This is a genomic window from Bacillus sp. EB106-08-02-XG196 (genome assembly GCF_013396335.1).
In the GTDB taxonomy this organism is placed as follows: Bacteria; Bacillota; Bacilli; order Bacillales; family Cytobacillaceae; genus Neobacillus.
Window position 1 is genome coordinate 82,342 of record NZ_JABWSY010000013.1, and the last position, 57,671, is coordinate 140,012.

Consider the following 57,671-nt stretch of genomic DNA (forward strand, 5'->3'; position numbering starts at 1 on the left):
ACATCCAATGCAAGCTGCGCACGTTCATTTCCATTACGTGCTTCAATTTCGATGTCTCTTAAATCACTTGAGAAACCAGAAACCCCTAACATTCCGCTCTCTTTATTTAAAACATCAAGTACTTCTTCTGCTGTTTTATTTGTTTTTTCCATAATGAATGGAATTAACGCTGGGTCGATATTACCTGAACGAGTTCCCATTGTAACCCCAGCTAGAGGTGTAAAGCCCATTGATGTATCAATTGATTTTCCACCTTCAATGGCAGCGATACTTGCTCCATTCCCTAAGTGGCAGGAAAGAAGGCGAAGCTGTTCAACCGGACGCCCCAAAAGTTCAGCCGCACGCTGTGAAACATATTTATGACTCGTACCATGGAATCCATATTTACGAATACCATATTTTTCATAATATTCATATGGAAGACTATAGAGATATGAACTTTCTGGCATTGTTTGGTGAAAGGCTGTATCAAATACAGCAACAGCAGGAACATTTGGAAGAACACCTCTAAAAGCCTTAATTCCCGTAACGTTCGCAGGATTATGCAGAGGTGCTAATTCTGATAGTTCGTCAATTTTATTTAATACTTCATCAGTAATTAGAACGGAGTCATTAAATGCCTCCCCACCATGAACCACACGGTGTCCAATCCCTTCAATCTCACTTAGTGATTGAATAATACCTAAAGTAGTAAGCTTATCAAGCAGCATTTTTACAGCTACTTCATGGTCAGGAATATCCGTTGTTTCTGTAACTTTTTCACCATTAACCGAAATGGTAAATATTGAATCGTTTATGCCAATTCTTTCAATTAGTCCTTTTGTTATAACTTCTTCAGTGGGCATTTCAAATAGTTGAAACTTCAAAGAAGAACTGCCTGCATTAATTGCAATTATTTTAGACATTTCGTTTACCGCTCCTTTTTAAAACAACATCGGTTCAAGAAGTTCCTTTTTTCGTACAAGGTTATTTTGCTCAAACGGACACCGTTTATTGCTTTCATCACCTCATTTAATCACTGTATAAATTACATTTCAAGGAGGAAATTGGATGGAAACGGTTACCTCTAAAATGAAAATATATTCACATAATTCTAATTGTTCTCACCATTAAAAAAGCGATAAAACCGCTGCGAAACCCGGTTTTACCGCTTATTATCTTGAAACCATTTATCGATTTTTTTTAAGATATTGTCCATCTCAACTGCACTAGATAAGCTTGGAAGATTGGCAAGTAAGGCTTGTTTAGGCGCCGCTATCCCTTCACCCTTCTTTTGCAGGATTAATATACTTTTTGCTGCATTTTTATTCTTAAAAATACTTATAGGAAGTTGTAATACCCCTTGAACGATGATTTCTTCCTTAAAGTATTCACGAAGCTGTTGTGCCTGATCACTTTCAAAAAGACCATTTGGAATGATAAAAAATAAATATCCTCCCTCCTTTGTGTGGTTGACACTTTGTTCAATAAATAAATGATGCGCATAGGAGTGTCCCTCTGGCGCTTTTAGCTGATAATCTGACGCCCGGACATCATTGGGGTAGTATCCTACAGGCAAATCGGCGATTACTGCATCGACAGGGTCAATAAATAAAGGTTCAAGACTATCTTGATTAAAAAGTTCAATTGGGTGCTCCTGTAAATTTGCATTCACATAAGCAAGTTTAAGTAACAGGTCATCTATTTCAATTCCAATACTTTGGACATTTTTTTGCAGTTGATTCAATACAGTAGTTACTAAATTTCCTGTTCCAATCGCAGGGTCTAACAAACGGAGTGCTGGCTGCTCAATAAATTTATCCACTAGGTAGCTCATTAACATCCCCACACTATCAGGCGTCATTTGATGGTTAGGCTGAACATTTTCTTTCATTCCTTTTAAAATGACAAGCTGATAGGCTTTACGAATTTCTTCCTTTGTAAAACTGCTTAAATGTATTTCTTGGTATTGTTTTTGAAGTCTTTTTTCAGTTATTTCACTTACTTCATCCTGAAGAACAGATCCGTGAAATAAATTCTCACCAGTTTCCGCTAATGCTTCTAAATATGTACAAGCTAGTTCTTCCTGTAAAACAAGAGCAGTTTCATTGAATAACGTGAAAAGCTGCTCGACTGGAGCCATTTTCATACCCTGCACCTCCTAAAATAAAGAAAAAGGCCTCATCCATTGACGAGGCCTTCTATCGTCATCTAAATTACTTTGCATTCCTAGCAGCTTCAAGTGCCGCCTCATAGTTCGGATGATTTGTTGCCTCACTTACATATTCCACATAAGTAACAGTATCATTAGAATCTACAACAAATACAGCACGAGTCAATAAACGCAGTTCCTGAATTGCCACACCAAATGCTTCTCCAAAAGAAAGGTCACGATGGTCTGATAGAGTTTGGACATTTTCAATGCCGTTTGCTCCGCACCAGCGTTTTTGTGCAAATGGTAGGTCTACGCTGACAGTTAGGATTTTAACATCTCCTAAGCTATTTGCTTCTTCATTAAAACGACGTGTTTCTGCATCACACACGCCAGTATCTAAAGAAGGAACGGCACTGATTAAACGAACCTGTCCTTTTGTATTCTCTAGCGTTACAGGTGATAAATCATTCGCCAAGACGCTGAAATTAGGAGCTTTGTCGCCCACCTTTACTTCGTTGCCTAGCAATGTTACTGGGTTCCCCTTGAAAGTTACGTTTGCCATTTAAACATCCTCCTTTTTCCGTACAAAAGCGAAATAAATTACGCCTTCAACATAATTATGTACAGTGTAAATATATCTTTTCAGAATTTTTTTTGCAATGATTTAGGCTTTCACTTTCATGAAAAAAGTTAACCTCCCTCTTTATATGTGGAAGTTAACTTTTACACCTATATATCAAATTCTTGCTTTTGTGGTTGGTTCTGTGTGGAATGCTGCGAACCTTGCCCTGAGCTCTGCTGCTCATTTTTCTTTGAGAACATTTGCTGAATCTTATCCACAGCTTGTGGAGCCATTTCTAAAATTTTTTCATAAAGATGAGTACTTTCGTCAAGATGAAGCATTTTTACTCCTTGAGAATTCACAATTAAAAAGGCAATTGGAGTAATGGAGACTCCTCCACCGCTACCGCCTCCGAAAGGAAGCTTTGATTGACCTTGACTTTGACCTTGTTCCTGGCCTTTTGATTGCTGCTGAGAACCACTATCTAGTTTAAATTCACTACCACCTGCAGCAAATCCAAAACCAACCTTTGAAACGGTAAGAATAACACTTCCGTCAGGAGTTTCAACAGGATCACCAATAATCGTATTTACGTCAATCATTTCTTTTAAGCTTTCCATTGCAGTCGTCATTAAACCTTGAATTGGATGTTCAGACATGGCTGTTTCCTCCTCTTTTACACGGTTTTAGTTTTTTCCTTCGAATAAGCTGTGTTCATTTTGAGATTTGGGCGTCCGCCCTTCCAGAATTTTATTAGATTTAATCCTGCTAAAATAGCATACCCGATACGAAACTGAATAATACATGTAATCCGGGTTTGGATAATAGCCATTTGAAAATGGGGCGTAACGGATAAAACAGGCATTTCCTTTAGTCTCAAAAAGTTACTGAGCATGCCAATAACACTTCCTTTGAGAGTCCAAAGTGCACCCGTAATAATGCCAGTATGTGCCGCATCACCTACGCCAACTAATGAATGCCATTCAAAATACTTAATGACTATTCTCTTCATAAATTTACTTACGATCACATGCATGTTAACAACATGCTGTATGATTTCTTTGGTATCTGACAATTTAGTCACAATGTCATCCTTGTCAACTTGTTGGACCTTGCTCGAAGATTCACCCTCACCTGAATCTCCCATACTTGTATTACCCTTCAGGACAATACTCGGAGAGTTATCATCAATTTTTATGAGAGGGACATTTAGTGTGTATTTAATTAATCCAAACCAGAGTTTAAACACTACAATTAATTCATCATTATCATTATGATGAAAAAAATTAAGATGGATTGTCAGCTTCGAAAAAATAATTAGTAGAAATAATAAAATTATAGCGATGAGAGCTATATACAGCCAAACCAAATTTTTCACTCCTTTCAGCCTATTAGTATCACCTGAAGAAGGAAAAATAAACCCGCTAACGAATTGTTAGCGGGCCAGAATTATCGTTCTACATGAATAACCGAGGTGTCTGTAAAGAGGTCGTGAAGTCCTTGTTTTTTTGGTAAAAAGGCGACAATGATATATCCAATAACCACTGTTGCAGAGATAAATCGGCCAATCCATTCTCGAAAAAGAATGGTTCCCCATGATAATTTGTCATTCTTCAAATCAATTACTTTTATACCAAATACCATTTTTCCAAGCGTTTGATTAAAATATTTTGTCATTAACACGAAATATAAATAAAATAAGATTGCGGAAGCAATGGAAATAGGGGCAAACATATTAAATTCCATTATTGGAATGTCAATTGCCCGAAATAGAGGATTAATAATTAATCGCTCTAAACTCCCTACAACAATCAAATCCAGCAGGTAAGCCCAGAACCGCATCCAAAAACCTGCATAACGAATGGAGGTTGTATCAGGTTCATGAGAGGTTACTTGTTCATCGACTTTTACTATTTCATTTGAATTTATTTGATTTTCATTTTCCATCTACAGTTCCCCCCTACTCAGCATACAAATACATTAGACGTGGAGAATTGGGTCTTGATAAAATATCCATAAGTCCAGCCATCTCACTATCAGCACCAATAAATTTTTGAACCTTTAAATTCAATAACGAACCAAACCCTATTTGCTCGGTATAGCGGACAACCTTTGCATCCTTTAGCTTCTCCTGCTCCATCATCTGATCGATTACATCTTCTAAGTATCCAAAGCCGTCAATTAAGTTCAGCTCCTTCGCCTGTCTTCCATCATAGATTCTTCCATCCGCAATCTTTTTAACCTGCTCAGTTGTCATCTTTCTGCCTTCAGAAATAACCTTAACAAACCCCTCATAGGAATTGTCGATCATTTTTTGGAGGATTTGCCGCTCTTCCTCAGTCATTTGTCGAGTCGGGCTCATAATATCCTTAAATTGACCACTTTTAATGGTGACAAAATCCACTCCATACTTTTCGGCTAATCCTTCATAATTGATTCCCTGCATAATTACCCCTAGAGAACCAGTCATTGTTTCCTCACTGGCAAAGATTTTTTTTGCACCCGCGGAAATATAATAACCGCCGGAAGCAGCCATAGAACCCATTGAGACATATACAGGCTTCTTTGTTTCCTTTTGGATTTCTAGCAGTTTATCATGGATTTCAGCGCTTTCAACAACTCCGCCACCCGGTGAGTTAACCTTAAGAATAATCCCTTTTACGCTATCATCCTCTTTAATGAATTCTAACCTTTTCATAAATCCTTGATGATTATATCCTGCTGCTTGAAATAATGATTCTGCGTCATTTGTATCCTGAATAACACCATTGACGTCCAGTACAGCAATCTTTTTCATTTCATTCCCTTCCTGAATAACTTCTTCTGTAAAAGGAAGCTCTGATGCCGCAAAAAGCTCACTAATATCTGTTTCAACACCTTTAAAAGCAAATGCAGATAAAAAATTAATCATAACGGATACAAAAAATAATGCCGCAGCAATTCCAAGAGCAGCCCATCGTTTCCCATTCATGTTAAGAATCCTCCTCGTATATTCATTAAAATTTTTCTTACATAAATTAATATTGTTTCAAGATAATGCTAAAATTAATGCAGGACTACCTTAGTTTATCAAAAATGAAAAGTTTATTGGGCTATTTTTACAAATTAATAACCAAAATCTGGAGGGTACCATGGGACATAGACGCAATATCTTTTTTTATCACCACTTAGATAAAGAAATGTTGGAAAAGGTTGGAGACTTACAAGGAATGGCAGAGCAGTACGGTCTAACAATTGTAAAGGACCACCGTCAAGCCAATATCATTGCTAGCATTGGTGATGATGGAACATTCCTGCAAGCTGTCAGGAAAACTGGGTTTAGGGATGATGTTCTTTACGGTGGAATCACAATCAAGGATAGTTTAAGTATGTATTGTGACTTCAAAATCAATGAATCCTCTAAGATGATAGAGGCAGTTTCAAATGAACAGTTAAAAGTTCGCCGCTATCCATTTATAGAGGTAATGGTTGACGGGCAAGGAACTTTTCCCTGTCTTAATGAGTTTAGTATTCGCTCCTCCATCATAAAAACACTTGAATTTGATGTATTTATTAATGACCTCCATTTTGAAACCTTTCGTGGAGATGGCTTAATCGTTGCTACTCCAACTGGAAGTACAGCTTATAATAAATCTGTTAATGGCGCTGTTGTTGACCCCTTAATTCCGTGTATGCAAATAAGTGAAGTGGCATCCATTAATAATAACAAGTACCGCACCTTAGGTTCTCCCTTTGTTATTGGAGGCGAACGCACACTTACGCTTAAAATTATTTCTGCTGAGGGCAATGAGCATCCTACTATGGGATTAGACAACGAGGCTTTAAGTATCCAGCATGTTGATAAAGTCCAAATTAAACTCAGTGATAAAAAGATTAAAACCCTGAAGTTAAAAGATAACTCCTTCTGGGAAAAAGTAAAAAGAACCTTTCTTTAATAGCAAAAAGGCTGTCTGGGGAACGACAGCCTTTTTTCATTATTATTGTTTTACGGATTGTAACTCCTGCTGGCGAAGTTCGATTCGGCGGATTTTTCCTGATGTTGTTTTTGGAAGTTCTGACAAATATTCAATTTTCCTTGGATATTTGTATGGTGCTGTAAGTGTCTTAACATGCTCCTGAAGATTTTTGGTTAATTCAGAGTTATTTGCATCGACATCCTCTTTTAACACGACAAACGCTTTTACAATAAAGCCGCGAATTTCATCTGGGCTGGCCACTACTGCACATTCTTTAACAAATGGATGTTTTACAAGTGCATCCTCAACTTCAAAAGGTCCAATTGTGTAGCCTGAACTGATAATAATATCGTCTCCACGCCCTTCAAACCAAAAGTAACCATCCTCATCCTTCTTTGCTTTATCACCTGTAATATAGTATTCACCACGGAATTGCATCGCCGTTCTTTCTGGATCCTTATAATAGTTCTTAAATAAGGCAGGAGTTTCTATGTGCACGGCGATATCCCCAACTTCTCCAATTGAACAAATTTCGCCTTCTTCATTTATGATTTCTACCCTGTTACCCGGAGTTGGTTTGCCCATAGAACCTGATTTAAGCTCCATTCCTTTTGTTATTCCAACCAACAAAGTATTTTCGGTCTGACCATAGCCGTCACGGACATCCACATTAAAATGTCTTTTAAACGTATCAATTACCTCACGATTAAGCGGTTCCCCAGCAGAAACAGCACTATGCAGGCTAGGTAATTTGTAATCTCCTAGATTCTCTACCTTTGCCATTATCCGATATTCAGTTGGTGTACAGCAAAGGACATTAACGGAATATTTCTCTAGAAGGCTTAAATACTTTTGGGGATCAAACTTGCCGTTATACACTAGCCCAGTTCCACCTGACCCAAGAACGGATAAAAATGGACTCCAAATCCACTTTTGCCAGCCTGGTGCTGCGGTTGCCCAAACGGTATCACCATCTTCAATACAAAGCCATTTTGGAGCAGCCGTTTTTAAATGTGCAAATGCCCATCCATGTGTATGTACAACCCCTTTTGGATTACCGGTTGTTCCAGATGTATACGATAAAAATGCCATGTCATCACGAAGTGTGTCAGCAAACTCAAACTCTTGTGATGCCGCTTTCATTTCTTCCTCCAAATAGATCCAGCCATCTTGCTTTTCTCCAACTGATACCTTCACAAAGGGTTCTTCACTGGAAATATTCTCAAATTGATCAACATACGGGTAATAACTAATGACCGCTTTTACATCCCCATGGGTAATGCGATATTGAAGGTCCTTTTCACGGAGCATTTCTGAGCTTGGAATGACAACTAGTCCAGCTTTTAACGCCGCTAAGTAAACAACATAAGCCTCAATTAGTCTTGGAATGATGACTAGGACAACATCGCCTTTTTTTAGACCATTTTGCGTGAAAACATTTCCCGCTTGATTCACTTTTTTCAATAACTCTTCATATGTAACCTGATTCGTTTCCCCTAATTCATTTTCCCATTTTATTGCTAATCTTTCTGGATCCTTTGCAAAACGTTCTACTTCCGATACAAGGTTATACTTTTCTGGTGCAATTAATTCTTCGCGGTTCATGTTTCTCCCCCTCACTCAAAATAAAAAACATTATCACAAATCTTATTATACAAAATTATTCAAAAATTTAAAATTGTTATTCTAAAAATAGTTTTTTTGTACACATAGAAAGAGAGTGGGAAAAATCCCACTCTCTGTAGCCATCTTATTTATTTGTTATCGTGAAAATCCGCCGCCTAATTGAGACTCAGCCATTGCGACTAAACGCTTAGTGATTTCACCACCAACAGAACCGTTAGCGCGTGAAGTAGTATCCCCACCAAGTTGTACACCAAATTCAGAAGCAATTTCGAATTTCATTTGAGAAAGAGCTTGTTCTACACCAGGTACAAGTAATTGATTTGAGTTGTTGTTATTAGCCATGTGATATCACCTCCTTGTGAGTATAGAATGTGTAGAATCACATGGCAGTATTCTTTTTTATAATTGGTAATTGTTCACAAATATTTCACATTTTTCATAATTACTGTCCCTGTTCATATTGAATGTTGATTGGACCTCCAGGCACTTCGCTTTCCGCAGGCATTGCGGTGAGCCTCCTGCAGGAGTCTCGTGCCTTCCGTTCCAATCAAGGAGGCAATAATTAATTAAACGAATCACAATAAGTTAAAATAAATCATCAAATTCTGGTGTCTGTTTGCTGTCTGGTTTGATTGTTAGTGTTTCTGTATTTTGGACTGCTTCTTCTATTAAGGAGTCAAAGTCATGGAAGCTTTCGTAGTGTTGGACTTTTTCTCTTTTTGGTTTTGTTTTTGGTGAGGATGGGACAAAGATTGTACAGCAATCCTCGAAGGGTCTGATTGAGATATCATAGGTATCAATGTCTTTGGCGATTTTAATAATATCATTTTTGTCCATTGTCAGCAGCGGCCTTAGGATTGGGGTATTCGTTACCTCATTAATGGCATACATGCTTTCCAATGTTTGACTAGCGACCTGCCCAAGGTTATCCCCGGTAATGATCGCTAGAGCTTCTTGTTTTTTTCTAATTTCATCTGTGATACGAAGCATAAACCTTCTTGTTGTGGTCATCGAATAATTTTCAGGAATTTGTTCCTTTATGGTTTGCTGTATTGTCGTAAAAGGGACAATATGAAGCTTCATTGAACCAAAAATTCCAGAAAGCTTTTTGGCTAAATCAATTACTTTCTCTTTAGATCTTTCACTTGTATACGGGGGACTGAAAAAATGTACAGCCTCAATTTCCACCCCTCGTTTCATGGTCAAATAGCCTGCAACTGGACTATCAATTCCTCCTGACAGCATCAACATTGCTTTACCGCTAGAGCCAACTGGCAGTCCGCCAGCTCCTAAGATATTCTCACATGACATGTAGATGGCCTCAGCTAGAACCTCCATTTTCAAGTTAATATCAGGATTTTTCACGTCAACCTTTATGCCTGGTATATTTTCGAGAATATGCCCGCCAAATGTATGATTGATACCAGCTGTATCCAACTCAAAAGATTTATCAGAACGTTTAGGAGAAATTTTAAAGGTTTGCCCCTCTTTGTACAGACTTTTAACTAAGGAAAGGGCAGCCTCTTTCATTTGTTCAAGGTCTCGTTCAACTCTTATTGCAGGACTAAGGGACTGAATACCAAAAATATTTTTCAACGACTTGATGATCTCTTGAACGTTTTCGCCATTTACAAGAACGTACATCCTGTCACGCTCAGCCCGTATCTTTATCTTTGGAAAAGGAGCCAATGCGATTCGAACGCTCTTTCTTAACTTGTCTACAAATTTCTTCCGATTTCTGCCTTTGGTAGAGATTTCACCATAGCGAATCAGGATACGATCATATATCATATTAATTCATAACCTTTCTTAGTTGTTTGGCACCTTCTTCAATCGCCATAATTACCTTTTGTGCCTCATCCTCCGTATTATCGTAGGATAAACTTATTCTAAACGCACTGTCAGCCAAATCGTCTGGAACCCCCATCGCTAAGAGTGTTTGACTAGGTAATTGTTTCTTAGAAGAACAGGCACTTGTTGTCGATAAATAGATTTCTTTTTGCTCTAGAGTATGGATTAAAACTTCTGCTTTAACACCTCTGATTGAAAAGTTTAGAATATGCGGTGCAGAGTTTTCAAGCGGTGTATTAATTGTAACGCCATCAATCCTGCTTAGCCCTTTTCTCAGAAGTGATTTCACCACTTTCATTCTTTCTAATCCCGATTCACTGTTCCCTATCGTCATCCTTAAAGCCTTAGCCATTGCGACAGCACCTGCTACATTCTCCGTGCCGCTTCTTACTTTCCATTCTTGGTTGCCGCCCGAAAGCAGAGGGTCCAATCTAACACCTTCTCTAACAAAGAGTGCACCAGTGCCCTTTAATCCATGAAACTTATGTGCTGAAAATGAACATAAATCCACACTATTTTCCATTAGGTTTAATGGAACTTTACCGACAGCTTGTACAGCGTCTACGTGAAAGAGAATGTTTGGGTATTGGTTCAAGAGTTCACCAATCTCAGTAATCGGCTGTATGGTTCCAACCTCATTATTTACCTGCATAACAGATACAAGTATTGTATTCTTTTGAATAGAAGCTTTTACATCCTCTACCTTCACTCTTCCATTATGGTCAGCTGGCAAATAGGTAATTTCAAATCCTAATTTCTCCAGCTGTTCCATTGCTCCACGGACTGAAGGGTGCTCGATACTAGATAAAATCAAGTGTTTCCCTTTACTTTTATGTAAAATAGCACTCCCTTTAATAGCCAGGTTATTACTTTCTGTACCACCGGAGGTAAAGTGAATTTCTGTTGGTTTTACAGCTAGAAGGTTTGCCACTTGGGTCCGCGCCTGAGTAAGAAGTTTCTCAGCTTGAACCCCTAAACCATGGAGAGAAGATGGATTGCCAAAAAATTCACTTGAAACCTTCACAAAAGAGTCTACTGCCTCTTTATATGGCTTTGTGGTTGCACTATTATCAAAATAAATCATATCTTTACACCTCACCTTTGCAGGACTAAATCTTACCACAAACTTAATCAATTGAAAAAGGTTTGTGTTTAGATAAAAAAACCGATTCACCATTATTGGCTGAATCGGTTTTTAGGGTTCGTTCTATTATTTGCCTACTGTGGCTTTTATTTTCTTTAAGGCTCCCGGATCGATGGATTCAAGGGAGGCTGCTGCCTGTTCCAATGCTTCCTGGTACTCAAAATGTCTAAATGCTGTTTCTGCATCATTTAGTCCTTTGGCAACCGTTGGATATTGACTTCGATACCTGTTTCCATATTGAATTGCTTTTTCAGCAAGCAATACACTCTCAATCAATTCGACTGTCGTATTAGACAATTTATCAACCGTTAAAACTGCAATTTCTAAGTATTGATTTAGTGCAGAAACATTAAGCGGCTTTTCTTGAAGCTGCAGCCTTACATTTTGAAGACTCTCATTGGTATCCTCATATAAGTACTGATAATCTTCTGGTAATCCAGGAATATTACTTTTAGAAACCAAACGAATCGTTTCTCCCACTTTTTTTGTTAGGTCCTTAAGTGTTTCTCGAGCTTCGAACTCATCCTTCCTTAGCGCTTGAAGCTTGAGTCCGAAATTTTCCTGCTCTTCCTGAATCATTTCAATATGAGTTTTTATTTCCTTCAATTCTTCACAGAGTACCGTTATTGCTGTTTCATTCATATTCATTTTTTCCATTAAGATCTCATAATGTTTTGTAACAGAGGAAAGTTGTTTTTCCAAGTGTCTTTGTATTTCAAAATCACTGTCAGTTAAATGATAGCTTTCTTGAACATGCTTTACCTCATTTGAAAGATGATCATGTTCTTCTAGTACAGAACTTAAGAGTCCACTCATACCTTTTTCGTTTTGGAGGATAAAATGTTTGGCATTCACTTCTTTTTCCAATAAGTCAAAAAGTATGTCAATCCGTTCTTTAACCTCACCAATTCCTTCTAGTGCATTTTCAATTTTCGTCTCTTCAATAAAAGCTAAATACTCAACCAATTTTTCTTTTAAACTATCGATTTCAGTTTCTAACTGAATATGGCTTAAGTAATAACCTTTTTCAGTCATCTCTCTATGTCCTTCAAGAATATCAGTTAATTGGGCTGGTATAAGTGAATGACACTCGATTAAAAGTTGAGGAATTAATTCCATACTTTTTTTAACATTTGCTAACTGATCATGAATTGACAGTACGAGTTCACGGGCCTCGAGATAGTTGCCATTCACAGTCTTCTCATCAAATTCATGAAACTTTTTCGTTACGTCATCTAATTGAGTTTCTAAATGTTTTTCGGATTTGCCAAAACTATGACGATGAGCAAGCAGCGTTTTTTTTGTTTCCCGATACATCTCCTTTAACTGCTCAATTTCCGTTCTGTTTTTTTCTTCGCTCCCAACAAGCTCATGTAGTTCCTCAACAATTTTATTAATTTCATTTTCTGTTGCTTGCAACTTATTATTGATTTCCTGTTGAATACCTTTCGCCTTATTAAAGCGATAACGGTCTATATATTCTTCGGCGTCAAATAACATCTCTTCCAAATCAGGTAATTTAACGGTTACGATATCATCCCATTGGTTACGCCAGCCCTCGAATAACTCTTCGGTTTGTCCGGTCATATTCAATTGTTTTACCTTTGACATTTCATCCATTATTGGTCGATTAAACAAATCAATTTTCCAGGCTTCTAACCTATCCATCTCTTTAAAATACTTTTTCTTTATAAAATACCCCAATACAAATAAGGCTAGTAGCAGGATGATAAATCCAATAAAATACTTCACGTTCAAGCCCCCTGTTTCAAACACTTCATTTAAATCCTCAAAGCATTAGATACTAATCTATAAATAAATTATAATTGTTGGTAAGTTCAATGCCTCTATGATACCATGTTAACGACATTTTTTGACTATTATTTTCATTTTTTTTGTAAAAGAAATTTTAATTTACTAATTTATGACAAATCCCCACCTAAAAACACATATTCCCACAAATATCCAAATTAAAAAGCACTTGCTTGAAGGAAATTTGATTTCCCAGCTAGTGCTTAGCATATAAGAATCCGTTTATTTGTTTCAATTTATAAAATAGCCTCTTTCTTTTCTATAAATTTTGTTCCTAAGGTATTGTCAATCCAATTGTTGATTTCCTTTAAATACTTTTGTTCAAAGAACCTCTCGTTTGGAAAAATATAAAGTACTTCTCGTAAATAATGAGCATTAATAAACGGCATCATAAGTAAACCCTTGTATTGGATAATTAGATAAGCGATAGAGTGTGGACGGAATTCTTTCCTTTCAAACCCTTTTTCAAATATCTTTTGAAAGTAATACTTTTCCTTTACTGCATAGGTGGACATAATTTCTCTGACCATCTGAGAATCCATTGACATTTCTCGATACACGAAGCTTGTAAGTTCAATATTTTCACATTGATAGTGGAGCAAATCAGCAGTAATTCGTTTTAAACAATCCTTTACACCTGTATCCATTGAAGTAAACTTTTCTTCAATAATGCTAAGATATTGCTCAAAAAAGTAAGTAAAGCAATATTCTAATAATCCAAGCTTATTTTCAAAATGGTAGGCGATGGTTGCAGAGTTCACTCTGGCTACGGTTGCAATATCACGTATTGACGTTCCACTATATCCATTTGAATTAAAAAGCGATATCGCTGCCTTTACTATTTCTTCCTTAGAATCCTTTTTCATCCTACACCTCCTGTATCTATTACTTTTATCCTTACTATAACAATTCTTGTTATGAGGGTTGATTCCTTTATTAATTTATCGACAAAGTATGCTCTTTTTCTTGTCATTTTGATAAAATAAATAAGAATACAATAAAAAGATGGGAGAATAACCATGTTTAATGTCGAAATGTATAAAGGGAGCCGCCAGGAAAATTACGATTTAGTAAAAAAACAATTCCAGGCCCTTCTCCATGGCGAGAAAAATCAGATCGCTAATCTTAGCAATGCTTCAGCATTATTAAACCAGTTTCTTGATCGCATAAACTGGGTAGGTTTTTATTTAATGGATGAAAACAATGAGCTAGTACTGGGTCCCTTTCAAGGTCTCCCAGCATGCGTTCGCATTCCACTTGGCAAAGGTGTATGCGGTACATCTGCCAAAACTAGAGAAACACTCCGGGTAGAAGACGTTCATCAATTTCCTGGACACATTGCCTGTGATGCTGCCTCCAATTCTGAAATCGTCATTCCCCTAATAAAAGACGGAAAATTACTGGGTGTCTTGGATATTGACTCGCCAGAGAAAAATCGTTTTGACGAATTGGACCAAGAGCAATTAGAAGAACTTACCGCCATTCTTATTGAACATTTGTAAGTTTAAAAAACTCGCCGCAGCGAGTTTTTTAAATTTTCTCAAGCGCTTGCTCGATATCTTCCATTATATCTTCCCATGCTTCAAGACCCACAGAAAGCCGGAGCAATGTATCTTCTATACCCATTTTTCTTCGTTCTAGTTCTGGTATGACAGCATGCGTCATCGTAGCGGGGTGCTGTATTAACGTTTCTGCATCTCCTAGACTTACCGCAATTTTTATTAATTGTAACTGATTCATAAATAATTGAGCTGTCTGTTTTGTTCCTTTGATTGCAAATGAAATTAATCCGCCTGGTTTTTTCATTTGCTTATGCATGATTGAATGATCTTCTTCATAGTCACTATTACCAGGAAAGTAGATGGTTTCAACCTTTTGATGACTTCGTAAAAAATCAACGAGCATGCTTGCATTCTCACAGTGACGATCCATCCTAACTGGCAATGTTTTTAATCCCCGCAGTAAAAGCCAAGCATCGAATGGAGAAATAATACCGCCCATATCTTTTTGTGTGGTTCTTGATACTGTTTGGATAAACTCACTTTTACCAATTACAATCCCTGCAATGACATCACCATGACCACAAATATATTTGGTCGCACTATGAAGAACAACATCGCAGCCATGGCTGATAGGCGTCTGTAAATACGGAGAGCAAAATGTATTATCCACCACAACGGGAATACCACGTTGTTTTGCGACACTTGCAACTAATTCTAAATCAATAAGTTTCATGGTGGGATTGATCGGGGTTTCAATATAGATACAGGCTGTATTAGGTTTGAGGTCTTTTTCCAGCATTTTTATAGTAGACATTGCTGAAAAATCATGGCTAATGTTATATTTCCCTTTTAATACTTGCAGCAAACCGAACGTACAGCCATATACACCTTGCGAACACAAGATATGGTCACCTGTTTTAGTTAAAGCCGTTAACACAGCAGATACTGCTGCCATCCCTGAGGAAAAGGCTAAGGCTGCTTCCCCTTGTTCAAGCTTTGCCATTCTATCTTCAAGGATTTTTACTGTTGGGTTTCCTAGACGGGAATAAACAAATCCTTCTTCTTGCCCGGCAAATCTCCTTTCTCCTTGCTCCGCACTATCAAAGGTAAACGAGGAAGTTTGATACAAGGGAGGAACTAAGCTTCCTTGGTGTTCTTCTGAACTGTACCCAGCATGAATTGTTTCCGTTTCAAACCGTAAATTTTTATTTTCCACTCTGACTCCTCCTATTTGAAAACGCTTACTTTTTTATTTGTTTCTATATACTATTCATTTATGGATAGGATTTTCCTGAAATTAACTTGACACATTGTTGAATAAAATTATATAATATCATTTGTGTAAAATAACTGCAGCCTATGTGAACACTTGAATGGATTCATTTTGTTCCTCAAGAGTCAACGAACTCTTCTGATGGTGTATCTTGTAACCCTCTGCTGCTAGGGCGAAGGTGCATGAAAACAAAATGGCTATCATTGATGTTTCATAACGGTTTTTATTTTACCAAAATAAAAACACTAAGGAGGAGTCATTCATGGCTCGTTATACTGGCTCAAGCTGGAAAATCTCTCGTCGTCTTGGAATCTCTCTAAGCGGCACAGGTAAAGAATTAGAAAAGCGTCCTTACGCTCCTGGACAACATGGTCCAAACCAACGTAAGAAGCTTTCTGAATACGGATTGCAATTACAAGAAAAGCAAAAACTTCGTCATATGTATGGAGTAACTGAGCGTCAATTCCGTAACCTTTTTGACAAAGCTGGCAAAATGGGTGGGGTTCACGGTGAAAACTTCATGATCCTACTTGAATCACGTCTTGACAACGTAGTTTACCGTTTAGGTTTAGCTCGTACTCGTCGTGCAGCTCGTCAATTAGTAAACCATGGTCACATTATGGTTGATGGATCTCGCGTAGATATCCCTTCATACCGTTTAGCTGCTGGTCAAACTATCACTCTTCGTGAAAAATCACGTAATCTTACTGCTGTTAAAGAAGCTATCGAAGTAAACAACTTCGTTCCTGACTTCTTAACTTTTGATGCAGACAAGCTTGAAGGTACATTCACTCGTTCACCTGAGCGTTCTGAATTACCTGCTGAAATTAACGAAACTCTTATCGTCGAGTTCTACTCACGTTAATTGATTTGCTTATTAAACAGCAATCATAAAAACCCTAGAAGCGTTGATATAACGCAGTTTCTAGGGTTTTTTTTCTTACTATTAGATAAAAATAACTTGCATGGATATGCATTTCATAAACATTCTTGAACGATTGGACGAGCATAACGATATCTCTATTTAGATGACATCTCTTCAAAAGTACATTCTTTTAGTGGAACGACCTTCGTTTTATGAACAAGTTTATACCCGAGCCATAATACCAAAAAGATCGGTAAACCAATATAGGACACAGCTACTCCATACCAATCAATTTCACTAGTTAAAAAAGCTTGATAATTTTGGCCGAGAATGACAATAACACACATCGCAAAAGCGAGAATCGGACCGAGAGGGAACCATTTCGCTTTATATTTCAAATCATTTATGTCCCTCCCCTGGGCCATATATGCTTTTCTAAAACGGTAGTGGCTGACTGCAATTCCTAGCCATGCAATAAATCCAGTTAAGCCTGACGCATTTAATAACCATGTATACACTTGATCTCCAAAAATGGACGTTAAAAAGGCCATACCTCCGATAATTGTCGTTGCGACAAGGGCATTCATCGGAATCCCGCGTTTATTTACATTTTGTAAAAATTTAGGTGCCTGTCCATCCCTTGCCATGGACCAAAGCATACGTGTCGATGCATATAAACCTGACGTTCCCGCTGATAAGACCGATGTTAAAATGACTGCATTCATCACAGATGCCGCAAACGCAATACCCACTTTCTCAAATACAAGGGTGAAAGGGCTGACAGCAATGTTGTCGACATCCACGCCTAACAGATCAGGGCTGGTATAAGGTATAATAAGGCCAATGACAGCAATGGCAGCGATATAAAATAGAAGAATACGCCAAAATACTTGTCGAATCGCCTTTGGCACGTTTTTCTCAGGCTCTTCACTTTCTCCTGCAGCAATCCCCACGAGTTCCGTTCCTTGAAAAGAAAAACCTGCGATGAAAAAAATACTAAAGATGGACAAAATGCCGCCACTAATCGGGGCATCTCCTATAGTAAAGTTCTTAAACCCGATAAACTGTCCGCCCAGAATACCGAAAATGGTGAGCAAACCTACTCCAATGAAAACGATGATTGTCACTACTTTTATTAAGGCAAACCAATACTCCGACTCACCGTAACTTTTAACCGACAATGCATTCAATAAGAAGATTAGTCCTAAAAACAGTGCGCTCCATAAGATACTCGGTACATCCGGAAACCAGAACTTCATAATAATAGCTGATGCAACGATTTCAACGGCCAATGTAACAGCCCAGTTAAACCAATAATTCCACCCAAGCGCAAAACCAAATGCCGGATCGACAAAACGGTTGGCATAGGTTGAAAACGATCCTGAAACCGGCATTAAGGTAGCCATTTCCCCGAGACTTGTCATCAAAAAGTAGACCATGATGCCGATAGCTCCATAAGCTATTAGCGCCCCACCGGGTCCAGCTGTTTGAATGGACGCCCCTGTCGCTAAAAACAATCCTGTCCCAATTGATCCGCCAATAGCAATCATCGTCAAGTGACGTGCTTTTAGATTGCGTTTAATTTGCTCTTTACTCCTGTTGTCATTCTGATTATTCTGATTTTTTTCGTTGTTAGTATAGCTTTTGATTGCTTCCATGCATTGTCTCCCTTCAATTTTGAACTATAAGTATCTATCTAACTATAAGGAATTTATCATTGTAGATTGTTTAGGACAATTTATCCCTTTTTGAAGTGATAGGGATAAATTGTCCATAGGAATAGAAGTTCATTGCAGGTAATTATCGAAAAATGGGAGACGGCTCGCTATTTATTTCGAAAAATCAAAGTAGTTTCGCTTCAATAAGCGCGGAGCAGCCATTAGGGTGTCGTAGTTCATACTTTTTCCGAGCTTTGAGCAATCAATTAAAAATAGATGATCCTCAATTTCTTTCACCGTATTATCTGTTTGATAGGTCATTCCGCATTCCAAGCAATGAACGGAGGGTGTGTCCCGAATTTCAATCGCTTGTGTACCATCTGGAAGTTCCCAATATACCGTGTTGCTTGTTTCACGCGCTGTGTCAGATTCGCACCATTGACAAATCATAACTACTCCTCCCTCGCTCCAACTGTCTCAAACTTACTTAGTTGTGATTGGAATTTCTTCTCCTTTAACTCATCACGTTTGTCACGTTTATCCTTTAAAGAGCTATGCTCAGGATTTTCCTTATATGTTTTGCGACGATCTAAACGGTTCAAGCCTTCTGGTGTAAGGTTAAATTTCGTGTCATCAATAATGGATAGAACTCCATTACTTTCAAACTTTTCAAACACCTCAGGATATACTTTTTTGTAGTAATTCTCTGCACTGCCTGACTGATAATTTTCTGGCTCCGGATAAGATGTAATGACACCTTCAAAATTACGTAATACTACTTTATTAGAACTTTGAGAAATGATATAGTTCGGCTGCAATGGAATTTTACCCCCTCCACCCGGGGCATCAACAATAAATGTAGGAACGGCGTAACCCGATGTATGGCCGCGGAGTCCTTCCATAATTTCCAATCCTTTGCTAATTGGTGCACGGAAATGTCCAATCCCTTCTGATAAATCGCATTGGTAAATGTAATATGGACGAACGCGAATTTTAACAAGGTCATGCATTAGTTGTTTCATAATCGGCACACTATCGTTAATGCCTGCTAAAATAACCGATTGGTTACCAAGCGGTACCCCAACATTTGCAAGCATTTCACATGCACGCTTCGATTCTTCCGTAATTTCAATAGATGTATTGAAATGTGTATTCAACCACACTGGATGATACTTTTTCAAGATATTACAAAGATTTTCTGTAATTCGCTGCGGGAACACAACAGGTGCCCTTGTACCGATACGGATTATTTCTACATGCGGAATCTCACGTAAATTCTTTAAAATATATTCTAAAATATTGTCATTAATAAGGAGCCCGTCTCCTCCAGAAATTAACACATCTCGAATTTGTGGGTTAGATGCGATATAATTAATCGCTGTGTCTAACTGTTTCTTTGGTACGCCCATTCCGATTTGTCCGGAGAAGCGTCTTCTCGTGCAGTAACGGCAGTACATGGAGCATTGGTTTGTTACTAGGAACAACACGCGATCGGGATAACGATGCGTTAACCCAGGTACCGGCGAATCTTCATCTTCATGCAGGGGATCCTCTAAATCATATCTTGTTTTATGCAATTCCTGGCCAATTGGAACTGACTGCATACGAACCGGACATCTTGGATCATCTTGATCCATAAGCGATGCATAATAAGGGGTGATGTTTAATGGGATTGTTTTTGTTGCAATTTTAACACCTTCTTCTTCATCAGGTGTTAAGTTAACAACTTTCTTTAAGTCCTCTAAACTTTTGATTGTATTCGTCAGCTGCCAAACCCAATCATTCCATTGCTCCTCCGTTACATCCTTCCATAGCTCGATTTCTTTCCAATGCCTTTTTGGTTTGAATAAATTGTTTTTCATCATAAACTCCTCCTAAAACTATCCTATTTTTCAAATCATTTTTGAATAAATTCTCCTCTATCATTACTGTATTAAGAAATGAGGCATTCCATATAATAGCGATTTTCCCCTTCTCCAAATTCATCGAATCTCGTCTCTTTAATGGTAAATCCCAATTTTTCATATAACTTAACTGCTGCCTTATTTTCAACGCTGACGGTTAAGCAAACCTTATGAAATCCATCTTGTTTTAAAATCGGATAAATTTCCTCAAAGAATAATTTTCCTATTCCTTTCCCTTGCTGGTCGGAGCGGACATAAAACCCAAAAATGTAGGCTTTATGAATATCATTGTAAGCTCTCATCAATTCGCAAATCGCAATCGGCCTTGGATCATTTTGCTGCCGGTATTGAATAAGTTTCCCGTAGCGTGTGAGCGGGACAAGGGCTTGTTCATCTACTGCTCCTAATCCTGGAAATGCATCTTGCTCAAGCTCCATCATCATTTTCAGTTGTTCTGGATTCAATGAAGCTGGTACTTCGACATAATAGGTTTTGTTCAATGTTTCCATTTTTCCGTCCCCCCCTGTTCTACTTCATATTGGATATCATCCAGCGGCCAAATTGGCTTAGGAATGTATCGATACGTAAAAGTTGTTAAACGGTTGGAGGCAACACCAGGTGCATCCACATAAATGATACGGCCAACAATCGGCTCAAACGCAGCCCGAAAATGATTTTTAGCCTTTAACCCAAGAATTCTCTTTGCCTGCGGCTCAAGGCCAATATGACGAAACATTTCCGGATCATTCGCTGACATCGGCCTTCCAATGAGGAGTATATCCATCTTGCCAACACAAATGTGTGCCGCTCCTTTTAAATCGACTCTTAAATGCTGATTGAACGGCCCAGAATTGTGAAATACACCGTCTGATAAGGCCACGACCGTTGCTTCGACCTGAACGGGCTCCCCAAATTCAGGCGATACTTTCCCTCCTAGGGACAACAATACCTTATTTCCGACCCCTTTTTTGCGGCAAGCCTCGAGGGATTCTGGATCGTAGAGTCCTCCAAACAGTGTGTCAGAAATGTTCATCTTCACCATCTCCCGAAGCAGCTCTGTTGTATCCCCGCTCCCGCAGCTTAAGGGATTATCCGAGATGTCAGCCAGCACGACCGGTTTGTCATCTTCAATCAACACCGCCAAATCGAGCCCTTCTTTTACACTTGGCAATTCCGTGATAAATTCTTCTCTGACACTCCAGAACAAGGATGCCATCTTTTGGGCAGTCTCTTTTCCTTTTTGTGGATCGAGTGAAACCACAAGTACACTGGCACCGACCATGGGAATATCCGAGTACGGAAAGCCGCCAAAAACGGAAACATTATAAATTCCTTCTTCCTCTTCGGCCTGTTTCGCCCACTCTATCATTTTGTGCATCGGCCCTTCTGCCGTTCTCATATTGATAGAGGGAGGCATCATCGGTAATTTTTCAAAAGAAGCATAATAATGTACATCTTCCTTTAATTGCTTCAATAAAGCCATTGCCGCATGGACTCCTTGTTCATACATATCAACATGTGGATAGGTTTTAAATCCAAAATGAAGTGGTGTGTAATGAACCATTTTTTCACTTACATTGGCATGCATATCCAGTGTTGTCGCAATCGGGACATTCGGTCCGATCAGCTCACGAATTTTCCCGAGTAAATGCTCTTCCGGGTCAAAGAGGTCCTCCACAACCATTGCCCCATGCAGTGCCAGCAATAATCCGTCGAGCCTTCCCGCCTGCTGGATGGACTCCAGCATTTTTTTTTCGATGATGGAGTACGCCTCTGTTGATACCACTCCCGAGGGAATCGCAGCCGCACAAAGCAGCGGTACGATTACTACATCCCTTTCTTGTTTCAATACATCCAAAAACCCGCCCACTTCCGTTTTTGTACCATTATAGGTATCATAAATTTCATCGCCGATAAAGTAACCTTCATTTCGAAACTGCTGGATTTCAGTTTTCATCGGGCTGAAACTGTGGGATTCATGGTAAAAGAATGCAATACCGATACGATTTTTTCTCATGTTCTCCCACCTAATAATAGATATTGTCCGTCAATTAATAGTTCGTATAAATTGACTTCCACTCGGTCATGACATCAAATACATGATGGGAAACTTCACGGTGACCGTTTCCGGACATTTTCATCCCCCCAAACGCCACTCCCATCTCGGCATTGGATGTTCCGTTATTAATATAGACAAGTCCGCTTACCGCTTCGTTTGCAGCACGGTTTGCATAGTGAAGGCTCTCAGTATAAATGGAAGTCGATAACCCATAAATCGTCCCGTTATTTACCTCCATGGCTTCCTCATATGAATCTACTTCAATGATGGCAAGAACAGGACCAAAGATTTCTTCCTGTGCAATAGTATCATTCGGTTTCACATTCTCAATAATTGTCGGCTCATAGTAATAACCTCCTAATTCTTTGACACGCTGCCCGCCTGACACAATTTTCCCGCCTTCTTCAATCGCTGTTTTTACATATTTTTCGACTGTATAAAGCTGTTCTTCATTTACGAGAGGGCCCACTTGTTTCCCTTCTTCAAGTCCATTTCCTATTTTCATAGACTTAGTTATTTCAACTACTTTTTGTACGAGCAGTTCCTTTATTGGACGTTCAACGATTACTCGACTTGCTGCTGTACAGCGCTGACCAGTTGTCGTAAACGCTGATTTTACAATTCCGTCTGCCGCCTTGTCCAAGTCCGCGTCCTTTAAGACGATCACTGCATTTTTCCCACCCAATTCCAATGAAATACGTTTTAACGTTTTACTGCTCATTTCAGCCAGCTTTTGTCCGACTTCTGTTGAGCCTGTAAACGAAATGATTTTAACATCTGAATGCTCTGCGAGTGTTTGACCAACTGTTCTTCCTGAACCGGTAATTAAGTTCACAACCCCTGCTGGCAATCCGGCTTCATCTAACACTTCCACAAATATCTTTGCCGAAAGTGCAACCTCTGAAGCAGGCTTCCATACGACGGTATTACCAGAAATCAGGGCTGAAAAAATTTTGTAGGAAGCTAGCGCAACTGGGAAGTTCCAGGGTGTAATGCACGCCGCAACTCCAAGAGGTTCACGAACCATTCTTACGTTCCGGTCTGGGAAGCCGGTCGGGACCGTTTCTCCAAACAGGCGTCGTCCCTCACCTGACATATATTGAGCAGTCGCGATGACCACTCCAACTTCGCCTAAAGATTCTGGCAGTACTTTTCCCATCTCCATTGTCATGACACTAGCAAGTTCCTCTTTTCGCATTTCAAACAATTGGGCTGCTTTCGTTAAATAAGCCGCCCGTTCTGGAATGGGGGTGATCTTCCATTGTGAATACGCTTCATTCGCTTTTGTGACAGCCTCATCCACTTGCTCTGTTGTGGCAGCCGCACATATGCCGACAAGTTCCCCCGTTGCCGGATTTAAGCTTTCAAAGTAGGACTGATCGGGGACACTTACCCATTTTCTATTTATATAAAGATCTCCCTGAAGAATATCTGTTTTGATTCGGCTAGACATAAACTTGACCTCCTTTTTCGTTCTATACTGAGAAATCAAAATTAGTTTTCGGATATAGTTTCTGTTATCACATCTTCTAAAATCGTTAATCCTATATCTAGCACATCTTCTTGAATATTAAGAGGCAGCATTAATCGGATCGTTTGACCACTTACACCACAGTTCATAATGAGCAAGCCATTTTCCAGTGCTTTCGATTTAATTTTCGGCACAAAGAAAGCAGCAGATTCCGAATCGAATTCGATACCAATCATCATGCCGATTCCTCGAACTTCAACAATGCCTGGTAAATGTCCTACAGAGTTATGAAGTCGGCCGACAATCTCGGCACCAAGTTTAGCACTGCGTTCTACTAACTTCTCTTCCTCAATGACCTCTATATTTGCCAATGCCGCAGCACAAGAAATTGGATTTCCTCCAAATGTCGAACCATGACCAGCAGTCGGCCATTTTTCATGAAGCTCACGACTTGCTACAATAGCACCAAGAGGCATGCCGCCGGAGAGAGCTTTTGCCAATACTAAAATATCAGGAGTCACATTCGCATGCTCTGCCGCAAACATTTTGCCTGTACGGCCAAATCCTGTTTGTACTTCGTCAAAAATCAGCAGAATGCCGTGTTCCTCTGTAATCTTTCTTAACTCCTGCAAAAAGCTTGGCGGTGCCGGATAATAGCCGCCTTCACCCATTACAGGTTCAATGATGATGGCCGCTACACGTGAAGGGTCCACACGTAAATCGAACAATTTTTGAAGCTGATTCAAGCAATACTCTTCAGCTTCTTCTTCTCTAATGTTTTTCAGCTGGCTCGGATACGGATATGGGACGTGATACACCTCACCTAAAATCGGTTCATAATAACGACGGTATTTAGAGCTTGATGCCGTAATCGCTGTTGCTCCTAATGTGCGCCCGTGAAACGATCCTTCAAAAGCAATGATCGCAGGTCTTCCTGTAGACGCCTTCGCTAGTTTGAGTGCACCATCAATAGCTTCCGCTCCCGAATTGGAGAAAAAGACAGTGTCTAGATTTCCTGGTGTAATATGAGCAAGCTTTTCCGCCAAATTCGCTGCTGTTTCGTAATAACCATAGTTCAATCCAAGATGAATCAAGGCTTCAGCTTGCTTTTTAATGGCTTCCACCATTTTCCCGTTCGTATGCCCGACAGCGTTGACAGCCACTCCAGAAACGAAATCGATATACTCCTTTCCGTCTGTCGTCCAAAATTTGGCTCCATGCGCTTTTTCAATGACAAGCTCTGTTACCCTTGTCATAACCGGTGATAAATGTTTTTGTGCTTTTTCTTTAATCTCATCTGTTTTATTTTGTAATTTCATAAATCTCATCCTTTCTTAATTGACCTTTGAATATTGCGAATGAATCATCTAAAATTCTTACAATCTCATCAATTTCTGTTCTCGTAACATTTAAAGGAGGGCTGATAATGAGGTGCTCCCCCTTTGTGCCGTCAATTGAACCAGAACCAGGATAAAAAACTGCACCAAGGTCCATCGCAATTCCATTCAATCTTTCTGCAGCTTTTTCGGATGGATCGAACAACAGGTCCTGTCCATAATCTTTCACAAGCTCTATACCTATTAAAAGCCCTCTGCCACGAACATCAGATATATAAGAATGTTTTTGCTTTAGCTCCATTAGACGTTTGACAAGGTAGGTACCTTGTTTTTTGACGTTTTCCAGCACCATATCTCGCTCATAAACTTCCAATGCTGCAATACCGGCTGCAACAGCAACAGGATGCCCACTATATGTGTAACCGTGAATGAATTTCCCGTCACTGTTTTGAATGAGTCCGTCGATTAACCGATCATGAACGATCATTCCGGCGAGGGGGGCATATCCCGCTGATACCCCTTTTCCGAATGTGATAATATCAGGCTTGATTCCAATTTGTTCTGTCGCAAAATTAGTACCAGTACGGCCAAAGCCAGTCATCACTTCATCGATAATTAAGACGATTTCGTAACGATCACACAGCTCTCGAACTTTCTCAAAATACCCCGGTGGCGGTGGAATAGCCCCTTGCTGGCTTCCAACAATCGGTTCAGCAATAAATGCCGACACATTCTCAGGACCTAGCTCAAAAATGGTTCTTTCAATATCCTTTACACAAGTCCAGTTTTGTTTAGAGAGACAATCATCTTTTTGACGATCGTATGGACATCTATGGCAGTATGGAGAATAGACATGGGCATAGTTTAAAAGATTAGGAGTGTATGCATGCCTTCTTTTAACGTCTCCCCCTGCGGATAAAGAACCTATGGTATTTCCGTGATACGATTGCCATCGCCCGATCACAATGTGTTTTTGGGTTCTGCCGGCGTCCCGATGATATTGCCTCGCCAGCTTCAAAGCGCTTTCATTTGCTTCGGAGCCTCCGGTTGTAAAATACACTTTATTTAAATGGTCTGGAGCCATTTTTCCAATTGTTTCAGCCAGCTTATGTAACGCTTTCGTCTCGAAACGCATGGTATGGACGAAAGCTGCTTTTTTTGCTTGTTCTGCCATGGCCTCTCCTATAGAAGTAATCCCATGTCCCAAGTTAGCTGCAACCGCTCCCGAGCAAGCATCCAGATATTTTTTCCCGTTCTCATCTATAAGATAGACCCCTGCACCGTGGGTAATAATCGGATACACCTTTTTTAAATCACGATGAAACACGTAGTCCTTTTTTATTCCGTCCATCTTTCCACCACCATTGCCATTCCTAATCCACCCGCCACACAAATCGTCGCAAGGCCATATTGCCGTTTTTGTTTTTCAAGCTCATGACATAATGTAGTGACGATCCTTGCACCGGAGCATCCAAGTGGATGACCTAAGGCAATCGCCCCACCGTTAACATTCACGTTGTCTCCATTTATGTCCCATTCTCTTAAACAAGCAAGGCTTTGAGCGGCGAATGCTTCATTTAATTCAATCAAATCGATATCTTCCAAACGAAGACCCGCTTTTTTCAACGCAATCTGGGATGCAGGAACCGGACCGATACCCATTTCTTTTGGTGATACACCCGCTGCAGCAAAGGAACGAATCCTTGCAATCGGGACCACTCCAAGCTGTAACGCTTTTTCTTCCGACATCAACAGCAGCATCGAAGCTCCATCATTTCTTCCGGATGAGTTTCCAGCTGTTACCGTACCATCCTTTTGAAACACAGAACTTAGTGTTCCTAACTTTTCAATGTCCGTCAATCTTGGGTATTCATCTATCGCAAAGTGTCTAATCCCCTTTTTTCCTTCCTTTACCGGTACAGGTATGATCTCTTCTTCAAAATGGCCCCTTTCAATTGCACGTTTCGTTTTCTGCTGACTCCTGAAAGCAAATTCATCTTGTTCGCGGCGGCTTATGTTATATTTTTCAGCCAGCCACTCAGCTGTATTGCCCATCGTGAAACGACCGTATATCTCCTCTGGCTGTGATTTTGGCTGACTCTCCGTATTTGAATCATACAGCGTCATATCACCCATCTTGTTCCCAAATCGAGTCCCAACCGTATAATGAGGTGCTTGTGACATGTGTTCGACGCCTCCTGCTAAAACGACGTCAGCCTGACCAGTCAAAATGGACATCGCTCCGTTAATGACAGCCTGCATGCCTGAACCGCACTGGCGATGAACAGTATAAGCAGGAATCGTTTCGGGAAAATGTGCCTGTAATGCCGCGACTCTTGCAATATTCGGAGCATGCGCACTTTGCTTTGTTTGTCCAACGATGACTTCATCGATAATATTGGCACCGTAACCCGAAGCAGAAAGATTATTTTTCATGATGAGGGAAACAAGCACTTCGGGGGGAGTATCCGCCAGTGATCCACCGAAGCTTCCAATAGCCGTCCGAAATGCATTTACAATTACAACCACTATACGGTCACCTCTTTGCCTATATTGAAAGATTCAGCAATTTGGAAGGGTGCGTCCGTTTTCTGTTGAATTTCCTCAAGGGAAACTCCAGGGGACAGCTCAATAAGATGAAGTCCATCTTCCTTTACAGCGAACACCGCCAAATCGGTAATAATTAAATCCACTTTTCGTTCCGATGTGACCGGATAAGTTAATTCCTTGACTATTTTTGAATCTCCTTGGTTAGATGTATGCATTGTTGTTACGATGACCTTTTTGGAGCCTTCCAATAAATCCATCGCCCCACCTACACCTAGAACACTTTTTCCTGGGACGGCCCAGTTGGCAATCCGCCCAACTTGATCAATTTGCAACATGCCAAGGATTGAAACGCTTACATGCCCTCCGCGAATCATCGCAAAAGAGGAAGCGCTATCAAAAAAGGCTGCTCCTTCCAAAACTGTGACAGGCAGTTTCCCCGCATTGACAAGATTTTGGTCAATATGCTCTTGATCTGGCGTAGGACCTACACCAAGAATGCCGTTTTCTGAGTGTAAAAAAACGTTAACATCTGATGGAATATGATCAGCCACTAGTGTTGGAATCCCTATCCCCAAATTGACGATATCGCCATCCTTCAATTCCTTTGCTGCTCTTTGTGCAATGTATTGTTTCATATTTAAACTAGTCCCCCCCCTTCACAACAAGATAATCAACGTATAAATGAGGAGTCACAATTTCCTCAGGAGAAATTTGGCCTACCTCAACAATCTCGTCCACCTCTGCAATAACCACATCCGCAGCTGTTGCCATCATCGGATTAAAGTTTCTTGCCGATTTGTTGTATATGAGATTTCCTAATTTATCTGCCTTTTTCGCTTTAATTAGTGAAAAATTGGCTCTAAGAGGCTCTTGGAATACATACTTTTTACCATTAAGGGTACGCTCTTCTTTGTTTTCAGCGATTTTCGTTCCTACGCTGACTGGTGTATAAAACCCTCCTAATCCCGCGCCGCCCGCTCGAATGGCTTCAGACATCGTTCCTTGTGGAAGAAGCTCCACTTCTATTTCTTTATCCTGATGAGCTTTAACCACTTCTGGATTTGATGTAAAATACGAACCTATTGCTTTTTTTACTTGCTTTTGCCGTACTAAAACTCCAAGACCTCTGCCCGGTTCACCTAGGTTATTACTAATAATCTCTAAGTCCATCACTTCCGATAGAGCCAAAGCGGCAATTAAACTAAGTGGACTTCCTATAAGACCAAATCCACCTACCATTATTCGAGATCCGCTTTTAACCTTTTTTACGGCTTCTGCGCATGTAATTAGCTTGCTCATGTTTTTTTATCCCTGCCTCTCCATCGACTTTTGTGGGTGTTAACCGTTTGGTAAAATAAAAAACCGAGCAAAACATAAATCTCTATAAAAAATGTCGTTTCAACGAACATTCCTTACACAGAGTTCATGTTTGCCCGGTTTTAATAAGACCATGGGAAGAGGTCATCTTCCCACTTTATTATAACCAAACGTTATGTATTCATTTGCTTCACATTATCCCAGTAACGTTGAACTGCAGCTTGAAGAGCCACAATGATTGCTTGCTGGGATGGAGCAAAATAAAAACTTTGAATTCGTTTAATCAGCTGCTCAACACCGTCTTCAAGACAGTAGCCTATCAGCAGTTTTTGAAAATAATTTTTTGTTAGTTCAGTTACGAATGTGAATTCAGCGCCGATAATCTTATGATCCTTTAGATTCACTTCGAGGACAATTCCAGCATGCTTATACATTTCATACATGGAAGTCCCCTGTGGAGCTTTTGCATATCCTGTAACAATCACCGTTTCCAGTGTTTGCATGCCCTAATCCACCCTTCAAAAACCCACTGAACACCTTTCTAACACGAGTATACGGGTTAGAATAAACAATGTCAATGCGAATATTTTAAATTTTTAAAAAAGTTAAAGCGCTTTCATTATCGATGAAGATCTTACAACTAATTATTTGAAATTCTTACCAACCACGTTCCTGCATACGCGCTTCAGGAGACAGAGTTGAAATCTCAATACCTTTCATTGCAACTCCAAGATTTTTTGAAATCTCTGCAATTAGTTGATAGTCCTGGTAGTGGGTTGTTGCTTCCACGATAGCTCTAGCGAATTTTGCTGGGTTATCAGATTTGAAGATTCCGGAACCAACAAATACTCCATCAGCACCTAACTGCATCATAAGTGCAGCATCAGCAGGTGTTGCTACTCCACCAGCTGCAAAGTTTACAACAGGCAGGCGTCCAAGACGCTTAATCTCAAGTAGAAGTTCATACGGAGCTCCTAGTAGCTTAGCCTCTGTCATCAATTCATCTTCACTCATTGAAACGACTTTACTTACCTGTGCATTTACCTTACGGATATGACGAACTGCTTCTACGATATTACCAGTTCCCGGCTCTCCTTTTGTACGAAGCATGGATGCACCTTCACCAATACGGCGACCTGCTTCGCCAAGATCACGGCAACCACAAACAAATGGAACAGTGTAAACTTTTTTATTTAGATGGTACTCTTCATCAGCCGGTGTTAAAACTTCGCTCTCATCAATATAATCAACGCCCATTGCTTCAAGAACCCGGGCCTCAACGATGTGTCCGATTCGTGCTTTTGCCATAACCGGAATGGAAACAGCCTTCATAACTTCTTCTGTAATTCGTGGATCTGCCATTCTTGCCACCCCGCCAGCTGCACGGATATCAGAAGGCACGCGCTCCAATGCCATTACAGCTACTGCTCCTGCTTCCTCTGCTATTTTTGCTTGCTCAGCATTAACAACATCCATTATGACGCCGCCCTTTTGCATTTCAGCCATGCCTCTTTTTACACGATCCGTACCTGTTTTCATTGTTAATCCCCCTTTGATGATTGTGAACGTATTAATTTTTTTAAAAGGAAAACTCATATAATTCAATAGGAATTATCATTAACCAAAAGGCTTGGCTTCTAAGTAAAAAATGTATAATATTACATATTTCTCCAAATCCTTTTTTCACTTAATACAATGCAATTACTGTGCCAATATTAAAAACGCCTATTTGCTAACTATTTGTGAAGTCAATATGCAAAATTTCTTGGCACTAACATTGTATTTTTTGCACCTAAACTGCAAAAAAAAACCTCTTTAGGATAAAAGAAAACCAGCCTCATTATATCTATGAGACCGGTTTTGCTATTGATTAATATTTAATTAGTGAGTATTTCTTCTTCCCTCTTCTAATTATCGTAAACTGACCTTCGATTCGATCAGTGTTCTGCAATACATAGGAAGTATCTGTAATGCGTTCCCCGTTCACTGTCACCGCACCATTTGTGATGTCTTCTCGTGCTTGGCGCTTGGATGGAGAAATTTTCGCTGCCACTAATAAGTCCACCAAGTTAGCATCTGCTTCAGTTGCATTAAAGGATGGAACGTCTTTGAAACCCTGCTCGATTTCTGATGCAGACAGGCTGCGAACATCGCCGCTGAATAATGCTTGCGTAATTTTAATCGCCTGCTGTAAGGAGTCTTCACCATGAATCAGACGGGTCATTTCCTCCGCCAAGGCCTTTTGTGCTTTGCGTAAATGTGGTTCTTCCTCTACAGACCTTTCTAACGCTTCAATTTCTTCGTGGGACAAGAAAGTAAAGTACTTCAAGTATTTCACTACATCTGCATCTGCTGTGTTAATCCAGAATTGGTAGAACTCATAAGGGGTCGTTTTCTTAGCGTCAAGCCAAACGGCACCACCTTCTGTTTTCCCAAATTTTGTACCGTCCGCTTTTGTAACAAGAGGAATCGTTACTCCATATGCCTTCGAACCTTCTGGCTGCATTTTACGAATTAGTTCAAGTCCGGAAGTAATATTGCCCCATTGGTCACTCCCCCCCACTTGTAATTTACAATTGAAATTCTCGTAAAGGTGATTAAAGTCCATAGCCTGAAGGATCGTATACGTGAATTCGGTAAACGAGATCCCGGAATCAAGTCGTGAAGCAATTGTATCCTTTGCCAGCATGTAATTGACGCCAATGTGCTTACCAATATCACGTAAGAACGTAACAATATCCATCGACCCAGCCCAATCATAGTTATTCACCATGACAGCACCATTTTCACCATCAAAGTTAAAAATAGCCGCTAGCTGCTTTTGAATCCCTTCAACATTTTTCTGTACAGCTTCCAAGGTTTGCAGATTACGTTCTTCACTTTTGCCACTTGGATCTCCGATAAGCCCTGTTGCACCGCCAACTAGAACAACAGGACGGTGTCCATGCTGCTGAAATCTTCTAAGTGTTAAAAACGGCACCATATGTCCGATATGCATGCTGTCTGCTGTTGGGTCTACTCCACAATATAGAGAGATTTTCTCCTTACTAATTAAATCCTTAAGGCTCTCTTCATCTGTCTGCTGGTAGATGAGGCCGCGCCATTTTAAGTCTTGTAATAAATCCATTTGCATATTCCCTCCAAATTCTCTAATAAATAGGCTGTGTTAAACTAGGCTGTTGATTTGCGAACTTTTTATCACAGCACATCAAAAAAATAAAACAAAAAGCGCCCCTGCAAAAAATGCAGGGACGCATATACGCGCGGTACCACCCGGCTTGAGGAATGAATCCTCCAACTCGTAAAAATTAACGGTTTAGACCGTTCCCCGCTACTTCTTTTTCACGGAGAAAGCTCTGGGACGTAATTCACTCTTCTATTTGTGTCAGCTTTCACCAGCCGCTGACTCTCTTAAAACAGGGATAGAAGACCTACAGTAGATTCCCTTCATAGCTTGATTATGAAATTTTATAACTTATAGAATTTTTACCATATTTTATACCTGCTGTCAAACAAGAACTGGTAATATCAGAAAAATGTAGAAGTTTGTCATTTTTGCAATCGTCATTATGCTATAATATATGTGATTTTAAAAGAGGTGATTCTATGAATGATAAATTTCAAGCGTGGATAGAGAAATTAAAGTCCATAACCAACTTGTTTACCCATAAAAAAACAGTAAAAAGTGCACGTATAACGTACCAGGTCTTTTGGAACCTTTTACTACTGCTAATGACAGTCGTTATCCTTGGGGGAGCATTTGCAGGTGGTGTGGGCGCAGGATATTTTGCCTCGCTTGTAAAAGACGAACCTGTTCGATCTTATGACAGTATGAAGAAAGACATTTATAATTATACGGAAACATCGGACTTATATTTTTCTGAAAATGTCTATCTTGGAAAACTGCGTACAGATCTTGAACGGGAAGAAGTGAAAATAGACCAAGTATCAGATTATCTGGTAAAAGCAGTAATTGCAACAGAAGATGAGTATTTTTATAAACACAAAGGAGTTGTGCCAAAAGCAGTATTTCGTGCACTATTCCAAGAAGTAACCAACTCTGCTAATCAAACCGGCGGTAGTACATTAACACAGCAATTAATTAAAAACCAAATCTTAACAAACGAAGTCTCATTCGCAAGAAAAGCAAATGAAATTTTGCTCGCCCTTCGATTAGAGAAATTTTTTAGCAAAAAAGAAATACTAGAAGCTTACTTAAACGTTTCAACTTTTGGCAGAAACTCATCCGGTAAGAATATCGGCGGTGTTCAAGCAGCGGCAAAAGGAATCTTCGGAAAGAATGCCAGCGAATTGACCCTTCCACAAGCAGCCTTTATTGCAGGTTTACCACAAAGCCCCTTTGGGTATACCCCTTTTACAAGAGAGGGTACTGTGAAAAATAATTTAGAACCTGGGCTTTCCCGAATGAAAACGGTACTAAAAAGAATGTATGATGGCGGCCATATTGATGAAAAACAATATGCGGAATCCTCATCCTACGATATCACAAAGGATTTTATTCCTGCAGGGGTCAACCCGCTTGAAAAATATCCATACTTATCATTTGAAATTGAAAAGCGTGCGGTTGACGTACTGACGAATGTATTGGCGAAAAACGAAGGTTATGAAGAAAAAGATTTAAAGGAAGATGAAAATCTTTATTATAAATACCAAACATTAGCCAAGCAAAACTTAAGACAAAATGGATACGAAATTCACACAACCATTAACAAAGATATCTATGATGTCTTTCAAGTTGTAAAGAATAACTACTCTAACTACGGACCTGATAAACCTGAAGAGAAGCAGGATCCAGAAACTGGGGAAACCATTACTGTCATGGAGCCGGTTGAAGTCGGTGCTATGCTAATCGAGAATAAAACAGGGAAAATCATCAGTTTTGTAGGTGGAAGAGACCATAATAAACAGGAGCTTAATCATGCGACTAGCGCTGTCCGCCAAAACGGTTCGACGATGAAGCCCTTACTAGTTTATGCACCGGCCATTGAATTGGGGAAAGCATCACCAGGTACGCCTTTACCGGATGTAGCTTTAAGGCTCGAGCCTTCCATTTCAAGACCTTGGCCTCTCAACTATGATAAAAGATACAGTGGTATCACCTCAGCAAGACATGCACTAAAAAAATCTTATAATGTTCCTGCAGTTAAACTTTACAAAGATATCATTGACCAGCAGCCTGCAAAATATCTTGAAAAAATGGGTTTTACATCTCTAAGAAGTGAGGATTATACCAATCTCTCCACCTCTATTGGGTCATTGAAAAATGGTGTAACCGTTGAAGAAAATACCAATGCGTTTGCTACTTTTGCAAATGAAGGTAAATTTGTTGATGCTTACATGATTGAAAAAATCGTCGATAAAAACGGTAAAACCATCTATCAACATGAAGTGAAGCCTGTCGATGTATTTAAACCACAAACGGCATTTTTAACGCTTGATATGATGCGGGATGTAATCGGACCTGGCGGTACCGCAGCTGCTATAAATAGTAAATTGAAGTTTAGAGCAGATTGGGCAGGTAAAACAGGAACAGGAAACGAATTCATTGACTCTTGGTTTGTTGCTACCAATCCAAGCGTATCATTTGGGATTTGGACAGGCTATGACACGCCAAAATCATTAAATAAGTCTTACTCATCAAGAACGAACAACCTATGGGCTGAATTAATAAATGCAGCTTATGATATTAAACCAGAGTTAATAAACCCAAATGTACAATTTCCTGTACCAGCTGGAATTGTAAAACGCTCGTTTTGCGCCGTTTCAGGTTTATTACCTTCGGATGCCTGCTCAAAGGCAGGTTTAGTTGTAAGTGATTACTTTAATGCAGAGAATGTACCGACAAAGCGAGATGATAGCTTAATTGCAGGAAATTATGTGCAAATTGGTGATAAAAAGTATCTTGCATTAGATTCAACACCAGCGGAATTTTCAGAGCAAGGGGTTATCCTAAATCCTGACTTTATTTCACAAATGGTTGGAAAGAATTTCAACAATCCAAGCCAGCTAATTCCTAAGATGGAGCGTTGGGGTAAGATTCTTGTTCCTAATGATAAAATTGTAGATAATGGAAAAGCGCCAGACGGCGTGACCCTATCACTTTCCGGTAACAATTTAATTTGGAGCGCACCAGGTGATAATGATATTGTTGGATATCGAGTATATCAAAATGGAAAAAAGGTCGCGAGCATCAAAAATGGTTCCAGTCTTTCCTTTACAGCTTCTAACGGTTCATACCATGTAACAGCTGTAGATATCGCAGGGAAGGAATCCGCGCCATCGAATCAAGTAGATGCTGGTGTTATTAGTACACCTACACCTACACCTGCACCTGCACCTGCACCTGCACCTGCACCTGTACCTGTACCTGTACCTGTACCTGCACCTCAATAAAGCAAAATAAAGGAGCTTGGATATGAATCCAAGCCCTTTATTTTTTTGATTCGCTTTTTTTATTACTTCTAATAGGATATAGTGCTTTTTCAAGAGTAAGTAAATTCTTTTCTGTTATTTCTGCTTTTCTAGGGATTGGTTTATACATACCCTCTGGGTCATCCCAGGTAATAGGAAGATTTACTGGTGCTTTTTCTTGCCAATAATCCAGCCAGTCCTGTGGTAAACTTCCATAACAGTTTGAGTTTTCAGTCATTTCCATCCATACAAGTGCCCAAGCCCTTGGAACGACCCTCCAAATATCATAGCCCCCGCCGCCGACTGCAATCCATTTACCACCGCAATATTGATGGGCAATTTCATGGGCAAGCTTAGGAATTTCACGATAGATTTTCATCGTCGCTGATAAATGGGTTAAAGGGTCATAATAATGGGAGTCAGCCCCATTTTGAGTTAGGATGACATCTGGTTTAAAAAACTCAGCTACTTCCTTGAGCGATTGAGTATAAGCATGAAGCCAGGATTCATCCTCTGTAAATGCATCTAAAGGAATATTGAAGGAATAACCGTATCCCTTTCCTTGGCCTCTCTCGTTAACATTACCGGTACCAGGGAACAAGTATCTTCCCGTTTCGTGTATGGATAAAGTACAGACATCGGGATCGTCGTAAAAGGACCATTGTACACCGTCTCCATGATGGGCATCGGTATCAACATAAAGAACTCTTGCATTATATTTATTTTGTAGATATTTAATGGCTACTGAACTATCATTATAAATACAAAATCCAGAAGCTTTTCCGCGAAATCCATGATGCAATCCCCCTCCCAGGTTAAGGGCATGAACTGCCTGTCCTGTCATAACTTGATCGACAGCCGTAAGTGTGCCTCCCACTAAAAAAGCGCTAGCTTCATGCATATTAGGAAATATCGGAGTATCCTCCGTACCTATCCCATAGTTCTCAGCCACATGCTGTGAAAGTTGTCCATCCCCTGCCATCTTTACAGCATCAATGTAACTAGGGTCATGAACAAGGGCAAGTTCCTCCTCTGTTGCCATTCTCGGAGGAACTACCTGATGATTATCCAGGACATTTAATCTATGTAATAAATCTACAGTAAGTTTAAGCCGAAACTGATTAAATGGATGATTACTGTTGAATTTATATTTTAACTGTTCTTCTGAAAATACAAATGAACATCGATCGGTCATAGGGAAACACCTGGCAGATTTGGCCACAGTACGTCATAGCCAGATTGTTTTAAATCCTGGATAAGCAAAGTAGGATTCATCGTTTGCAATCTGATGACAAGTATTTTGTATTGGTCATTCTTTTTATCAGGATAAACGAGTACACTTAAAATATTTGCTTTCCGATTCTTTATTAAACTAGTAATATCACTAAGCTTTCCTGCAAGATTAGGAACCCTAATTTCAATTTGAGAACCTGGTTGATGGGCACCTGTCAACTCAACTAACGTTCGGAGTAAATCAGTTTCTGTCACAATTCCAACTAGTTTTCTACCGTTTGTAATCGGCAGGCAGCCAATTTTATGCTCATAAAAGAGTGCTGCAATTTCCTCTACAAAATCAAGCGGATGACCTGTGATGACGTCCTTTTTCATTATGGTGTCTACAGGGTTTTGCATGTCCTCTACATGTTCGTTAGCACGGAATATAGATGGAGCAGCATCGCGAATATCAGATAAAGTTACAATACCAACAAGTTGTTGTTCTCCATCAATAACAGGAATATGGCGAATTTTTTTCGTTTCCATTAATCTCATTGTCTCAGCAATTGAAACTGTTGGTGTAACCGTAACAATCTCCGTTTTCATTATTTCCTCTACTATCATCCAAAAGCCCCCCTCAACCTAAATTTCGTATCAATACATAAATCGATTCATAAAACGAAGCCGGTCAAACCGTTGAATTGTCTCTACATCGACCCTATTGCCAATTCTTGCCATAAGGCAATTTGCCGGGTGTGAACATATCTCAGGGTCATCCGTTGCATACCATTGGAGGCCGCCCGCATTCATCATTTTCTCCATGATTTTCCGATACTCCCAAACATTTAAACCTGTTCCTTTTAAATCCCAATGCCAATAATATTCCGTCGTAATAATTAAGTAATCCTCCATGGCATCATCCATCATAGAAACAATGAGGAGATTTTTCCCTACCGCACATCCTCTAAATTGAGGAATTACCTCAATAGCACCTAATTCAATTAAATTATCCATTTTGTCTTCCGACCATCTTTCAAGAGGATCTGGAAAAAGGTAGGTCACATAACCAACAATGGTATGGTGATGCCTAGCGATAATAATTCTTCCCTCCTCAAGCTGCGCGATCCCAACTAGCGCATTATGCTGCTGCTCTGGGGGACGAAAAGCAGTAAGATGTTCATGAAACTCATAGCCAGCAAGTTTATCTGAGGAAATAGGACCTTCGATAATTAAGTTTCCATGGGGAGTTTTTAATTCTTTAGCATTGTACGTTTTTCTGTGTTCCATCCCTACACCACCTGAAAAATCATTCGCATATCTAATTCTATTATACATAATTTCTATCACTTTTTAGCCTCTTCCCACAATTTTCTGTTTAATTAGAAAACGATGTGACAATTTACCGAAATTGATAAAACTTTTTTTAAAATTGAGAATAATTACTTTTTGTACTATAATTATCTCATACTAGCATAAGGGGGAAATGGAATGAAAGTGGAAAAGCTGCCAGTAATGCAAGGAGAGCATAATTTAGCAAATTATGATGAGAAGTATAAGAATTTTAGTTGGGAGGAGACAGAAAAGGAATTCTCCTGGCATGAAACAGGACTTGTTAACATGGCTTACGAAGCGATTGACCGCCATGCAGAAACTTTTCGTAAAAATAAGGTAGCCCTTTATTATCGCGATAATTTCAGAAATGAAAAGTATACCTTTAAAGAAATGAAAGAGCTTTCAAATCAAGCTGGAAATGTTTTAAAAACATATGGCGATGTAGAAAAAGGTGATCGTGTTTTTATTTTTATGCCTCGCTCACCTGAACTATATTTTACTGTATTGGGTGCCATTAAGCTTGGTGCGATTGTCGGGCCGTTATTTGAAGCCTTCATGGAGGGTGCCGTTAGGGATCGATTACAAGATAGTGAAGCAAAGGTATTGGTCACTACACCCGAACTGTTAGAACGTGTACCTGTCGATGAGCTGCCATCATTAAAGCATATTTTCCTTATCGGCCAAAATGTTGATGAACAAGGACCTTATATTGACTTTTTGAAAAAGTTCGAAGATGCAAGCAACAAGTTGAGAATTGAATGGGTGGACCGTACAGATGGTCTCATTCTTCACTATACTTCTGGTTCAACAGGCAAGCCTAAAGGGGTACTGCATGTACATAACGCAATGATCCAACATTATCAAACAGCAAAATGGGTACTCGATTTGAAAGAAGAAGATGTTTATTGGTGTACAGCAGACCCAGGCTGGGTAACTGGGACATCTTACGGTATTTTCGGACCATGGTTAACTGGAACATCAAACGTCATTGTTGGTGGTCGTTTTAGCCCTGATACTTGGTACAAAATGATTGAAGACTTCGGTGTCAGCGTTTGGTATAGTGCTCCGACCGCATTCCGGATGTTAATGGGCGCAGGGGATGAAATTGTTAAGAAATACAATTTAAGCAGTCTGCGACATGTACTAAGTGTTGGAGAGCCGTTAAACCCTGAGGTAGTAAAATGGGGCGTGAAGGTTTTTAACAAAAGAATCCACGATAACTGGTGGATGACGGAAACAGGTGCACAGCTTATTAGCAACTACCCATGTATGGAAATTAAACCAGGTTCGATGGGCAAACCTATTCCAGGTGTAGCGGCTGCGATTGTTGACGACCAAGGAAATGAACTTCCACCTTACCGCATGGGGAATCTTGCTATTAAGAGAGGCTGGCCATCCATGATGTACACTATTTGGAATAATCCTGAAAAATATGATTCCTACTTTATGCCTAGCGGATGGTATTTTTCTGGCGATTCCGCCTATATGGATGAGGATGGATACTTCTGGTTCCAGGGACGGGTGGATGATGTTATTATGACGTCTGGAGAACGTGTTGGACCATTTGAGGTAGAAAGTAAGCTTATTGAGCACCCTGCTATTGCAGAAGCTGGAGTAATTGGAAAACCTGACCCTGTCCGCGGCGAAATTATTAAGGCTTTTATTGCGCTAAGAGACGGCTATGAAGCCACAGATGAACTTAAGGAAGAAATCAGGAATTTTGTTAAAAAAGGTCTTGCTGCACATGCAGCACCAAGGGAAATTGACTTCAGAGATAAGCTTCCTAAAACAAGAAGTGGTAAGATTATGAGACGTGTCTTAAAGGCATGGGAACTTAACTTACCAACAGGTGACCTGTCCACAATGGAAGATTAAAAAGAAAAGCGGAAGCGTTATGATCAAAGCGCTCCCGCTTTTTTTTAATTCGTTGATTGACGGTGTTCGATGCGATGTGGAAGCACAACGGTTTGTTCCTCTACCTCTTCTTTGTTCATTAATTTGGTGAGTAAACGCATAGCCACCGCTCCAATATCGTATAAAGGCTGAACGATTGTAGTCAGCTGGGGGCGAACCATTAATGAAAGCCTTGTATTATCTGATGTGATTACTTCGAAGTCTTCAGGAATTTTATATCCTTTATCCTCGGCACCATGAACGACACCAAGTGCCATTTCATCGGAGCCAACTAGTATTGCTGTTGGTCTATTAGGAGCCTCTAATAATTTATCGAATGCTTCTAATCCAGAGTCATAGGTGTAATCACCTTCTACAACAAGTGAATCATTAAAATCTATTCCTGCATTTGCAAGTGCCCGCTGATATCCCCTTAGTTTTTTGTGGATATTTCTTGGCTCCTGTAATGGTCCAATTACAAAGGCGATATGCTTATGACCTTTTTCAATAAATTCATTCACTGAGTCATAAACAGCTTGTTCATAATCGATGTTAACAGAAGGAATCTGTTCAGATTCTTCAATCGATCCAGCTAAAACAATCGGAACTGGTGACTTTCCAAATTCATCCACATGTTCTTTTGTAATATTTCCACTCATAAATACAATCCCATCCACTTGTTTTCCTAGCATTGTATTTAATAAGTGTAATTCTTTCTCTAAGTTTTGATCGGAATTGCTTAAAATAATATTGTACTTATACATGGTAGCGATATCTTCGATCCCACGAGCCAGTTCTGCAAAAAAGATATTTGAAATATCGGGAATGACTACCCCAACAGTCGTAGTCTTTTTACTTGCCAATCCCCTTGCGACAGCATTAGGGCGGTAGCCAAGTCTATCAATGACTTCTAAAACTTTTTTTCGAGTAACAGGCTTTACATTTGGATTTCCATTGACTACACGTGAAACGGTTGCCATCGAAACATTTGCTTCCCGGGCAACATCATAAATTGTTATATTCACGTTAACACTCTCCTTAAACACAATACGTATTTTCTTTTATTTTACAGCATTTTCAATAATTTAGTCATTGTGATATAGTAAACAAACTTTTTTATATGTATTTAATCATACGATAAGAACAAGCAAGTCGCAATGATATTTGTTCTCATTTTCACATTATTTTCGCTTTCATATAAAAAGAAACCTTCTGTAAGGCATACAGAAGGTTTCCTTTCTATATATTATTTATACTCTAACGAAGTTGGATGCAAGCAGTTCACTATAGAAAGTATTAAACTGATCAAGGTTCATTTGTTGTTGTGCATCAGAAAGTGCCACTGCTGGATCTGGATGAACTTCAGCCATAACGCCATCTGCGCCAATCGCAATTGCTGCTTTTGCACATGGAAGAAGTAAATCTCTTCGTCCAGTTGAGTGGGTTACATCCACCATTACTGGTAAGTGTGTTTCTTGCTTTAGAATCGGTACGGCAGAAATATCAAGGGTATTTCTTGTTGCTCGTTCGTACGTTCTAATTCCACGTTCACAAAGGATGATTTGACCATTTCCTTGGGCCATAATATATTCGGCAGCATTAATAAATTCTTCTATCGTAGCAGCAATACCACGTTTTAAAAGAACAGGCTTATTTACGGAACCTGCAGCTTTTAATAATTCAAAGTTTTGCATGTTACGTGCACCAATTTGAATAACATCAATATAATCGATAGCCATCTCAATATCAGCAGGGTTTACAATCTCACTAATAACAGCCATATCATACTCATCAGCCACACGTTTTAAGATTTTTAATCCTTCCACTCCTAGACCTTGGAAGTCATAAGGAGAGGTTCTTGGCTTATAAGCTCCTCCACGCAGCAGCTTTAAACCTTTTTCTTTCATTGCTTTTGCCACAGTTGCAACTTGTTCATAAGACTCAACTGCACATGGACCAAAAACAAAATGCTGCTTTCCATCACCGATAGTTTTACCTTTTATATTTACAATTGTGTTTTCAGGCTTCTTTTTCCTAGAAACAAGAAGAGCTTTTTGATGGTCATCTTTTTGCAAATCTAAGCCTGCCTTAAAGATTTCCTTAAATAAGTGGTCAATCGTTGCATTATCAAACGGACCATCATTATTTTCTTTAATAACATCAAGCATTTTTCTTTCTCGAACTGGGTCGTATTTGTAAACCCCCTGAGTTTCTTTTGCTTTTCCAATTTCTTGGACGAGTTGAGCTCTTTCATTGATTAGTTTCAATAATTCTAAGTTAAGATCATCAACACGTGTCCTTAATAGTTCCAAATTACTTTTGCTCATGATTTGTCCCCGTCCTTTCATAGCATGACAGATCAAACACATAGATCAGATCTGAAAACTGTCAGCTAGCTCCCTTATTAATAAAGTTTTTTAATAATTCAATAATTAGGCTTTATTATAGCTGAAAAGGATTACTTTGTCACGCCTTTTTCTTTAATGATTAAACGCTTTTAAGCGCTAAAGTAAAAGGTTATATAATAATTCATTCTATGCTGAGATTTTTATTTGTTGCCTATAAGTTTTCACTAATTGCACTGGTTAAAGAACGATTTGTGATTTTCCAGTGAGAGGCATTCCATACCGCCGAACCATTCTTAATTAGCAGAGCTTGTGGAGATTCATGTTTAATTTCGAATTTTTCGGCAATCTCATTAGATAAAGGGCGTGAGTCTTGTACGGCTAAATAATAGGCTGGTACGCTTTGATTTGACGCTGAGTATTTTTCATATTCCTGATAAGCCGCATGACTTATTGGACAGGTTAAACTATGTTTTAAGAATAAAAATTTGTCTTCTTGCTTCAATAAATCCTCAAATTGTTCTAATGTATCGATTTTTTTAAGCATATTCAATCCTCCAAAATATAAACGGTGAAGTCATTCTATCACTTCACCGTTTTTGATACAAATAATTCGATTAGTTATCCGAAGATTCTTAATGTGTTACTTTATATTCTTCCTCTTCAAACGCTTTTTTTGCTTCTTCTAATTTTTTTCTGATTGCCAGTTCATCCACGTTAGCTTCTGGATTTGTTTTTTGTATCCCGCCAATTGAAATGTAGTGTTCTTCTTCTGTGTCTACTGATGGTTTTGTTTTTTTGACGAGTTGAACCGTTTTTTCTTTTAGTGTCTCTGCTTGATTGTTAATCGTGCTTCGAAGGTCCTTGCCGGATTTGGGTGCTAAGAAGATGGCAGCTGCTGCACCTACTAATCCGCCAATTAGTGCTCCTAGCAAAAAACTGCTTGATGAATCTTCACTTTTGTTTTGGTTTAGTTCTCGGCTTTCGTAATCTTTACCCATAATGGATTCCTCCCTTTTATAAATGGCTGTGTTAAACTGGGCTGTTGATTTATGCTCCAGGCGCTTCGCTTTCCGCAGGCGGTTCGGGAAGCCTCCTCGGCGCTAAAGCGCCTGCGGGGTCTCCCCTGTCCCGTCCTCCTGCAGGAGTCTCGCGCCTTCCGCATAAATCAACAGAGTTCTAAAACCATTTATTCACCTTAAACACAGCCTTAAAAATACTATCTAGATCTAACTCTTTTAATCTCCTCGGCACTGCTTTCTTCTTTTTCTTTCTTTTTAGCATTCCATTTATCTTTTAGTTCAAGGAAGACGTTAGTCCATTGGACAATTTGAGAGACTTTTTCTTTGTTTTCTTCTACTTGTATTTCAAATGAATCTGTTAAATCTTTTAAAGTACCATTGAATTTGTTTACTGTTGTCCCAACATCTTTTACTGCCGTAACAACACTATTTAAACTCTTTGACTTTTCCTGAATATCATCAGCAAGAGCATTTGTTTTTTGCAGGAGTTCTGTCGTTTCTTGCGTGACACCCTCCAACTGTTTTTCTACCCCCATTAACGTTTTTGAAACACTTGATAGGGTTTCTTGGAGAGATTTCAGGGTTTTTGCTACGTAAATCACAAGCACTAAAAAGGCAACCGCTATCAAAGCGACACTTAAATATAATATAATCTCCATTCGTCTTTACCTCCGCATATATACCATTATGTATTACCTATCTATCGCGGTATTAAACGTAGATAGGTATCCTATATTACTTCAAGATAATTGTCTCATTTTCCTGCAAGAGATTACAATACGTTTTACTCTTAAGTTGAATTTTTATCACTTTCTGTATGAATTCGGTTACAATAATAACTGTATTATTACTTTTTTCATTGGAGGAATCTAGTACATGAAAGATCCACGTATTGAAAAATTAGCAAAAAATTTAATTAACTACTCGGTAGATCTGCAAAAGGGTGAAAAGGTTTTAATTGAAAACTTCGGCCTGCAGCGAGAGCTTGTTACAGCACTTGTTAAGGAAGCCTATCTTGCAGGGGGATACCCATTTGTACTTCTTAAGGATCAGCAAGTAGATCGTGCCTTACTTCTTGGTGCACAGGAAGAGCAATTTAACATGATTGCTGATTTTGAAGCAAATGTAATGGGGAAAATGGATGCATACATAGGTCTTCGTTCTGGTGATAACATTAACGAGCAAGCAGATGTGCCGGACGATAAAGTTAAGATTCATGGAAATACGATTGGTAAAAAGGTTCATCGTGACATCCGTGTACCGAAAACAAAATGGGTTGTCCTTCGCTACCCAACTGCAAACATGGCTCAGTTAGCAAAAATGAGTACGGAGGCATTTGAGGACTTCTATTTTGATGTTTGTAATTTGGATTATGGAAAGATGGATAAAGAGATGGACAGCCTTGCACAATTGATGAACCGTACAGATAAAGTTCGTCTCACAGGTCCTGGAACAGACCTTAGCTTCTCCATTAAGGATATTCCAGCTATTAAGTGTGCCGGCCATGCAAATATTCCTGATGGTGAGGTATATACCGCGCCAGTTCGTAATTCGGTAAATGGTGTTATTACTTATAATACACCATCCCCTTACCAAGGATTTACTTTTGAAAATGTAAAACTTACCTTTAAGGATGGAAAAATAGTTGAAGCCGTGGCAAATGATACAGAGCGTATCAATAAAATATTTGATACTGATGAAGGAGCACGTTATGTTGGAGAGTTTGCCATCGGTGTAAACCCATATATCTTAAATCCAATGCAGGATATTTTATTTGATGAAAAAATCGCCGGAAGCTTCCATTTTACTCCGGGTCAATGCTATGATGAAGCCTTTAACGGTAATCATTCTAATATTCACTGGGATATGGTTAACATTCAGCGTCGGGAATACGGCGGTGGAGAAATCTATTTCGATGATGTCTTAATCCGTAAAGACGGTCTTTTTGTGATCCCTGAACTTGAAGGATTAAATCCTGAAAACCTCAAATAAATTCAAAAAAGGATGTCCGTATGTTTAAGGGCATCCTTTTTTTATTATAAGGTGAGCTGGTTTTCATAGGATTCCTGGAATTTTTGAATATCTCCTGCACCCATAAAAATAATTACACTATTTTGATGTTTCGAAAGCGGAGAAGTATTTTCTTCTGACAATATTTCTGCTCCTTCAATTTTCATTTGCAGGTCATTAATCGTTAGTTTTCCATGGTTTTCTCTTGCAGAACCAAAAATTTCACATAAATACGTCTTATCTGCAAGTCTCAGGCTTTTTGCAAAATCCTCAAGAAAAGCTTGAGTTCTTGAAAAGGTATGCGGCTGAAATACGGCTACAATTTCCCTGTCTGGATATTTTTGATTGGCCGCATCAATTGTAGCTTTAATTTCTGTTGGGTGATGGGCATAATCGTCAATCAAAATTTGTGAGCCAATTCGCTTTTCTGTAAATCTTCTTTTAACACCCTGGAAGCTGTTCAGTTGTTCCTTTACAATTGCAACATCAATTTCTTCATAGTGGCACACCCCAATGACAGAAAGTGCATTTAATACGCTGTGCTCACCGAATGTAGGGATGGAAAATGTATCATAGAAGTTATTACGAATAAATACATCAAAGGTAGTTCCACTTGTGCTTTTCACAAGATTTTTGGCTTGATAGTCATTTTCCTCGTCAAAGCCATAGAACAAGACTGGCACCTTTGCCTGAATTTTTTGAAGCTGTTCATCATCCCCGTAAGCAAATATCCCCTTCTTAACTTGAACGGCCATTTCCTGGAATGCTGAAAAAACATCATCAATATTCGCAAAATAATCAGGGTGATCGAAATCAATATTTGTCATAATTGCATAATCTGGAAAATAGGACAAAAAGTGTCTTCTGTATTCACATGCTTCGAAAACAAAATATTTAGATCCTTCTTCGCCCTTACCTGTACCGTCACCAATTAAAAACGAAGTCGGCTTTGCACCCTTAATGACATGGGCAAGCAATCCAGTGGTAGACGTTTTACCGTGTGCTCCCGTAACAGCGACACTAATAAAATTTTCCATAAAATCGCCTAAAAATCGGTGGTAACGAACAATTGGCAGTCCGAGCTTCATGGCCTCTTGAATTTCCTCATGTGTATCAGGAAATGCATTACCAGCAATAATAGTCATCCCCGGTTTAATGTTTTCCTTTTGAAAGGGGAGAATCTTTATTCCTGATTCTTCAAGGGCCAGTTGAGTAAAAAAGCGCTTTTCGACATCGGAGCCCTGTACATCGAAATTCATATCATGGAGAACTTGTGCTAATGCACTCATTCCTGACCCCTTTATACCTACAAAATGGTAAATAGTCATATAAAGAACCTCCAACCAACGTCTATCTGTAAAACAGTATATGACATCTATCTTGAATTGTTTATTGAACAAAATTGAATCCATGTAATCACATTTAAGTATTATAACATTGTTCATCAATAAAAACTATTTGATACCGAAGTCACCTATTATTTTTTTATTAGGCTGTGTTAAACTGGGCTGTTGATTTGTGCTCCAGGCGCTTCGCTTTCCGCAGGCGGTTCGGGAAGCCTCCTCGGCGCTAAAGCGCCTGCGGGGTCTCCCCTGTCCCGTCCTCCTGCAGGAGTCTCGCGCCTTCCGCAAAAATCAACAGGGTTACAAAATCAACAGTTTACTTTAACACAGCAAAAATATTTAAGATTAATTTATTGTACCAGTATCCTGCAAGGACTCCAAGTCTGATTCTGTTATTAATACTTCTCGGGGCTTGCTGCCATTAGCGCTTGTAATAAAACCGTTTGATTCAAGCATATCCATTAGTCTTGCTGCACGGTTATAACCGATTTTAAATCTTCTTTGTAAGCTAGAGGTTGAAGCAAGCCCCTGTTCAATAATAAATTCACAGGCTTCATAAAAAAGCTCATCTTCTTCTTCGGTAATCTGTGCCTTTTTTAACAGTTCCTCTTGTACAAACAAGTATTCAGGTTCACGCTGCTCTCTCACGTGCCCGACCACAAGGTCAATTTCTTCATCTGACACAAAGGTTCCTTGTAGACGAACAGGCTTTGATGAGCCATTTTCTAAAAAGAGCATATCGCCCCTGCCAAGTAATTTCTCAGCCCCGCTAATATCAATAATCGTTCGCGAATCCACTTGTGATGAAACAGAAAAGGCAATCCGCGTTGGGATGTTGGCTTTAATTAATCCAGTAATAACATCCACTGATGGTCTTTGCGTCGCAACAATTAAATGAATTCCACAAGCTCGTGCTTTTTGAGCAATCCTGCAAATCGCTTCTTCCACATCCGCGGGTGACATCATCATTAAATCAGCTAATTCATCAATGATAATCACAATAAACGGAAGTTTATCACTATATTGTTTATGCTTTATGGCAAGCTCATTAAATCGATTGATATCGCGAACTCCAGTATGGGCAAATAGCTCATAACGTCTTTCCATTTCATCGACAGCCCATTTCAAGGATGCAGTTGCTGCCTTTACATCCGTTATGACTGGACTAACTAAATGCGGAATTCGGTTATACGGAGCAAGCTCTACCATTTTAGGATCAATCAGTAATAGCTTTAAATCTTCTGGACTAGCTTTAAACAATAAGCTTACTAGGATGGTATTAATACAAACACTCTTTCCAGAACCAGTTGCTCCAGCAATTAACCCATGGGGCATTTTCTTTAGATCGGTAACAATCGGCTTGCCGGAAATATCTAGTCCTAGTATAGCTGTCAATGGGGATTCAGACTCTCGAAAGACTGGACTTTGAATGATTTCATTTATAAACACAGGTCGTGATTTTTGGTTTGGCACCTCAATACCTATGGTATGTTTACCTGGAATCGGTGCTTCAATCCGAATATCCCTGGCGGCAAGACTTAACTTTATATCATCACTCAGATTTGTAATCTTGTTTACTTTTACCCCGGGCTCCGGTTGAACTTCGAAACGAGTAACCGCTGGTCCTTGGGTTACATTCACAACACTTGCACCGACATTAAAATTTTGCAGCGTTTGGTTTAAAAGTTCTTCTTGGTATAATAACCATTCTGTATCATCTTTTACGATCACAGGCGGTTTTAACAAGTTCATTTTAGGAAATTCATAAATATTCGAATCTAAATGTATTGGCGGGTCCTCTATCAGCCTTTCGTTTTTAGGTTCTACTTTGACGGTTTCAATATCATTTGACGGTTCCACTGAGAAGATTTCTACAACATTTGAAGGTCCTGCTTTAACAGCTTCCACATCATTGGAGTGTTCCTCTGCTTCAGGAGTTTCTTCCATTACCTTTTCCGGCTGTAATTTCTCAGCAGGCAATGTTTTTCTCCTTTTGCTTTCTTCCCATTTTAACTTATCCTGTTTCAGCATCATGACATTGAAAGGAAGCGGGGATCGTTTTGGAGTGTGCGCCTCAGCAGCTTCTGGGGTCTTTTCCTCCAACTTCGTTTCAATAACTGGAACTTCTTCAATTGTCTCAACTATTTCAATTATCTCTGCTGCCTCAGATATCGCAACAGCTGTTTCAGCAGCAGCCATTTCAATCTCCGGAAGTGACTCATTCTCCAATACAGGTATACTAGAATCAAGCTGTTCATCGAATTCATCTGCAAAAAAATGACTTAACTCATGTTCCACCACTTTATCAGAGACTGCATTCGGTCTAGTAAACCCAAAAATCGGTGATGGAATTTCTGTTAACTGAAACGGTTTTTTCTTAATTGGTGGTGTACTAGTCTTAGCTTCAGGCGGCTTCTTCGTATCAGCCATGTTCTTTGATTCTGAACCACTTCTTTCAGTATTTCTGTTTTCAGTACTTCTTTTTACAGTCCTTGGTTCTACCCTCTTTTGCCGGGTTGCATGTTCAGTTCTCACCATTGGAACTTCTGCCTTCAATTTGAAGTGAAGCTGCCCTTTAGGATACTGATAAGATATTTTTGTATCTAAATGCTGCCCCCCTTCTACTATCCTATGAGGAAATGACCGCACCGGCTGCTTGTTATGTATGTCATATTCAGCATATTCATCTTGATTGTCCTTTATAAACCTTTGAAAAAAGTTTTGGATCCAGCTCAAAACTATCACTCTTTCTACTTTTCTATCACTCTATTTTAACAGGTATTATTATTTTTTCGACATAAAATCTTAGAATAAGCAAAAAAGACCACTTACCGTGATCCTCTTTCGTCTTTATTGCCTGTCTTTCCTAAGATAAATATTGGTTCTAGTTCTCCATCCTCATACAAAAAGGACAACGCCGTTATGGGTACACGTCCACTTGCAAAGAAACTCATTGCCATTTGTGCTAAAACATCATACCCTGTATTGTTTTGAATATCAGCGATAATTAAGACATCCTGATGCGGAACAGCAAGGACCATTGTCCCTGTTATTTTTCTCTTCATATCATTTAAAAAGCCTTTATTTAATATCCTGCTTGCGTCATATCCATCGTTTGAATTAAGAAAATAAAAAGTATTCCCTGCCACTTGATCCTCTTTCAATGAAGTCTTTAAAGACCTGACATTAAATAAGGCGATTTCTTTAATCCGGCTTGCCTGCCATCCCTCTTTTTCCATGATTCGTGAATCAATTAATCGGTAAGTTGTCCCCATATCATAAGCATAATATATTTTTGTTTCAGCGGTGTGCTCCTCTGTTAAGAATGGAACCCCTTCCTCCGCTTCAATAGGGAAAGACGTTGAGCGTATAACTGGAAAAATCTTTTTCTCATGGTCTGTTAACTGGACTGTGTCTGTCATGGCCCTTAGTCCCTCATCCACATAATAAACCACTTCATCAATTGCCTTATCTTTCTCTGAATGCCACTTAGCAACAATACCACCCAGCGAGATGGTTATTCCTTTTCCAAGTGCTTTATTTTCGATTCGCAGCTGATCCTTTTCTCGATCATATGTGATTAGCCGACCTTCCGCGCTTAAGCGTGATTCTAATTCTTTTTTCATTTTTATACTATCCATTTTCATTTTAATCCCTCCAGCCTACCCACCCATTGTACATTAAAAATCCCCCATCTCAAAAGATGGAGGATTTTAAGTGAATTATTTTAGTCCGTTAATAAATCCTTCTATTTCCTCTTGGCTTTTCCTATCTTTACTTACAAAACGACCAAGCTCTTTACCCTTTTCAAATGCGATAAAACTTGGAATTCCGTATACATCTAATTGTTGGCATAATTCAATAAACTGATCTCGATCAACATGGATAAAAGTAAATTCACTATACTTCGTCTCTATTTCCGGGAGAATTGGTTCAATAATTCGACAATCAGGACACCAGTTAGCAGAGAACATTAACATCGTTTTCCCTCCATCACGGAGTTGTTCAAACTGCTCCATCGATTCTAAATTTTTCACCGTCATCGCCTCCAATTAATTTACACTTTCTACCGATTTAACAATTTGCGTCATTACTGCCGCTTCATTTTTTAAGCTGCTCGTTTTAATCAAAGTAGTAATCTTTGTTCCGCCAATACCAATCGTCATTTCATTCATATCTTCTTCAAGTTTCTTTATGATTAAATATCCAAATTGGTTACTTTTCTTGAATTGTTCATTTATCTCTATGTCTTTATTTTGTGCTACTGTTGATTTATATACAACATCACTTACTTTATTTTCTTGAGGATTAATAAAAAGAATATATTGTTTTGATCCATTTTTCAAAAGAATATTATTTGGAGATTCATCTTCAATTTCATAACCAAAGGGCAAATAAAAGTTAATATCTCCACTTTTTTTATTTGTTTCTTTTGCCTTTTCATTTAGTGCTTCTTTTACTACTTCAATACTTTCTTTACTTTCTGAATTGAAATTTGATTTTCCACATGCACTCAGTAAGAAAACAGATAAGATTATAATCAAAATGGTATTAAAGAATTTCAGTTTTCTTCGCCTCCTATACGACAATTGTCCTATCTCTATCATACCTTCCATAATATTCAAAAGACAAGTCTTTTGTCGATTATTGTTGTCGAAATAGGAGGTATTTTCTGTATTTCGTGCAAATGTTAATTCTTAGAGGCTTTTTGATAGTGAAACTGTCCAACCAAGAGATTTATGATATGCGAAAACATCTCTGAACGATTAATTAATCCATTCGTAAAGATTCCAACAGCTCCTTCGTTCTTGCGGACATTTTCCTTCTTCGCATAGTCATCCATTACTGGTCCAAGTTCTGCTCCTGCTCTTAATCTCTCTGCAATCTCTTCAGGCAGGAGAAATCTCGCCCCCCCAGCAATAATCGGCAGCTTATCTTTTGAGGCTAGTGCCCCCCAATTACAAAGTAATAAACCATGAGCAGACTCTTGAACACCTCCCTCAAGCCCAATCCCAATATCACCATTTCCCTTTTCTAACGCGCCAACAGCACGGTTGATGGCCCCTTTAATTGTCTCATCATCGGAAAATGGCTGATCTCTTACACCAGAAGGAATGTCTAACGAAAGAAACTCCGTTTGTTGATAGTGAAAAGCATTTTTAACTGCTGCCACCTTAGCTGGGTTATTGGAACCAATAATTATTTTCATTAACTCCCTCTCCTTTACCATATAAAAAGAAGGCATCTGAATGTGCCTCCTCATTTGTTCATTTAACTGTTCGCCTTAATGGTATCTACAGTTGTTTGGTCACAAGCCTTTACAAGTTTTACGATTAGTTCTTTTGCTGCAGCATAGTCATCGATATGGATCATGGAGGCATGTGTATGAATGTAACGTGAACAAATACCAATTACACCGCTAGGAACTCCTTCGTTGGATTGATGCACACGCCCAGCGTCGGTGCCACCCTGTGAAACAAAGTATTGATAAGGGATTTTGTTTGTCTCTGCTGTATCTAGAATGAACTCTCTCATTCCTCGATGCGTCACCATGGATCTGTCAAGAATACGAAGCAGCGCTCCCTTGCCTAATTGACCAAATTCTGATTTACTTCCTGACATATCGTTTGCTGGACTCGCATCTAATGCAAAGAAGATATCTGGATTAATCATATTGGCAGCTGTTTGTGCCCCGCGAAGACCTACTTCCTCTTGAACAGTTGCTCCAGAATAAAGAATGTTCGGTAAGGTTTCATTTTTTACTTCTTGAAGCAATTCTATTGCGAGTCCACAGCCATAACGATTATCCCAAGCTTTAGCAAGTATTTTCTTTTCGTTAGCCATATGGGTAAATGGACAAATAGGCAGAATTGCCTGACCTGGCCTAATTCCAATTCTTTCTGCATCCTCTAGATCGTCAGCGCCAATATCAATTAACATATTTTTCATTTCCATTGGTTTATTGCGCTGTGCTTCAGCTAATAGGTGCGGAGGAATGGAGCCAACGACACCAATAACAGGTCCATTATTCGTCATCACCTGAACACGCTGAGCTAATAAAACCTGACTCCACCAGCCGCCAAGCGGTTGGAACCTTAGCATCCCATTATCGGTAATGGCCGTTACCATAAAACCAACTTCATCCATGTGCCCTGCTACCATGATTGTTGGACCATTGGGATTCCCTTTTTTAACTCCAAAAATACTGCCTAATTTATCTTGGACAATTTCATCTGCATATTGAGTTAACTGCTCTCTCATAAAATTTCTAACTAAATGTTCATTTCCAGGTGCTCCTGGAAGTTCTGTTAAGGTTCTGAACAGATTTAATGTTTGTTCGTTCAAAGTAAAATTCCCCCTTAAATGTGTTAAAAATCTATATGTATGTTTTTATCTTACTAAAATTCTGGCTCTCTTACCCACAATTAATTTGTCAGAAGGATTTATTATGTTCTGCATATTAAATGAGATATACTGGAAACAAGAGCAATATTGAAAATTTTGGAGGTGCCTTATGAACTGGAAATCGTTTATCCTCGGCGCTGCTGTTGGAGTAATCAGCGGCTATGCAGTTAAGGAAATCATTTCACAAAAAACATATGTTTCACCTGAAAAGGTTTTGGAGAATGTGAAAAAGCAATTTAACCAAAATGGACCGATTAGCGGCTCTTGGATACATATGGTAACCGAGCCTTTTGAGAAGCATCAAATCAAGTATCAGGTTTATAAGGGCGGAATCTCAAAAAGTCGGAATGGGGTAAATGAACAGTTCGAATTTATTGCGGACGCATCGACCGGCACCCTCCTAGACGTAAAAGCCTCGACAGACTTAGCCCTATAATGACAGAAGCCGTATCCATAAAGGTACGGCTATTTTTTATATCGTGACCTTATTTTACCCTCTTTATACTGTCTTGAATTTGCCCATCTGGTCCCCATTTGACTGCACGATAATAAGCATCATGGTAAAAAGTAAACCATACATCTTTATCCATCGCATATGCGCCCCATTTCTCTTTGGCGGCAATTGAATCCATTGGATAATCGTCGTAGGCCATGACCCATAGTGGATTTTTATGAGCATGTGTAGGCATTATGTCCGCCATATGGATAGCCATTTCACCCTTATCCTCGATAAGCATGATAGAATGTCCATTACTGTGACCGCCAGTATGATACATACTAATGGCTCCTAAACTCCACTTTTCATCAAAGGTAATAACCTGTGATTGAATTGCCTCCCAATTTTCCTTCCAATATGTACTTTTTGAGCGGATATTCGGATTTCTCATTTCATCCCATTCAATGCTTGAAGTGATAATCTTGGCATTCGGAAATGTGGATTTATAAAGTCCATCTTCCAGCTTCGTTAGCCCGCCAACATGATCATTATGCATATGAGTCATTAAAACAAAATCAATATCCTTTGGATTTAACCCTAACATTTTTAAAGAGCCATCCACATCTGATTCTGCTGTAACTCCAAAATTTCTAAGCTGTTTTTCCGATAGTTTTCCTTTTCCAAGTCCAGCTTCCAGTAAGATATTTTTTCCATCCATTTGGATTAAGATTGGATCTGTAGGAAGTTCAATTAAGTTATTTTCATTAGGGTGATACCTTTTTGACCATAATGCTTTGGGAACGACACCAAACATTGCACCGCCATCTAAGTTTGTCACACCACCGGCTAACCAAGTAAGCACAACTCTGCCAATTTTTAAAGTCTCCATTTCTTTCCCCCTTTGACCTAATATATATATTTTACCATATACAAAAAGGACAGTCTTTAATTAGACTGTCCTAAGATTAGTTCTGATACTTTACTTCGCAACGGTAGATACGGTTTCCCATTTCAGAGAATTTTTCTTCATATTCAGTCATGATATTTCCTTCAAATTCACTCTTATGAAGGTCAAGGCTGAGGAAGGTTAATAATAAACCATATTCAGAAAAACTCTTTAAAGAGTATTCAAACAAGCCTTGATTATCAGTTTTAAAATGAATTTCCCCTTTATCAACTAAAATGTTTTCGTAAAGCTTCAAGAAATCCTTATAGGTTAACCTTCTTTTATCATGACGAGTTTTGGGCCATGGGTCTGAAAAATTCAAATAGACTCTGTCAACATCATTTTTTTCAAAATATTTATTTAAATCACTGGCGTTTACATTCAGAAGCCTTAGATTTGGTAAATCTGCTTCGATTAATCGATCTAAAGCTGCAACGATAACGGAATCATAAATTTCTATTCCCATATAGTTGATATCAGGATGGGCCTTAGCCATTTCAGTAATAAACCGGCCTTTTCCAGTTCCTACTTCGATATGAAGAGGTTGTTCATTATTAAATACTTTGTTCCACTTTCCCTTAAACTCCTCTGGGTTAGCGACAATATATTGAGGATATGCCTCTATATATTCTCTTGCCCAAGGTTTATTTCTAAGTCTCATTTTGCCACTCCTAAATCTTATATTGTTTTTATTATTGGTAATAATGGGGTTTCTCATTAATGCATAAACAAAAAAAGAATTCACAACCTAACTGTGAATTCTTTTTTATTTTCACTTGAAAGGGTGTACCAAACATGCCATTAAGTCATCAGGACCAAGTTTCATTACTAAAGGATATATTAAATAATCATCAAACCGATTGCTGTGGGTCTGTTTCTGAATGTGAACAATTGGAACGATTAGTAAAATCTCTGATGGTTAACACACATATTGATCAAAATGTAAAAAGCATCTTACAGGAGGTATATAATTACAGTCAGCATGGTGCCGAGAGTGCAGACCTAGATGATCATATTCTTTCTAATCAGGATAACTTATCGCAATGGGTCTCAAATATTGATACCTACTCCTGATTACAAAAGGTCATTTAAAAAATTGATCCATTTATCCATTTCCTCTAGCCGCCCTTTGTTTTTGTAAAATTGAATGGAATAGAGAGTTTGAAGTGCCACATACCATTTCATTCTGAGTTTCAGGTTTTCTGTTAACGGTTTACCGTACATGGCTAACCAGCTAGTCCAATTATCTACAGGTATATAACAATAAAGCAGCATACCGAGGTCAATCGCAGGGTCTGCGATCATTGCACCATCCCAGTCAATTAAATACAACTGGTTGTCTTCTGTTAGAAGCCAGTTGTTGTGGTTGACATCTCCATGACAAACTACTTTTTCGTCACAGAAGACATTTTCTACCTGTTGTAATAGAAAACTCAGTGTTTCTATTACAACAGGTAACGATAGCACTTCTTCGTCCAAATCCACGACAACTGATTGAAATATCGCTTCTGGCTTTAGTGGCTGCTTTTCAAGCCTGCTTAGCATCCCTACCATCGGTTCAGAGCGGTGAATCTTCCTAAGCATCCTCGCAACATTTTCATGATTCATGTCATGAGGCTTTAATTCACGCCCAGGAAGCCATTGCTGTGCTGTAATCACATCTCCGTTTTCCAATCGTTTTGTCCAAACAAGCTTTGGGACGATTCCTTCTGCAGATAGTACTGCTAGAAAAGGAGAGGAATTGCGTTTTAGAAAAAGCCTTTGGTCCTTATAGCTAGCATAAAAGGCCTCTCCCGTTGCGCCCCCCGCAGGGACAATCTCCCATTCTTGTCCTAATATATGTTCCAAAATTGTTCACCTTCAATGTATGCCGTTCTCAAATGGGTATAGTAACTCCCATTTAGTCGTTATATAAGAAAAATTCTAAAAATCTATTTTAGAAAAATAAAAAAAGCTATTGGACAATTACACACAATAGCCATCTTATAAATTTTATCTCCAATTAGCTTAGGTCGTCAAGTACAACTGAATAAACTATTTTTTTGCTAAAATGGTTAAACAAACCGGTTCCAGCACCATTTCTTTTCCTAAAACAAGTTGTTTGGAGGAAATTTCCACTTTTTCATCATCGACGAGAACACTCCATTTGCCATCAGGGATCTGGATAGATTGTTTACTCCTTGTAGGATTAATCAGTAAAAGTACTTCGCGGATATCATGATTTTCATTTTGAATGCTATATCCGATGAGTGGAATTGGCAGCGGTAAATTCTGAATATAATTCCGTATCGCATCCCCCGTTTTTAGTCGGAAGCATGGAAACTGTTTTCTTATTTGAATTAAACCTTTAATATAGTTTACATTGTCTGAGTAAAGCTGCTTTCGATTCCAATCAAGCCGGTTGATATGATCCGGAGATTTGTAACTGTTCCCATCTCCTCGCTTGGTACGAAAGAACTCCTGACCACTGTGAAGAAAAGGAATGCCCTGAGATAGTATGATAAGTCCTGTTGCAAGCCTATGATATTTTATATGGAGTAATTCATCCATATCGGGTAGACAGGAAAGTAGTTTATCCCACAAAGTATGATTATCATGACATTCAACATAGTTCACAGATTGTGAAGGATTTGATAAAAGCCCGCTTCCTTCTTTATCTATTCCTACGCTCCCAGTAATGACCTCTTTTGCCTCCACATAGTAATGCTCGTTTCCAAGAACATACCCTTTATCATACAAGTAAAAAGTATTCCCTTTTATCGTATCGCGAAACTTATCATTAAATTGGGCTATGTCAGGAAGCTTCGATTGATTCCGAATGATTGCCTTTTTGTCCATTGCAAGCGGCGTATTCAGGTTCCACCCTTCTCCAATAATGAGGGTTTTCTCTTGAATGCTGTCACAGGTCTTTCTAACTTCCTTCATTGTATCAATATCCAAAATCCCCATTAAGTCAAAGCGAAACCCATCAATATGATATTCTTCCATCCAAAAGCGGATGGAGTCCAGTATGAACTTTCTCACCATTTTCCGCTCTGAGGCAATATCATTTCCAACTCCTGTTCCATTCGATGGAAAACCAAGTTCATTATGTCGAAAGTAATAACCTGGCACTACTTTTTCAAAGGAAGAGGTTTCCCGAATATATACATGGTTGTAAACCACATCCATAATAACTCTTATTCCTTGACTATGGATGTTATCAATTAATTGTTTAAGTTCAATGATTCGTGCATAAGGGTCCAAAGGATTGGACGAATAGGAGCCCTCT

54 protein-coding genes, 1 pseudogene and 1 other annotated feature (2 of these 56 only partly in view) are annotated in these 57,671 nt (G+C 39.1%); of the genes and pseudogenes, 8 read left to right on the forward strand and 47 right to left on the reverse strand.

Annotated elements, in window-relative coordinates; genetic code table 11:
- The 7 genes from MLOOGBEN_RS20015 to sppA all read right to left on the reverse strand — a co-directional run.
- Nucleotides 1–905, reverse strand: the 5' portion of a protein-coding gene (locus MLOOGBEN_RS20015) for an acetate kinase (protein WP_179160041.1). It extends 283 nt beyond the left edge of the window; 905 of the gene's 1,188 nt are visible here — the first part of the coding sequence; it begins with the start codon at nucleotides 903–905; its stop codon lies beyond the left edge, outside the window.
- Between the two features lie 239 nt (nucleotides 906–1,144).
- Nucleotides 1,145–2,128, reverse strand: coding sequence for a class I SAM-dependent methyltransferase (locus MLOOGBEN_RS20020; RefSeq protein WP_179160042.1), 984 nt, complete (start codon nucleotides 2,126–2,128; stop codon nucleotides 1,145–1,147).
- A 67-nt stretch (nucleotides 2,129–2,195) separates the two neighbouring features.
- A complete protein-coding gene (tpx, locus tag MLOOGBEN_RS20025) occupies nucleotides 2,196–2,696 on the reverse strand; it encodes a thiol peroxidase (protein ID WP_179160043.1) in 501 nt (166 codons plus the stop codon).
- A gap of 167 nt (nucleotides 2,697–2,863) precedes the next feature.
- Complete coding sequence (ytfJ, locus tag MLOOGBEN_RS20030) at nucleotides 2,864–3,355, reverse strand: GerW family sporulation protein (RefSeq protein WP_179160044.1); 492 nt, start codon at nucleotides 3,353–3,355, stop codon at nucleotides 2,864–2,866.
- 17 nt (nucleotides 3,356–3,372) lie between these two features.
- Nucleotides 3,373–4,065 carry a DUF2953 domain-containing protein gene (locus MLOOGBEN_RS20035; RefSeq protein WP_179160045.1) on the reverse strand — a complete coding sequence of 231 codons (693 nt, stop codon included), beginning with the start codon at nucleotides 4,063–4,065 and terminating at the stop codon, nucleotides 3,373–3,375.
- 80 nt (nucleotides 4,066–4,145) lie between these two features.
- A complete protein-coding gene (locus MLOOGBEN_RS20040) occupies nucleotides 4,146–4,643 on the reverse strand; it encodes an RDD family protein (RefSeq protein ID WP_179160046.1) in 498 nt (165 codons plus the stop codon).
- A 13-nt stretch (nucleotides 4,644–4,656) separates the two neighbouring features.
- Nucleotides 4,657–5,667: a signal peptide peptidase SppA gene (gene sppA, locus MLOOGBEN_RS20045; RefSeq protein WP_179160047.1), complete on the reverse strand. Its 1,011-nt coding sequence runs from the start codon at nucleotides 5,665–5,667 to the stop codon at nucleotides 4,657–4,659.
- A 160-nt stretch (nucleotides 5,668–5,827) separates the two neighbouring features.
- Here sppA and MLOOGBEN_RS20050 point away from each other — a divergent pair, with 160 nt between their 5' ends.
- Nucleotides 5,828–6,631, forward strand: coding sequence for an NAD kinase (locus MLOOGBEN_RS20050; RefSeq protein ID WP_179160048.1), 804 nt, complete (start codon nucleotides 5,828–5,830; stop codon nucleotides 6,629–6,631).
- 42 nt (nucleotides 6,632–6,673) lie between these two features.
- On the opposite strand, the gene mbcS is transcribed toward MLOOGBEN_RS20050, so the two are convergent.
- From mbcS to refZ, 6 genes are all read right to left on the reverse strand, one after another.
- Nucleotides 6,674–8,257 (reverse strand): acyl-CoA synthetase MbcS, encoded by a 1,584-nt coding sequence (mbcS, locus tag MLOOGBEN_RS20055; RefSeq protein ID WP_179160049.1) that lies wholly within the window; start codon nucleotides 8,255–8,257, stop codon nucleotides 6,674–6,676.
- Nucleotides 8,258–8,413: 156 nt separating this feature from the next.
- Complete coding sequence (locus MLOOGBEN_RS20060; RefSeq protein ID WP_179160050.1) at nucleotides 8,414–8,620, reverse strand: alpha/beta-type small acid-soluble spore protein; 207 nt, start codon at nucleotides 8,618–8,620, stop codon at nucleotides 8,414–8,416.
- A gap of 243 nt (nucleotides 8,621–8,863) precedes the next feature.
- Nucleotides 8,864–10,069: a tRNA uracil 4-sulfurtransferase ThiI gene (gene thiI, locus MLOOGBEN_RS20065; RefSeq protein ID WP_179160051.1), complete on the reverse strand. Its 1,206-nt coding sequence runs from the start codon at nucleotides 10,067–10,069 to the stop codon at nucleotides 8,864–8,866.
- Between the two features lies 1 nt (nucleotide 10,070).
- Entirely contained in the window at nucleotides 10,071–11,213 is a 1,143-nt protein-coding gene (locus MLOOGBEN_RS20070; protein WP_179160052.1) for a cysteine desulfurase family protein, read from the reverse strand.
- A gap of 126 nt (nucleotides 11,214–11,339) precedes the next feature.
- Nucleotides 11,340–13,025 carry a septation ring formation regulator EzrA gene (ezrA, locus tag MLOOGBEN_RS20075; RefSeq protein ID WP_179160053.1) on the reverse strand — a complete coding sequence of 562 codons (1,686 nt, stop codon included), beginning with the start codon at nucleotides 13,023–13,025 and terminating at the stop codon, nucleotides 11,340–11,342.
- Nucleotides 13,026–13,321: 296 nt separating this feature from the next.
- On the reverse strand, nucleotides 13,322–13,951 hold the full coding sequence (gene refZ / locus MLOOGBEN_RS20080; protein WP_179160054.1) for a forespore capture DNA-binding protein RefZ: 630 nt from the start codon (nucleotides 13,949–13,951) through the stop codon (nucleotides 13,322–13,324).
- A gap of 153 nt (nucleotides 13,952–14,104) precedes the next feature.
- On the opposite strand from refZ, the gene MLOOGBEN_RS20085 reads away from it, so the two are divergent.
- The gene (locus tag MLOOGBEN_RS20085) at nucleotides 14,105–14,587 is read left to right on the forward strand and encodes a GAF domain-containing protein (RefSeq protein ID WP_179160055.1); all 483 of its coding nucleotides are present in this window, start codon (nucleotides 14,105–14,107) and stop codon (nucleotides 14,585–14,587) included.
- A 28-nt stretch (nucleotides 14,588–14,615) separates the two neighbouring features.
- On the opposite strand, the gene megL is transcribed toward MLOOGBEN_RS20085, so the two are convergent.
- Entirely contained in the window at nucleotides 14,616–15,803 is a 1,188-nt protein-coding gene (megL, locus tag MLOOGBEN_RS20090) for a methionine gamma-lyase (protein WP_179160056.1), read from the reverse strand.
- A 319-nt stretch (nucleotides 15,804–16,122) separates the two neighbouring features.
- Between megL and rpsD the strand changes: the two genes are divergently transcribed.
- A complete protein-coding gene (gene rpsD / locus MLOOGBEN_RS20095) occupies nucleotides 16,123–16,725 on the forward strand; it encodes a 30S ribosomal protein S4 (RefSeq protein ID WP_179160057.1) in 603 nt (200 codons plus the stop codon).
- Between the two features lie 155 nt (nucleotides 16,726–16,880).
- Here rpsD and MLOOGBEN_RS20100 read toward each other — a convergent pair whose 3' ends face one another.
- The 14 genes from MLOOGBEN_RS20100 to tyrS form a co-directional block, all read right to left on the reverse strand.
- Nucleotides 16,881–18,383, reverse strand: coding sequence for an amino acid permease (locus MLOOGBEN_RS20100; RefSeq protein WP_179160058.1), 1,503 nt, complete (start codon nucleotides 18,381–18,383; stop codon nucleotides 16,881–16,883).
- Nucleotides 18,384–18,554: 171 nt separating this feature from the next.
- Nucleotides 18,555–18,833, reverse strand: coding sequence for a YokU family protein (locus MLOOGBEN_RS20105; RefSeq protein WP_179160059.1), 279 nt, complete (start codon nucleotides 18,831–18,833; stop codon nucleotides 18,555–18,557).
- Nucleotides 18,834–18,835: 2 nt separating this feature from the next.
- Nucleotides 18,836–20,245: a lysine 2,3-aminomutase gene (kamA, locus tag MLOOGBEN_RS20110; RefSeq protein ID WP_179160060.1), complete on the reverse strand. Its 1,410-nt coding sequence runs from the start codon at nucleotides 20,243–20,245 to the stop codon at nucleotides 18,836–18,838.
- Between the two features lie 71 nt (nucleotides 20,246–20,316).
- A complete protein-coding gene (locus MLOOGBEN_RS20115; protein WP_179160061.1) occupies nucleotides 20,317–20,796 on the reverse strand; it encodes a GNAT family N-acetyltransferase in 480 nt (159 codons plus the stop codon).
- Nucleotides 20,784–22,304: a M81 family metallopeptidase gene (locus MLOOGBEN_RS20120; protein WP_179160062.1), complete on the reverse strand. Its 1,521-nt coding sequence runs from the start codon at nucleotides 22,302–22,304 to the stop codon at nucleotides 20,784–20,786. Before MLOOGBEN_RS20120 ends, MLOOGBEN_RS20115 begins: the two co-directional genes overlap by 13 nt.
- Before the next feature lie 34 nt (nucleotides 22,305–22,338).
- Nucleotides 22,339–23,799: an aldehyde dehydrogenase family protein gene (locus MLOOGBEN_RS20125; protein ID WP_179160063.1), complete on the reverse strand. Its 1,461-nt coding sequence runs from the start codon at nucleotides 23,797–23,799 to the stop codon at nucleotides 22,339–22,341.
- A 41-nt stretch (nucleotides 23,800–23,840) separates the two neighbouring features.
- Complete coding sequence (locus MLOOGBEN_RS20130) at nucleotides 23,841–25,136, reverse strand: aspartate aminotransferase family protein (protein WP_179160064.1); 1,296 nt, start codon at nucleotides 25,134–25,136, stop codon at nucleotides 23,841–23,843.
- Nucleotides 25,120–26,505: an aminotransferase family protein gene (locus MLOOGBEN_RS20135; RefSeq protein WP_179160065.1), complete on the reverse strand. Its 1,386-nt coding sequence runs from the start codon at nucleotides 26,503–26,505 to the stop codon at nucleotides 25,120–25,122. Before MLOOGBEN_RS20135 ends, MLOOGBEN_RS20130 begins: the two co-directional genes overlap by 17 nt.
- Entirely contained in the window at nucleotides 26,493–27,683 is a 1,191-nt protein-coding gene (locus MLOOGBEN_RS20140) for a thiolase family protein (protein WP_179160066.1), read from the reverse strand. Before MLOOGBEN_RS20140 ends, MLOOGBEN_RS20135 begins: the two co-directional genes overlap by 13 nt.
- Nucleotides 27,683–28,339 carry a 3-oxoacid CoA-transferase subunit B gene (locus MLOOGBEN_RS20145; RefSeq protein WP_179160067.1) on the reverse strand — a complete coding sequence of 219 codons (657 nt, stop codon included), beginning with the start codon at nucleotides 28,337–28,339 and terminating at the stop codon, nucleotides 27,683–27,685. Before MLOOGBEN_RS20145 ends, MLOOGBEN_RS20140 begins: the two co-directional genes overlap by 1 nt.
- Before the next feature lie 7 nt (nucleotides 28,340–28,346).
- Entirely contained in the window at nucleotides 28,347–29,003 is a 657-nt protein-coding gene (locus MLOOGBEN_RS20150) for a CoA transferase subunit A (protein ID WP_179160068.1), read from the reverse strand.
- Between the two features lie 191 nt (nucleotides 29,004–29,194).
- On the reverse strand, nucleotides 29,195–29,524 hold the full coding sequence (locus MLOOGBEN_RS20155) for a DUF3870 domain-containing protein (RefSeq protein ID WP_168242528.1): 330 nt from the start codon (nucleotides 29,522–29,524) through the stop codon (nucleotides 29,195–29,197).
- A gap of 154 nt (nucleotides 29,525–29,678) precedes the next feature.
- Nucleotides 29,679–30,560, reverse strand: a complete 882-nt coding sequence (pdxS, locus tag MLOOGBEN_RS20160) for a pyridoxal 5'-phosphate synthase lyase subunit PdxS (RefSeq protein WP_179160069.1) — start codon at nucleotides 30,558–30,560, stop codon at nucleotides 29,679–29,681.
- A 331-nt stretch (nucleotides 30,561–30,891) separates the two neighbouring features.
- Nucleotides 30,892–32,148, reverse strand: coding sequence for a tyrosine--tRNA ligase (gene tyrS, locus MLOOGBEN_RS20165; protein ID WP_179160070.1), 1,257 nt, complete (start codon nucleotides 32,146–32,148; stop codon nucleotides 30,892–30,894).
- A 117-nt stretch (nucleotides 32,149–32,265) separates the two neighbouring features.
- Nucleotides 32,266–32,481: a binding site (T-box leader), on the reverse strand.
- A 146-nt stretch (nucleotides 32,482–32,627) separates the two neighbouring features.
- On the opposite strand from tyrS, the gene MLOOGBEN_RS20170 reads away from it, so the two are divergent.
- Nucleotides 32,628–35,435 (forward strand): transglycosylase domain-containing protein, encoded by a 2,808-nt coding sequence (locus tag MLOOGBEN_RS20170; RefSeq protein ID WP_179160071.1) that lies wholly within the window; start codon nucleotides 32,628–32,630, stop codon nucleotides 35,433–35,435.
- Between the two features lie 37 nt (nucleotides 35,436–35,472).
- Here MLOOGBEN_RS20170 and MLOOGBEN_RS20175 read toward each other — a convergent pair whose 3' ends face one another.
- Genes MLOOGBEN_RS20175 through MLOOGBEN_RS20185 form a run of 3 tightly spaced genes read right to left on the reverse strand, consistent with a single transcriptional unit; the run spans nucleotide 35,473 to nucleotide 37,955 of the window.
- A complete protein-coding gene (locus tag MLOOGBEN_RS20175) occupies nucleotides 35,473–36,648 on the reverse strand; it encodes an acetoin utilization protein AcuC (protein WP_179160072.1) in 1,176 nt (391 codons plus the stop codon).
- Nucleotides 36,645–37,292, reverse strand: a complete 648-nt coding sequence (locus MLOOGBEN_RS20180) for an acetoin utilization AcuB family protein (RefSeq protein WP_179160073.1) — start codon at nucleotides 37,290–37,292, stop codon at nucleotides 36,645–36,647. Before MLOOGBEN_RS20180 ends, MLOOGBEN_RS20175 begins: the two co-directional genes overlap by 4 nt.
- 30 nt (nucleotides 37,293–37,322) lie before the next feature.
- The gene (locus MLOOGBEN_RS20185; protein ID WP_179160074.1) at nucleotides 37,323–37,955 is read right to left on the reverse strand and encodes a GNAT family N-acetyltransferase; all 633 of its coding nucleotides are present in this window, start codon (nucleotides 37,953–37,955) and stop codon (nucleotides 37,323–37,325) included.
- 201 nt (nucleotides 37,956–38,156) lie between these two features.
- On the opposite strand from MLOOGBEN_RS20185, the gene acsA reads away from it, so the two are divergent.
- A complete protein-coding gene (gene acsA / locus MLOOGBEN_RS20190) occupies nucleotides 38,157–39,875 on the forward strand; it encodes an acetate--CoA ligase (RefSeq protein ID WP_179160075.1) in 1,719 nt (572 codons plus the stop codon).
- Nucleotides 39,876–39,919: 44 nt separating this feature from the next.
- Here the strand turns inward: acsA and ccpA are convergent, their stop codons facing one another.
- From ccpA to MLOOGBEN_RS20215, 5 genes are all read right to left on the reverse strand, one after another.
- Entirely contained in the window at nucleotides 39,920–40,918 is a 999-nt protein-coding gene (ccpA, locus tag MLOOGBEN_RS20195) for a catabolite control protein A (protein ID WP_179160076.1), read from the reverse strand.
- Nucleotides 40,919–41,143: 225 nt separating this feature from the next.
- The gene (locus tag MLOOGBEN_RS20200) at nucleotides 41,144–42,220 is read right to left on the reverse strand and encodes a bifunctional 3-deoxy-7-phosphoheptulonate synthase/chorismate mutase (RefSeq protein ID WP_179160077.1); all 1,077 of its coding nucleotides are present in this window, start codon (nucleotides 42,218–42,220) and stop codon (nucleotides 41,144–41,146) included.
- A gap of 232 nt (nucleotides 42,221–42,452) precedes the next feature.
- Complete coding sequence (gene ytxJ / locus MLOOGBEN_RS20205; RefSeq protein ID WP_179160078.1) at nucleotides 42,453–42,785, reverse strand: bacillithiol system redox-active protein YtxJ; 333 nt, start codon at nucleotides 42,783–42,785, stop codon at nucleotides 42,453–42,455.
- A gap of 88 nt (nucleotides 42,786–42,873) precedes the next feature.
- Nucleotides 42,874–43,239, reverse strand: coding sequence for a YtxH domain-containing protein (locus tag MLOOGBEN_RS20210; RefSeq protein WP_179160079.1), 366 nt, complete (start codon nucleotides 43,237–43,239; stop codon nucleotides 42,874–42,876).
- A gap of 218 nt (nucleotides 43,240–43,457) precedes the next feature.
- Complete coding sequence (locus tag MLOOGBEN_RS20215; protein ID WP_179160080.1) at nucleotides 43,458–43,919, reverse strand: DUF948 domain-containing protein; 462 nt, start codon at nucleotides 43,917–43,919, stop codon at nucleotides 43,458–43,460.
- Nucleotides 43,920–44,136: 217 nt separating this feature from the next.
- Here MLOOGBEN_RS20215 and MLOOGBEN_RS20220 point away from each other — a divergent pair, with 217 nt between their 5' ends.
- Nucleotides 44,137–45,252 carry an aminopeptidase gene (locus tag MLOOGBEN_RS20220; protein WP_179160081.1) on the forward strand — a complete coding sequence of 372 codons (1,116 nt, stop codon included), beginning with the start codon at nucleotides 44,137–44,139 and terminating at the stop codon, nucleotides 45,250–45,252.
- A 44-nt stretch (nucleotides 45,253–45,296) separates the two neighbouring features.
- Here MLOOGBEN_RS20220 and murC read toward each other — a convergent pair whose 3' ends face one another.
- From murC to MLOOGBEN_RS20255, 7 genes and pseudogenes are all read right to left on the reverse strand, one after another.
- On the reverse strand, nucleotides 45,297–46,598 hold the full coding sequence (gene murC / locus MLOOGBEN_RS20225) for a UDP-N-acetylmuramate--L-alanine ligase (protein WP_179160082.1): 1,302 nt from the start codon (nucleotides 46,596–46,598) through the stop codon (nucleotides 45,297–45,299).
- A 360-nt stretch (nucleotides 46,599–46,958) separates the two neighbouring features.
- A pseudogene (locus MLOOGBEN_RS20230) lies at nucleotides 46,959–48,980 on the reverse strand (DNA translocase FtsK); the annotation flags it as partial.
- Nucleotides 48,981–49,441: 461 nt separating this feature from the next.
- Nucleotides 49,442–50,260 carry a DUF1444 domain-containing protein gene (locus MLOOGBEN_RS20235; RefSeq protein ID WP_179160084.1) on the reverse strand — a complete coding sequence of 273 codons (819 nt, stop codon included), beginning with the start codon at nucleotides 50,258–50,260 and terminating at the stop codon, nucleotides 49,442–49,444.
- A gap of 75 nt (nucleotides 50,261–50,335) precedes the next feature.
- Nucleotides 50,336–50,650, reverse strand: a complete 315-nt coding sequence (locus MLOOGBEN_RS20240; protein ID WP_179160085.1) for a thioredoxin family protein — start codon at nucleotides 50,648–50,650, stop codon at nucleotides 50,336–50,338.
- Nucleotides 50,651–50,665: 15 nt separating this feature from the next.
- Nucleotides 50,666–51,157, reverse strand: a complete 492-nt coding sequence (locus MLOOGBEN_RS20245) for a hypothetical protein (protein ID WP_256989196.1) — start codon at nucleotides 51,155–51,157, stop codon at nucleotides 50,666–50,668.
- A gap of 146 nt (nucleotides 51,158–51,303) precedes the next feature.
- On the reverse strand, nucleotides 51,304–51,822 hold the full coding sequence (locus tag MLOOGBEN_RS20250; protein WP_179160086.1) for a DUF84 family protein: 519 nt from the start codon (nucleotides 51,820–51,822) through the stop codon (nucleotides 51,304–51,306).
- A gap of 62 nt (nucleotides 51,823–51,884) precedes the next feature.
- Complete coding sequence (locus tag MLOOGBEN_RS20255; RefSeq protein ID WP_179160087.1) at nucleotides 51,885–52,958, reverse strand: M42 family metallopeptidase; 1,074 nt, start codon at nucleotides 52,956–52,958, stop codon at nucleotides 51,885–51,887.
- 169 nt (nucleotides 52,959–53,127) lie between these two features.
- On the opposite strand from MLOOGBEN_RS20255, the gene MLOOGBEN_RS20260 reads away from it, so the two are divergent.
- Nucleotides 53,128–53,454, forward strand: a complete 327-nt coding sequence (locus MLOOGBEN_RS20260; protein ID WP_179160088.1) for a PepSY domain-containing protein — start codon at nucleotides 53,128–53,130, stop codon at nucleotides 53,452–53,454.
- Between the two features lie 49 nt (nucleotides 53,455–53,503).
- Here the strand turns inward: MLOOGBEN_RS20260 and MLOOGBEN_RS20265 are convergent, their stop codons facing one another.
- On the reverse strand, nucleotides 53,504–54,343 hold the full coding sequence (locus MLOOGBEN_RS20265; protein WP_179160089.1) for a YtnP family quorum-quenching lactonase: 840 nt from the start codon (nucleotides 54,341–54,343) through the stop codon (nucleotides 53,504–53,506).
- 76 nt (nucleotides 54,344–54,419) lie between these two features.
- Nucleotides 54,420–55,061 carry a tRNA (guanosine(46)-N7)-methyltransferase TrmB gene (gene trmB / locus MLOOGBEN_RS20270; RefSeq protein ID WP_179160090.1) on the reverse strand — a complete coding sequence of 214 codons (642 nt, stop codon included), beginning with the start codon at nucleotides 55,059–55,061 and terminating at the stop codon, nucleotides 54,420–54,422.
- Nucleotides 55,062–55,195: 134 nt separating this feature from the next.
- On the opposite strand from trmB, the gene MLOOGBEN_RS20275 reads away from it, so the two are divergent.
- Nucleotides 55,196–55,474 (forward strand): YtzH-like family protein, encoded by a 279-nt coding sequence (locus MLOOGBEN_RS20275; protein WP_179160091.1) that lies wholly within the window; start codon nucleotides 55,196–55,198, stop codon nucleotides 55,472–55,474.
- Here the strand turns inward: MLOOGBEN_RS20275 and MLOOGBEN_RS20280 are convergent, their stop codons facing one another.
- Nucleotides 55,475–56,248 carry a phosphotransferase family protein gene (locus MLOOGBEN_RS20280; RefSeq protein ID WP_179160092.1) on the reverse strand — a complete coding sequence of 258 codons (774 nt, stop codon included), beginning with the start codon at nucleotides 56,246–56,248 and terminating at the stop codon, nucleotides 55,475–55,477.
- Nucleotides 56,249–56,434: 186 nt separating this feature from the next.
- Nucleotides 56,435–57,671, reverse strand: partial view of a type I pullulanase gene (gene pulA, locus MLOOGBEN_RS20285; RefSeq protein WP_179160093.1) — the 3' portion only. The gene runs 911 nt beyond the window's last position; 1,237 of the gene's 2,148 nt are visible here — the last part of the coding sequence; its start codon lies beyond the right edge, outside the window; the stop codon is at nucleotides 56,435–56,437.

What these genes read in the sequence shown, in the direction of transcription:
- refZ (WP_179160054.1), bottom strand. Translation starts at nt 13,951, where the DNA reads ATGAAAAAGGATTCTAAGGAAGAAATAGTAAAGGCAGCGATATCGCTT.
- MLOOGBEN_RS20020 (WP_179160042.1), bottom strand. Translation starts at nt 2,128, where the DNA reads ATGAAAATGGCTCCAGTCGAGCAGCTTTTCACGTTATTCAATGAAACT.
- MLOOGBEN_RS20200 (WP_179160077.1), bottom strand. Translation starts at nt 42,220, where the DNA reads ATGAGCAAAAGTAATTTGGAACTATTAAGGACACGTGTTGATGATCTT.
- MLOOGBEN_RS20235 (WP_179160084.1), bottom strand. Translation starts at nt 50,260, where the DNA reads ATGAAAATGGATAGTATAAAAATGAAAAAAGAATTAGAATCACGCTTA.
- acsA (WP_179160075.1), top strand. Translation starts at nt 38,157, where the DNA reads ATGAAAGTGGAAAAGCTGCCAGTAATGCAAGGAGAGCATAATTTAGCA.
- MLOOGBEN_RS20215 (WP_179160080.1), bottom strand. Translation starts at nt 43,919, where the DNA reads ATGGAGATTATATTATATTTAAGTGTCGCTTTGATAGCGGTTGCCTTT.
- MLOOGBEN_RS20105 (WP_179160059.1), bottom strand. Translation starts at nt 18,833, where the DNA reads ATGATTTGTCAATGGTGCGAATCTGACACAGCGCGTGAAACAAGCAAC.
- MLOOGBEN_RS20040 (WP_179160046.1), bottom strand. Translation starts at nt 4,643, where the DNA reads ATGGAAAATGAAAATCAAATAAATTCAAATGAAATAGTAAAAGTCGAT.
- murC (WP_179160082.1), bottom strand. Translation starts at nt 46,598, where the DNA reads ATGACTATTTACCATTTTGTAGGTATAAAGGGGTCAGGAATGAGTGCA.
- tpx (WP_179160043.1), bottom strand. Translation starts at nt 2,696, where the DNA reads ATGGCAAACGTAACTTTCAAGGGGAACCCAGTAACATTGCTAGGCAAC.
- MLOOGBEN_RS20130 (WP_179160064.1), bottom strand. Translation starts at nt 25,136, where the DNA reads ATGAAATTACAAAATAAAACAGATGAGATTAAAGAAAAAGCACAAAAA.
- trmB (WP_179160090.1), bottom strand. Translation starts at nt 55,061, where the DNA reads ATGAGACTTAGAAATAAACCTTGGGCAAGAGAATATATAGAGGCATAT.
- MLOOGBEN_RS20115 (WP_179160061.1), bottom strand. Translation starts at nt 20,796, where the DNA reads ATGGAAACATTGAACAAAACCTATTATGTCGAAGTACCAGCTTCATTG.
- MLOOGBEN_RS20265 (WP_179160089.1), bottom strand. Translation starts at nt 54,343, where the DNA reads ATGGAGACTTTAAAAATTGGCAGAGTTGTGCTTACTTGGTTAGCCGGT.
- MLOOGBEN_RS20145 (WP_179160067.1), bottom strand. Translation starts at nt 28,339, where the DNA reads ATGAAACAATACATTGCACAAAGAGCAGCAAAGGAATTGAAGGATGGC.
- MLOOGBEN_RS20170 (WP_179160071.1), top strand. Translation starts at nt 32,628, where the DNA reads ATGAATGATAAATTTCAAGCGTGGATAGAGAAATTAAAGTCCATAACC.
- mbcS (WP_179160049.1), bottom strand. Translation starts at nt 8,257, where the DNA reads ATGAACCGCGAAGAATTAATTGCACCAGAAAAGTATAACCTTGTATCG.
- MLOOGBEN_RS20060 (WP_179160050.1), bottom strand. Translation starts at nt 8,620, where the DNA reads ATGGCTAATAACAACAACTCAAATCAATTACTTGTACCTGGTGTAGAA.
- rpsD (WP_179160057.1), top strand. Translation starts at nt 16,123, where the DNA reads ATGGCTCGTTATACTGGCTCAAGCTGGAAAATCTCTCGTCGTCTTGGA.
- sppA (WP_179160047.1), bottom strand. Translation starts at nt 5,667, where the DNA reads ATGAATGGGAAACGATGGGCTGCTCTTGGAATTGCTGCGGCATTATTT.
- ytxJ (WP_179160078.1), bottom strand. Translation starts at nt 42,785, where the DNA reads ATGCTTAAAAAAATCGATACATTAGAACAATTTGAGGATTTATTGAAG.
- MLOOGBEN_RS20175 (WP_179160072.1), bottom strand. Translation starts at nt 36,648, where the DNA reads ATGACCGATCGATGTTCATTTGTATTTTCAGAAGAACAGTTAAAATAT.
- MLOOGBEN_RS20180 (WP_179160073.1), bottom strand. Translation starts at nt 37,292, where the DNA reads ATGATAGTAGAGGAAATAATGAAAACGGAGATTGTTACGGTTACACCA.
- MLOOGBEN_RS20150 (WP_179160068.1), bottom strand. Translation starts at nt 29,003, where the DNA reads ATGAGCAAGCTAATTACATGCGCAGAAGCCGTAAAAAAGGTTAAAAGC.
- kamA (WP_179160060.1), bottom strand. Translation starts at nt 20,245, where the DNA reads ATGAAAAACAATTTATTCAAACCAAAAAGGCATTGGAAAGAAATCGAG.
- MLOOGBEN_RS20135 (WP_179160065.1), bottom strand. Translation starts at nt 26,505, where the DNA reads ATGGACGGAATAAAAAAGGACTACGTGTTTCATCGTGATTTAAAAAAG.
- ytfJ (WP_179160044.1), bottom strand. Translation starts at nt 3,355, where the DNA reads ATGTCTGAACATCCAATTCAAGGTTTAATGACGACTGCAATGGAAAGC.
- MLOOGBEN_RS20085 (WP_179160055.1), top strand. Translation starts at nt 14,105, where the DNA reads ATGTTTAATGTCGAAATGTATAAAGGGAGCCGCCAGGAAAATTACGAT.
- MLOOGBEN_RS20260 (WP_179160088.1), top strand. Translation starts at nt 53,128, where the DNA reads ATGAACTGGAAATCGTTTATCCTCGGCGCTGCTGTTGGAGTAATCAGC.
- MLOOGBEN_RS20050 (WP_179160048.1), top strand. Translation starts at nt 5,828, where the DNA reads ATGGGACATAGACGCAATATCTTTTTTTATCACCACTTAGATAAAGAA.
- MLOOGBEN_RS20210 (WP_179160079.1), bottom strand. Translation starts at nt 43,239, where the DNA reads ATGGGTAAAGATTACGAAAGCCGAGAACTAAACCAAAACAAAAGTGAA.
- MLOOGBEN_RS20100 (WP_179160058.1), bottom strand. Translation starts at nt 18,383, where the DNA reads ATGGAAGCAATCAAAAGCTATACTAACAACGAAAAAAATCAGAATAAT.
- MLOOGBEN_RS20125 (WP_179160063.1), bottom strand. Translation starts at nt 23,799, where the DNA reads ATGTCTAGCCGAATCAAAACAGATATTCTTCAGGGAGATCTTTATATA.
- MLOOGBEN_RS20155 (WP_168242528.1), bottom strand. Translation starts at nt 29,524, where the DNA reads ATGCAAACACTGGAAACGGTGATTGTTACAGGATATGCAAAAGCTCCA.
- MLOOGBEN_RS20070 (WP_179160052.1), bottom strand. Translation starts at nt 11,213, where the DNA reads ATGATTTATTTTGATAATAGTGCAACCACAAAGCCATATAAAGAGGCA.
- MLOOGBEN_RS20185 (WP_179160074.1), bottom strand. Translation starts at nt 37,955, where the DNA reads ATGGAACACAGAAAAACGTACAATGCTAAAGAATTAAAAACTCCCCAT.
- thiI (WP_179160051.1), bottom strand. Translation starts at nt 10,069, where the DNA reads ATGATATATGATCGTATCCTGATTCGCTATGGTGAAATCTCTACCAAA.
- MLOOGBEN_RS20250 (WP_179160086.1), bottom strand. Translation starts at nt 51,822, where the DNA reads ATGAAAATAATTATTGGTTCCAATAACCCAGCTAAGGTGGCAGCAGTT.
- tyrS (WP_179160070.1), bottom strand. Translation starts at nt 32,148, where the DNA reads ATGGATTTATTACAAGACTTAAAATGGCGCGGCCTCATCTACCAGCAG.
- MLOOGBEN_RS20120 (WP_179160062.1), bottom strand. Translation starts at nt 22,304, where the DNA reads ATGAGAAAAAATCGTATCGGTATTGCATTCTTTTACCATGAATCCCAC.
- pdxS (WP_179160069.1), bottom strand. Translation starts at nt 30,560, where the DNA reads ATGAAAACAGGTACGGATCGTGTAAAAAGAGGCATGGCTGAAATGCAA.
- MLOOGBEN_RS20275 (WP_179160091.1), top strand. Translation starts at nt 55,196, where the DNA reads ATGCCATTAAGTCATCAGGACCAAGTTTCATTACTAAAGGATATATTA.
- MLOOGBEN_RS20220 (WP_179160081.1), top strand. Translation starts at nt 44,137, where the DNA reads ATGAAAGATCCACGTATTGAAAAATTAGCAAAAAATTTAATTAACTAC.